The organism is Marinobacterium lutimaris (assembly GCF_900108065.1).
GTDB lineage: Bacteria > Pseudomonadota > Gammaproteobacteria > Pseudomonadales > Balneatricaceae > Marinobacterium_D > Marinobacterium_D lutimaris.
Map to the genome: position 1 here is coordinate 565,844 of NZ_FNVQ01000001.1, position 57,671 is coordinate 623,514.

The following is a 57,671-nucleotide window of genomic DNA, read 5'->3' on the forward strand; positions in this document are numbered from 1 at the left end:
TCTGGGGGATGGAGTTTCTCGATGACGGCCGGCTGATGCTCACCGAAAGGGAAGGGCGGGTGCGTCTGCTGGATCTCGACAGCGGCGAACTCACTGAGATCACGGGTCTACCCCAGATCCGAACCGGCGGGCAGGGTGGTCTGCTCGACCTGGCATCAACGCCAGAAGCGCCGGGTTGGTATTACATCACCTGGGTCGCTTCAGTCGAAAATCGCGGTGTCACCGTACTTTCACGGGCCCGGCTGGAAGGTACGCAACTGACCGACTGGCAGGATCTTCTCATCACCCGGTCCGGCACTGGCACTACCCGCCATTTTGGCGGGCGCATCGCCTTTGATGGTAAGGGGTATGTGTATTTTTCCACCGGTGACCGCGGCGAGCGTCCGAATGGACAGAACCTGCAGACCCATGCAGGCAGCATCATGAGGCTGATGCTCAATGGCGAGATCCCCAGCGACAATCCCTTTATCGGCAAGGCGGGAGCCCTGCCGGAGATCTGGAGCTACGGCCACCGCAATCCCCAGGGACTCGCTTACGACGCCGAGCATGGCCGGCTCTGGGAGAATGAGCACGGCCCCCGCGGCGGTGACGAAATCAACCTGATTAAGTCTGGCGCCAACTATGGCTGGCCGACGCTTTCCTACGGCAAGGAATACTGGGGCCCCATCGATGTGGGCGAAGGTAAGGAGGCGCCGGGCATGGAGTCGCCGGTGAAGGTCTATATCCCCTCAATAGCGCCGGGGAGCCTGATGTTTTATACGGGCAATGCTTTTCCCGAGTGGCGCGGCAACCTGTTTTCAGGGGCACTGGCGCTCACCCATTTGAATCGGGTAGATCTCGATAATAGCGGCGAAGCGGTGGCCGAGGAGCGGCTGCTTGGTGAGATGAACGAGCGTATCCGGGATGTGGAGCAGGGGCCGGATGGACTGATCTATCTCTCCACCGATAGTGGTCGGATTCTCAGGTTGCAGCCGGCTTCTGCCGAATAACCAGCGCAATACCACCAAGAATCGCCAGAGAGGTCAGCACCAGGCGCAAGCTGAGTGTTTCGCCCAGCAGCGCTATTCCCGCGATAGCGGTGATCACCGGCACGCTGAGTTGAATGGTGGCCGCATTGGTAGCGCTGATATGGGGCAGGGCCGCGTACCAGATCAGATAACCCAGGGCCGATGCCAGCGCACCGGATGCAACAGCCCAGAGCGCCCCTGCACTATCCAGCTCAGCAGATCCATGGAGCCTGGCTCCGGCCACAAGCAGCAGTGCCAGCGGCGCGGCACGGATAAAATTGCCGGCACTGGCGAGAGCCGGGCTGCCGCCGCTGCGCCCTCGCAATGAATAGACTCCCCAGGCGACCCCCGCACCAGCCATCAGCAGCGCCGATAAGAGCGGTGGCGCGCTGAGGCCTGGCAGCATCAGGCCGATCAGGCCTGCCAGCGCCACGCCAAGACCTAGCCAGCGAAGCGGCGTAAAGCGTTCACCCTGCAGCAGCGCGTAGCCGATCATCGTTACCTGCACCGCACCAAACAGCAGCAGGGCGCCGGCGCCGGCTTCCAGCTGCGTATAGGCGTACGAGAACAGCCCCGCGTAAAGAAACAGCGCCAGTGCCGACGGCCAGTTACCGGTGGCTTTTCTGCCCTGGGAGCGCAGCACAAGGAACAGCCAGAGCGTCAGAGCGCCAGAGCAGAGACGGATTGCGGTAAAGCTGGCGGGATCGATAGCGGTATCGCGCAGGGCGATACGGCAGAGAAGGGAGTTGCCGGCAAAGGCAAGCATTGCCAGGCAGGTCAGGGCGAAGATACGACCTGAACTCATGGGCACAATTCCTTGTTTTATTGTTGTTCTTCAGGCGTTGCTTTTTATGCGTTGAGCGTCAGACAGAAATATCGAGCAGGGTACCGAGTACCTCGTCAGCGCTCTGTACGACCTTGACCCCGGCCAGAGCGTAGGTTTTAGCCTCTGTCTGGCTGATCAGTGACTCCTCCAGCGAGGGTGCGGCGTCTGACGCCAGGCCCGTTGTCTGCTGGGCGATATTCTGTGCGCTCTGTTCAATCTGGTTGCTGGCTGTCTGAAACGCCTGAACACCTGAATTGAAGGCTGAAATGGTATTCATAATCTATCCATCGACCGGTTCGTCCCGGTTCAATTTGAGAGCAGTGTCCCCGGGTGGGGTACACTGCTGCAACTGTACTTTGGTGCCGGGTCAGTTGCCAAACACTTCTTTCAGCAGATCGGTGGTGCGGGCTACAGGTTCGTTGCGGATCAGGGCTTCCTCTTCGGCCAGTCTTAGGAAAAGTCCGTCCAGCGCCTGTTCGGTGACGTAGTCGGGCAGGTCCAGGTTGAAGCTGCTGAGCAGAGATACCTGGGATTCCGCCATATCCATCAGTCCCTGGTAGGCTGCCGTGACACCGCTGCTGGCCATGGCGGTTTCTATGCGCGGGCGAAAGCGCTCCTTGAGTTCGCTGTAGGTGTGATCGCGGAAGTACTCGGTGGCGGCGTCGTTACCGCCGCTGTAGATCCGGCGGGCATCATCGATGGTCATCGCCTGGACCGCGTCAACAAAGATCGGCGCGGCTTCGGTGACGGCGTCTTCGGCAGCGCGGTTCATGCTCAGCTCAAAGGCCTCGACCTGGCTGCCGAAGCCGGCGCCCACCAGCATGCTGCGGGTAGTTTCCAGGTAGGCAGGCAACGGAATCTTCACATCTTTGCTGCCATAGTAGCCGTCGGTGGCGGCCAGGGTGTCAACGGCGCGCTGGGTGCCAACCTCCAGTGCATCTTTAAGGCCCGAAGCCAGGGTGTCGGCAGAAAGGTTGGTGGGTGCGCTGTTGCTGGATGCAGGCGCACTGGTGGTCTCTTTCAGCAGCTCTGCACCCTGGTTGAGCAGATCGCCAAGGCCTGCCTGGCTGGTTGTGCTGAAAGCCAACAGGCTGCAAAGTGTGAGGGCGGAAGTCAGGGAGTGGATCTGCACGCGGGTGCTCCTAATCAAGAATTTAACGATGTAACCGCCGTATGACTGCACCGAGTGTAGTGAAGTTCACAGCTAAATTTGCGGTTATCCAACTGCATTCTGGATGAGTATTCGAGATGAAACGCTACAGGATCAAACACAGCACCTGGTACGGTTTTAATGGTGAAACCAGTCTCGACCCGCACTGGCTCAGAATCCGTCCGCGCGAGGATCACGATGTGCGCATACTGTCGGCGACGCTGACCTTGTCTCCGCCGGCAAGCAACGTGCGCTGGTACCGGGATGTGGAGAACAACTCGGTGGCCGTGGCTGAGTTCGATACGCCCTGTAACGAGTTCGAGATCCTCAGCGAGGTGGAGTTGGAACACTTTGATCAGCATCCACTGGATTTCCTCGTGGAGGACTACGCGGTGGCCTACCCCTTCGACTATCTCGAAGAGGACAGGGTGGTGCTGAACCCCTATTTTGCCGCCGGGGAAAGTTCCGAGGCCTTAACGCAGTGGATCGCAAATTGCTGGGACGGCGAGGAGGCGATCCAGTCCTACGGTCTGCTGCGTCGGCTCTGCGATGCCATCGAAACCGGGTTTGAGTACAACGTACGAGAGGAGCCGGGCGTGCAGACGCCGGAAGAGACGCTGTCGCTGGGCAGTGGCTCCTGTCGCGATTTCGCCAACCTCTATATCGCGGCGGTGCGTCATCTCGGTTTTGCCGCCCGTTTTGTCAGCGGCTATCTTTTTGTGCCGCCAGGCCCGGAGTTCTTCGGCACGACCCACGCCTGGGCGGAGGTTTATATACCCGGTGCCGGTTGGAAGGGCTTTGATCCAACCAGCGGTGAAATCACCGGTGTGGCGCATATTCCTGTGGCGGTGGCACGCAATCCCGAAAGTGTTCCTCCCGTCGAAGGCTCTTTCCTTGGCCCCGAAGGCTCGACGCTGAAAGTGGGTGTCTGGATCACGCTGCTGGAAGGCTAAGAGGCCCGTCGAGCAAGTGGTTGTATTGGTTACTGGTAGATTGCTGCAGCCTGCGCGGGGACTGTTCACTGGGCTCTCCGCGGCACTGTAGCGCGGGTCATCTCTGCTCGAGTAATACCACTCGCGCGAAGAAAGCAACCGTCCGAGTTATTCATCGGAGTAAAGCGCCGGACAGCTTTTTCTGACGATGGATCCTGTGCCCTGGCAGTGCAGGTGAGCACCGTCAGCAGGCATAAGTTTCCCAGCTGTACCTGCAGCGGTTGTGTCATCCCAGGCGCTCTCGGCGGTTGCAGGTGTTGGTGAGCAGCTGCCTTTAGCAGTATCGCGCCGAATTTTTCCCTATATCCGAGAATGGCGGTCAGATATTTGCATCGATGCCGTTATGGCCTCTAAGGTAGGTGAAACGGTTTTGTAAGGAGGAAGGCGATGACGGTGCTACGCAACCAGGTACAGCTGATCTGCTATCCAGACCGGATGGGCAAAAACCTCAGGGACCTGGACAGGGTCCTGGAAAAGTATCTGGGCAATGCGGTGGGTGGGGTCCATATTCTGCCGTTCTACCCCTCCAACGCCGATGCCGGCTTCTCGCCGTTAACCCATACCGAGGTCGATCCCCGCTTTGGCAGCTGGCAGGATATCGAGCATATCTCCAGCCGCTACGATCTCTGTGTTGACCTGATTCTCAACCATATCTCCGATGAGTCGGTGGAGTTCAAGGACTTCATCGAGAAAGGTTATGAGTCGGAATACGCCGAGATGTTTATCAATGTGGATGATCTGGAACCGATCACCCATGACGATCTGGCGAAAATACATATCCGCAAGGAGAAAGAGCCGTTTCGCGAGGTGAAGTTCGCTGACGGTTCCAAGGGACGCGTCTGGTGTACCTTCACCGAACATCAGATCGACCTGAACTACGAGTCGGCCAAAACCCTCGAGCTGATGGGACACTACATCGCCTTTCTGGCGCACAAGGGCGTGAAACTGTTTCGTCTGGATGCCTTTGGTTACACCACCAAAAAGATCGGCACTAGTTGTTTTCTGGTGGAGCCTGATGTCTACCGCAACCTGGACTGGTTCAACGAGGTTGCGCACATGCACAACACCGAGCTGCTGCCCGAGGTGCATGACCACTCCAGCTATCAGTACGCTATCGGTCGTCGCGACATGCACCCTTACGGTTTCGCGCTGCCGCCTCTGATGCTGTACACGCTGCTGGATGACAACAGTGTCTATCTCAAGCACTGGCTGCGGATGGCGCCTCGCAACATGGTCACCGTGCTGGATACCCACGATGGTATCTGCATTCCGGATGTTGAGGGGGTACTGCCGGATGACCAGATCAAGGGGCTGATCGATACGGTATCGACCCGCAGCGCGGATCCCATACTGCGACGCTCGGCGGTGAACGCACACAGCGTCGGTGCGATTTACCAGCTGACCTGCACCTTCTACGAAGCCCTGATGAAAAACGATGATGCCTACATCGCGGCGCGGGCGATCCAGTTTTTCGCTCCCGGGATTCCGCAGGTGTATTACGTTGGCCTGTTTGCCGGCTGCAACGATTACGACCTGATGGAAGAAACCGGCGAGGCGCGAGATATCAACCGTCACTACTACAGTTTTGAAGAGATCGACGAAGCGATGCAGACGCCGGTGGTTAAACGCTTGCTCGAGCTGATGCGTTTTCGCAATACCCATCCCGCCTTTGAGGGGCGCTTCGAACTGCATTACTCCAGCGATACCAGCGTGGCTATGGCCTGGCGTCACGGGGAGCATTTCTGCCGTTTGTTCGTCGACCTCAATTTTAAAACGGCCCGGATCACCTACACCGACGAACAGACCGGCGCGGAAGCGGTGATGCAGTGCTGAAGGGAATTAAAACGAGTGTTTTAAGATAGCTCGTATATATGCTTGATCCATCGATATAAGGCCGGCTAGAGTTTAAATGTTGAACAGCCGGTCAGAATGCCAGGCTGTATTGAGATGCCGACATTAATTACAGCCTCAGGGTATTTGCGACTCCCGATGGACGATCTGGTTATCTATTTTTCGCCCGGAGTCGGCGATCTCGTCGAGCCTATGAAACAGCTCCTGGAGAATGCCGGAACCGGCACGCGCTGGTTACATTTCGATTCTCTGATTGAAATTCCGGTGGGCGCCATGGCGCTACTCACCGAAGCAGAGCTCAATGAGCAGGAGCAGCGCCTGCTGGCGGCCCGTCAGGTTATTGTTGTGGCGGTGCGCAGTGATTTTTCCGCCTCGGTACGGGCTATCGAGATGGGGGCGCTGAGCTGTGTCAGTCGCAGCAACACTGAGCAGATAGCGCTGCAAATCATCACCCTGGAGACACAGCGCCGCCGCATGCCGGAAAACGTCGCCGACAGCGGCATGCTGCAGACCGTTATCGATGCCATCCCGGTGCCGATTTTCTTCAAGGACCAGTTCCATATCTACCGCGGCTGCAATGTCGCCTTTTCCGAATTCCTTGGCCTGCCGTTAAACCAGATTATCGGTCATTCGGTTTATGACGTAGCGCCGCCGGAACTGGCGGATCGTTATTACCGTGCCGATACAGAGCTGCTGGCGTCTGGTGGCCACCAGCGCTACGAAGCGCCGGTGCGCTATGCCGATGGGCAGGAGCGTGAGATCGAGTTCAACAAGGCGGTGTTTTTTCACGCCGATGGTAAACCGGCTGGACAGGTTGGGGCGATGCTCGATGTCACCGAACGTAACCGGTTGATCGAAAGGCTGGAGCTTGCCTCGCTGACCGATCCCCTGACCGGCATCGGTAACCGTCGCCAGTTCACCCGCGTGGCTCGAACTACTATCAACAGACATCGCGAGACCGGGCTGCCGCTCAGCCTGTTACTGCTGGATGTGGATTTCTTCAAGTCGATTAACGACAACTTCGGCCACGCGGTGGGGGATCGCGCACTGAAGTTTCTTGTGGAGCATTGCCGGGCGCTGCTGCGGGATGGTGATCATCTGTTTCGCGTCGGCGGCGAAGAGTTCTATCTGCTGCTCGAGCAAACCTCGCTGGATGAGGCGGCCGGTGTTGCAGAACGGCTCTGCGATTCGATCCGTAAAGCCGGTTTTGCTGCACGTGGATCCCAGGTGTGTATGACGCTATCGATCGGGGTGGTTGAAGTCGCGGTAGATCGCCATCTGGAGGAGAGCCTGTCATTGGCTGACCGGGAGCTGTATCGCGCCAAGCGAGAAGGTCGGGATCGCGTGTGTGTCGCCGACACCCATGAGGGCACGGTTTAAATCCCGGGCCGGATGGTCCACACTGGCACAGCGTTAACCATCGAAGCGGAGCATTCATGTGGTTGCAGACAAGCTGTGAGCTGAATTTTGATATCGCTGTTCCGACCCCGTTTATCCTGATGCTGAGAGCGCGCAGCGGTGCCCAGCAGTGGGTGTCTCGGGAGGAATACTTTATCGATCCCAATGTGCCGGTTTTCGAGTTTTCCGATGCCTATGGCAATCTCTGTCAGCGCCTGGTAGCTCCGCCCGGAGGCTTTCGTATCGCCACCCGTTCCGATGTAAGAACCGCGGAGACCATGGACCGGGGATTTGGCGCTGCGTTCATGGAGATCCAGACTCTGCCTGACTCCGTGCTTCATTACCTGCTCCCGAGTCGCTTCTGCGAATCTGACCGGTTCTGCGATATGGCGACCGAGATCACCGCCGGCTGTTACCTTGGCTATGACCAGGTGGCGGCGATCGAGTCCTGGGTCAGGAACAATATCTGCTACGAGCCTGCCACCAGTGCTGTGCCGGCCTCGGCGGCCGAGATCAACCAGCGCGGCGCCGGTGTCTGCCGCGATCTTGCCCATATCGGTATCGCCCTGTGCCGCAGTCTCAGCATTCCGGCGCGTATGGTTGTCGGCTATCTATACGAGCTTCAGCCCATGGATCTGCACGCCTGGTTTGAGGCCTATGTCGGTGGCCGCTGGTATGCCTTCGATCCGACCCAGGCTGAACTCCGGGGCGGCTATGTCACCATCGGTTATGGTCGTGATGCGGCCGATGTAGCGATCTACAACCAATTTGGCCCACCGGTTCAACCCCGGATCCAACATGTGGAAGTGAAGCGTTTAGGTTAGTCGGGTTGAATATACAACTCAGATCAATCTTTCTTCCATCTGCTTGGCGCTGACGTTCATCCCCGGTGCTGTATGCCATAGAATTGTTCTAATTCGCAGACAAGGAGCAGGGGATGGCAGGCTGGTGCAGTAATCTATGCGGTCAGTGCGCAACTATCGGCGCCGCCGCTTCAGTAGCGCTCGCCGCGCTGTTTTATTCTCCGGTCAGTGCTGCGCAGACCTACCTGCTGCGTATCTCCACAGAAAATACTCCCTCCCACGTTCAGACCCGCGCCCTGGCACGCTTTGCCGAGCGCGTAGAGGCGGCCAGCGACGGGCAGATCGACGTGGAGTTTTATCACAGCGCACGGCTGTTTCGGGATCGGGATGTGATTGCGGCGCTGGCGGCAGGCAAGGTGGAGATGGCGGTGCCGGGAACCTGGCAGCTTGATCGCTACGTGCCGGATATCGGCGTCTACATGTTGCCGCTGTTTTACGGTCTTTCGGCGGCAGAACAGCATCGGGTGCGGGATGGCGAACTTGGCATCGAGATCAGCCGCCGCATAGAGAGTGATCTTTCGGTCCATGTACCGGGGCGTTGGCTGGATCTCGGCCATGCTCAACTCTATTTTTCCGAGCAGCAGGTGCGTAGCCATGAAGACCTGCAGGGGCTGCGGATCCGGATCCCGGGCGGCATCGCCAACCAGGAACGGCTGGAGGCTTTTGGTGCCGAGGCCAAGGTGATCGCCTGGCCGGATCTACCCCAGGCGCTCAGAGATAAACGCCTGGACGGAATGCTATCGACCCACGAGACGGTGCGCAGTGCAGCGTTGTGGGAAAGTGGCATCAGGTACGTATTTGAAGATCGCGAGTATTTCGCCCAGTACGTTCCGCTGCTGGGAGGGCGCTTCTGGAACGGGCTTCCGGATGATCTCAAAACGGTGGTCGATCAGGCCTGGGAGGGTGTCGTCGATCAGGAGCGTGAGGACGCGATCGCGGCACAGAATGCCGCGCGCAGAGAGCTGGAGGTTAACGGTATCAGTATTGTCGTACCTGATCAGGCCGCACTGGCGCAGTGGCGGGCAATCGCCCGTCGCAAGGAAGCGGGCATCGTCGCTCAGGTCGGTATCGATCCGCAACTGGTCACCCAGGCAGAGAAAACACTGGATCATTGATGAGTAACCGATTGTTTAGCCTTGTTCCCAAACCTATATCTGTTAAAGCCCCGGGGGCTGCTGTTATTGCTGTTCTGGTTATGCTGCTCGGCGCTATGGCGCTGGGTCTGGCCTGGGGCCTCTACTGGGATTACCGGCAAACGCTGGATAAAGCCGCCGGCCGCATGCAGTTGCAAGTACGGGCGTTTACCAATGCGTTCGATATGGCTTTTGCCGGCGCCGATCATAGCCTGCATGAGGTGCGTGAAGAGCTCGAAAGCGGCAATCTTACCGCACAAGATCAGCCCGCCCTGAGGCGGGAGATGTTCAGGCATATTCTCGAGTCTCCCTACCTGAACAGCCTCACACTTTATGGCGTCGATGGGAATCTTCAGGTCTCGGTGGGGGAGCGCTCCTCCACTCCGGGCATGCCTGTATGGCTGGCGCAGATGCTAGAAGGGCGTATCCAGTCGCAGATGAATGTGCGTGCCGGGCAACTGGCAGCGGCTGTGCTGGTGCAGCGCTACGGCGAGGAGCCGAGCGGCGTGTTGGTCGCGGAACTGGATCGCGATGCGGTTCTGGCTGAACTTGAGAGCGGCCGTTTCTATACCCATCAGCAGCTATTCATGGTGGATGTGAGCAACCATGTTGAACCGATCACCGCCTCAGATAACGATCTGACTGCGACGCTTGGGCTGATCAAGGCGCTGCCGCTGCAGGATTTCAATACCCGCAATCAGGTGCTGGACCAGGGCGGCGAACTGATAGCCATTCGCCAGGTGAGACAGCAACCTCTGCGTGCCGTAGCGGTGCTGGATAGTACCCATGTACTGCTGCCCTGGATGCGTCGTTCGTTGGTGGTGCTGGGCGGGTTCATGTTTATTGGCGTGCTGTCGCTGGTGTTTATGCGTTACTGGCGGTTGAGTGCCAGGCGGGAGCAGCAGACCAATAACGCGCTGTATCGTCTTTATCAGGCGGTTGAGCAGATGCCGTGCTCGGTGATGGTGACGGACCTGAACCGACGGATCAGCTACGTCAACAAGAGCTTTGTGCAGCGTACCGGCTACCGTATGGATGAGATCCTTGGCCAGGAGCCGGATATCCTCCTCTCCGAACGTACCCCGGATACTGTCCGTGACGAATTGAGGCGGGCGGTCAGTCAGCACCTTTCCTGGGAAGGGGAGCTCGTCACTCGGATGAAAGACGGTCAGGAACGGATCGAGGAGTTGCTGATCTCGCCGGTTCAGGATGTGGATGGCGAGGTGTCCTGCAATATCTCGATCAGTACCGATGTGACCGACAAGCGGGATGCGGAAACCCGTCTGCTGCGTTATCGCGAGATCGTTAATGTCTCAGACGAGCTGCTGGCGATGCTGGGCACCGACTACCGTTACCGCCAGGTGAACCGGCGTCACCTGGATTATCTCGGCCTCTCCCGCGAAGAGATCGAGGGACATCACGTTAAAGACCTGTACGGTCAGCAGGAGTTCGAACGGGAGATTAAGCCCTTTGTGGACCGGATCGCCGAAGGTGAACGCATCGTCCAGGAGAAGTGGATTGAGTTTAGCGGCCTGGGCAAGCGTTTTATCCGGGTAACGGGTAAGCCGGTGATCGCCAGCGGCGACAGGATCGATACCGTTGCAATCAGCATGGTTGATCTCACCGCGCGGCGTGAGTCGGAAGAGGCGTTGAGCTTGAGCGAGGCGAGGTTTCGCGTGCTTTCGGACAATCTTCCCCAGGGGTTGTTTGAGGCGGACAGCAGGGGGCGGATTCTTTACGCAAACCGGCGCTGCCGCGAAATTTTCGGCCGCGACCTGCGAGATCTCGATGATGAAAACTGGGTGAACTCGCTGCAGGAGCAAGACCGGCAACGCGTGACCGACAGCTGGCGAAACTGTATCGCCGCGGCCGAGGGTCATTGGGCATGTCAGGCGCGTCTGCTGACAGAAACGGGTGAACAGCGTTGGGTAGCGTTCTCCGCCCGGCGCTACCAGGGCACGGGCCAGGGCGATCAGCGTTATATAGGTACGCTGCGCGATATTACTGAAGAAACCCGTAGCCGGGAGCTGCTGGAGCGCAAGAATAGTGAGCTGGCGCGGCTCTCGACTACCGATATGCTCACAGGCCTGAGTAATCGGGCGAACATAGAACAGCTGCTGGAGAAAGAGGTCCATCGCTTTGAGCGCTACGGTAGCTGTTGTGCCGTGATCATGATGGATGTGGACCATTTCAAGGCGGTTAACGATACCTGCGGCCACGCGGTGGGTGATGAGGTGCTGCGTAGGGTCGGCAAATTATTGACCCAGTCCACGCGACGAAGTGACCATGCCGGGCGCTGGGGCGGCGAGGAGTTTCTCGTGGTTTGCTCCCACAGTACCGCGGAGGGCGCGCGCCAGCTGGCGGAAAACCTGCGTCAGAAAATTGCGGCAACCGAGTTTCCGGTGATTGGCGAAAAGACCTGCAGTTTCGGTGTTGCAGCAATCCGTCCTGGCGACAGTGCCAGGGAGATGCTGGCTCGAGCCGATGATGCGCTTTACCGCGCCAAGCATGCCGGCAGGAACCGGGTGGAGCTGGAAACTCCTATCCAGGTGGTTGATCGCGACGAGGGCGTCGCTCCTACAGAAAAATAGCTGCTACGCTACCCGTGGGAGGTGCGCCTCCGCGCCGATAGGCTGCCCGTTCTCCCGTGCCGATAACGAAAAAAGCCGCTACCCGAAAGGGAGCGGCTTTTTGACTACTTACGCTGGCGTTATTCGATCACTTGTGTGCTTCGAATGCCTCGTTTTCGTGTTTCACGATGGAGCCGATCAGCCCGCCGACGATGGCCACGACGCCCACTGTGAACAGGGCCAGTGCCATCGGGTTGTCAGCGAAGGTGAAATAGGCGCTTACATTTTCCCAGCTGGTAATTGATGTACCCATGATTAGACTCCTTGTGCTTCGGTGTTAGCCAGTTTGTTAGGAACTTCGCTCGGCACTGATGCCGGAGTGGAGGATTCCGGGTAAGGCTTGGCGATGAGCTCGACCTCGTCGATACCGATCACTTCGCAGTTTTCCGGTACGCGCAGCATGTTTGCAGCTTTCAGCGCAGCAGACACCGCGTAGCCCGGGATGAAGCCCAGCAGGATCATCACGACTGCACCGGTCAGCTGACCGACGAAGGTGATGGCCGGTGCGTCACCCATGTTCGGGGTGCCGGCGGCGAAGATGCCCACCAGGATGACAGCGATCGCTCCGGTGAAACCGTGCACTGCAACCGCACCAACCGCATCATCGATACCGCGGTTTTCCAGGAACTTGGCGAACCAAACCGCCAGCAGACCCATGCAGGTTGCGATGATGAAGGCCAGAGCCGGATCGTAAAGGTCCAGGCCAGCAGCTACGGAGATGATGCCGACCAGGCCGCCGGACATGGTCCAGAACGGATCGCGGGTAGCCACGTAGCAGCCGATAACGCCGCCGGCAAAGCCCATCAGGGTATTGAAGGCGAAGGCAGACAGGTTGGTCGGGTTGCCGTAGATGGTGGTCCATCCGGTGTCGCCGCCGTTGAAGATGATGCAGCCGCCGAGGAAGCCGAAGAAGCCGAAGATGATCATCATCAGACCGATCAGGGTCATCGGCAGGCTGTGCGGAGCAATAGTCTGTGCCACGCCGTTGATGAACTTGCCTTTACGGGCGCCCAGGTTCATCAGCACACCCAGGGTGAAGAAGCCGGCAACCGCATGTACAACGCCGGAAGCGCCCACATCATGGTAGCCCAGCTTGGTCAGCAGCCAGCCGTCTGGATGCCAGCCCCAGGCACCGGCCAGAATCCAGGCGCCGCTACCCAGTACGATGGTCAGAATCAGGAAGGCGCTGACGCGGATACGCTCGATAACCGCACCGGACAGGATGGAACCGGTGGTGGCGCCGAACAGGGCAAAGGCCGCCCAGAAGATACCGCTACCCATGTCCTGTACGTCCGGACCCATGCTCTGCGACCAGGGCAGGGCGAAAGAGGCGTCGGTCGGAACCAGACCACCCGGGAAAGCGTTGTAGATCCACCAGCCAAACAGGTAGAAGGTAGGAATAATCACCGCAAGGGCGAGAATGTTTTTGATACCGGCGGCCAGCGCGTTCTTGCTGCGCGAAGCACCCATTTCATAAGCCAGGAAGCCCGCGTGAATCATGATCATGATCGCGGTGCACCACCAATAGAACACCTCGACGTTCATTGACTGGTGCATCTCGAATACCGCCTGCTGGGCATCAAGAGCAGCCTGCAACGACTGCAGGGTTGGAGTTTCATCCATAGTACTGTCCTCGGGTTTTTTAGGGTTTTTCGTTCGAAATCAAAAAGTTTTGTTGCGGTTGTGCTCCTTCGATCACCGGCTCTTCAGAGCGCTCTTTCAGCTGCACGCCGGAGAGTTGCATCCGGCGTGACTCCTTCAGCAGGTACATCAGCTTGCGTACTGCATCGGGATAATCCAGGCCCGCTTTGCGGACGTTGGAAATACAGTTTCTGCGGGCGTCTTTCAGGCCCACGTGCGGATCCCAGGTCAGGTACAGCCCGAGGCTGTCTGGAGAGCTGAGCCCGGGGCGTTCACCGACCATCACCAGTACAGCGCGGGCGTTGATCAGGTAGCCAATTTCGTCACCGATCGCCACCCGCCCCTGGGTCACGATGCTCAACGGCGCGAGGCTCCATTCATCCTTGTCGTGCTTGAGCGCGCTGCACAGCTCGGTCAGAAACGGCTGGGTGTTCTCTGCGATAGCGCGGGAAGAGAGTCCGTCGACCACGGCGATCGCCAGGTCATAGGCGCGGTGATTGGTAAATGCGTATTGGCGCAGTATTTCGGCAGAGGCGTCATCCAGCCGGCGGCCCAGATCGGGACGTTGCAGGTAGGTGGGACGATCCGGGGCACGGCTCTGCAGGCTATGGCAGGGATCGAGTCCGCATTCGTAAATCAAAGGGTTTATCTGCTCGACCAGTGCGCCGACATCGAGTGGCTGATGCACCGCATCCTGTGCCTGTGCATGAGCGAGCTGAAAATCGAGAAGTTCGGAGGTGGGCAGGCTGACCCCTGCGCGTCCCAGACCGATACGGGCATCGGTGTAGGTACGCAGCGCCTGCCAGGCGTTAGGGGTGACATACTGCTTATCGGAGTGACCCATCAGTGACGACCTCCCAGTGCACGCTGCAGTGGCTTGGCGAAAGAGCTGGGCAGTTCCACGCTGGGTGTGAACCGTCCGGCATCCTGGAAAATCTGCATCCTGGTCAGCCACTGCTCGAATTCCGGTGACGGACGCAGGCCCAGTGCGCGGCGGGCGTAAAGCGCATCATGAAAAGAGGTGGTCTGGTAGTTGAGCATGATGTCGTCGGAACCGGGGATGCCCATGATGAAGGTGCATCCGGCGACGCCCAGCAGCGTCAGCAGGTTGTCCATATCGTTCTGGTCGGCCTGGGCGTGGTTGGTGTAGCAGATGTCGCAGCCCATCGGCAGGCCAAGCAGCTTGGCGCAGAAGTGGTCTTCCAGCCCGGCGCGGATGATCTCCTTGCCGTCAAACAGATATTCCGGGCCGATGAAGCCGACCACGGTGTTCACCAGCAGCGGCTTGAACTTGCGCGCCACCGCGTAGGCGCGTGCTTCGCAGGTCTGCTGGTCCAGGCCGTGGTGGGCGTCGGCCGACAGGGCGCTGCCCTGGCCGGTTTCGAAATACATGACGTTATCGCCCACGGTGCCGCGCTTAAGCGACAGTGCGGCGTCACGTGCTTCAGCCAGGTTGGCAAGGTTGAAGCCGAAGCTGGAATTGGTGGCTTCCGTACCGCCGATAGACTGAAACACCAGGTCAACCGGCGCACCCTGTTCAATCGCTTCAAGCGTATTGGTCACATGGGTGAGGACGCAGGATTGGGTCGGGATCTCATATTCCTGAATCACCGCATCCATCATCTGCATCAGTTTGGTGGCCTGGGCGACGTTATCGGTAGCGGGGTTGATGCCGATCACCGCATCGCCGTTACCGTAAAGCAGGCCGTCCAGCATGCTTGCCGCGATGCCTGTGGCATCATCGGTAGGATGATTTGGCTGCAGGCGGGTGGAAAGATGTCCGGGAAGGCCAATGGTGTTACGGAATGCGCTGATGACATGACACTTTTTGGCCACCAGGATCAGATCCTGATTACGCATCAGCTTGCTGACCGCTGCGGCCATCTCCGGTGTGATGCCATCGCGCACTTTAGAGAGCATCTCGCTGGTCGCTTCATCGCTGAGCAGCCAGTTGCGGAAGTCGCCTACGCACAGATGGGAGATCGGCGCGAACGCCTCGACACTGTGATCGTCCATGATGAGACGGGTGATCTCGTCCTGTTCGTAGGGGACCAGTGCTTCCTGCAAAAACTGTTTCAGAGGGACTTCGGCCAGCAGTCGCTGCGCGACGGCGCGCTCTTCTGCTGATTCCGCTGCCACACCGGCGAGTCGGTCGCCGGAACGGGCGGGGGTGGCCTTGGCCATCAGTTGGCTGAGATCAGAGAACTGATAGGTGCGGCTGCCCAACATATATTTGTAGCCCTGGCTCTGGGTATTTTGTGACCCTGGTGTCGCTGCCATGGAAAACCTCTACCGAACCGCCTGGCCCCTAAAAAATATACTCAGGGGAATTTTTTGTGCTCGGTAGTGTATTTGCAAAGTAGATACCAAAACGGTATCGCAAATCGGCAAAATCGTTTTTATTTAATAAAAACAATTGTCTATGGGTATTTTTCTGTATGTATACGAACAGCGTTGGCTGTTTTAAGGGCGACGCGCGCAGTCGTTAACGCGACCTGGGTGCACTTATTGGGTGCGGCATGCATCATCAAGTGCAGTGAACCGGGTGGGGAGCGTGCGACAGGAGAGGTGCGCGCCGGAGCAGTGGGGTTAGCAGGAGTAAGGTGAGGGGATCTTTCTGTGGGATGAAAGCGGCGGGGGATTAGCCCGCGCCGCCTGATCTTTCTTATCGGCTATCAGCCCTGTTCCGGCTCGTAGCCCAGGTTCGGCGCCAGCCAGCGTTCAGCATCTTCCATGCTCATACCCTTGCGCTTGGCGTAGCTTTCCACCTGATCTTCGCTGATCTTGGCCACACCGAAGTAGGTGGAGTCCGGATGGCTGAAATACCAGCCACTGACGGCGGCGGTGGGCAGCATGGCGTAGCTGTCGGTCAGGGTCATGCCAGCGGTGTGGTCCACATCGAGCAGTTCCCACAGCAGGGCTTTCTCGGTGTGATCCGGGCAGGCGGGGTAGCCCGGCGCCGGGCGGATACCGGTGTAACGCTCGCGGATCAGATCGTCATTCTCGAAGCTCTCATCGGCCGCGTAGCCCCAGAACTCCTTACGTACCCGTTCATGCATGCGCTCGGCAAAGGCTTCCGCCAGGCGGTCGGCCAGCGCCTTGATCATGATGGAATTGTAGTCGTCGTGATCGGCTTCATAGGCGGCGACGATCTCATCGATACCGATGCCGGCGGTGACCGCGAAGGCACCGACGTAATCCTCTTTGCCGCTCTCTTTCGGTGCGACAAAGTCGGTCAGACACATGTTCGGCTTGCCTTCGACTTTCTGCATCTGCTGGCGTAGGTGGTGCAGGCGCATCTTCACGGTATCGCGGCTGTCATCGGTGTACAGCTCGATATCGTCGTGGCCGACGGAGTTGGCCGGGAACAGGCCGATGACGGCACGCGCCTTGAGCTTCTTGTTATCGATGATATCGCGCAGCATCAGCTTGGCGTCTTCAAACAGCTTGCGCGCTTCCTCGCCGACGATCTCGTCATCGAGAATGCGCGGGAAACGGCCGGCCAGTTCCCAGGACTGGAAAAACGGCGTCCAGTCGATGTAGTGGCTCAGCTCTTCCAGGTCGTAGTCATCGAACACCTGGATGCCCGGCTGCACCGGTTTCGGCGGGGTGTAGTTGTCCCAGTCGATCTTGAAGCAGTTGTCACGGGCGGCTTCGATGGTGACACGGCGCTGGTCGTTCTGACGCGCGGCATGACGCTCACGCACGGCCTGGTAGTCTGCCTTGATTTCGGTAACGAACGCGTCGCGGCGGGTTTCCGACAGCAGGGCGGAGGCGACGCCGACAGAACGGGAGGCGTTGGTAACGTGTACCACCTGATTGTTCTTGTAGTTCGGCTCGATCTTCACCGCGGTGTGCGCCTTGGAGGTGGTGGCGCCACCGATCATCAGCGGGATGGTGAAGCCCTGACGCTGCATCTCTTTCGCCACGTGGACCATCTCATCCAGTGACGGCGTGATCAGGCCGGAGAGACCAATAATGTCGGCGTTTTCGTCACGGGCGGTCTGCAGGATCTTTTCGGCCGGCACCATGACGCCCAGGTCGATGATCTCGAAGTTGTTACACTGCAGGACCACGCCGACGATGTTCTTGCCGATATCGTGCACGTCGCCCTTCACGGTGGCCATGATCACCTTACCGGCGGAGCTGCTGGCGTTGCCGGCTTTCTCTTCCTCGATGTAAGGCATCAGGTAGGCCACGGCCTTTTTCATGACGCGGGCGGATTTTACCACCTGCGGCAGGAACATCTTGCCGGAACCGAACAGGTCGCCGACGATGCCCATGCCGTCCATCAGCGGGCCTTCGATCACCTGCAGCGGGCGCTCATAGTTGTGGCGGCACTCTTCAACGTCTTCGTCGATATAGTCGGCCACGCCCTTGACCAGTGCATGAGACAGACGCTCGTTGACCGGCCAGTCGCGCCAGGCCAGATCCTGCTGCACCGAGGATTCAGACGCGCCGCCGCGGTATTTCTCTGCAAGTTCCAGCATCCTTTCGGTGCCGTCTTCGCGACGGTTCAGCACGATATCTTCAACGTGCTCGCGCAGATCTTCCGGCAGGTCGTCATAGATCGCCAGCTGGCCGGCGTTGACGATACCCATGTCCATCCCTTTCTGGATGGCGTGGTAGAGGAATACGCAGTGGATCGCCTCACGCACCTTGTCGTTGCCGCGGAAGGAGAACGACACGTTGGAGACGCCGCCGGACACCTTGGCGTAGGGCAGGTTCTTCTTGATCCAGCCGGTGGCGTTGATGAAGTCCACGGCGTAGTTGTCGTGCTCTTCGATACCGGTGGCGATGGCGAAGATGTTCGGGTCGAAGATGATATCTTCCGGCGGGAAGCCAACCTTGTCGACCAGCACCCGGTAGGAGCGTTCGCAGATCTCGATCTTGCGCTGATAAGTATCGGCCTGGCCGGTTTCATCGAACGCCATCACAACGACCGCAGCGCCGTAGCGACGGATCTTGCGGGCCTGGGCGATAAACTTCTCTTCGCCCTCTTTCAGGCTGATGGAGTTGACCACGCCCTTGCCCTGAATACGCTTCAGGCCTTCTTCCATCACCTCCCACTTGGAGGAGTCGAGCATCACCGGCACGCGGGAGATATCGGGCTCGGAGGCGATCAGGTTGAGGAAACGGTTCATCGCCGCGATGGCGTCGAGCATCCCCTCATCCATGTTGATATCGATCACCTGGGCGCCGTTTTCCACCTGCTGACGGGCGACTTCCAGAGCGGTCTCGTAGTCGCCTTCCTTGATCAATCGGCGGAAGCGGGCAGAACCGGTGACGTTGGTACGTTCACCGACGTTAACAAAGAGAGTGTCGGCGCCGATGTTCATCGGCTCCAGGCCGGACAGACGACACTCAACGGCGAGTTCCGGCAGTTCACGCGGATCCTGATCCAGCAGGCCTTCGCGGATCACGCGGATATGCTCGGGTGTGGTACCGCAGCAGCCGCCGACGATGTTCACCAGGCCAGACTGGGCCCATTCGCGGATCTCATCGCGCATCTCTTCCGGCGTTTCATCGTACTCACCGAAGGCGTTGGGCAGACCGGCGTTGGGGTGCACGGATACAAAGGTATCGGCCACGCGGGACAGCTCTTCGACATACTGACGCAGCTGCTTCGGACCCAGCGCACAGTTGAGGCCGACGCTGATCGGATTTGCGTGGCGAATGGAGTTCCAGAACGCCTCGGTGGTCTGGCCCGAAAGGGTGCGGCCGGACGCGTCGGTGATGGTACCGGAGATCATCACCGGCAGACGGATATCGTGATCGTCGAAGTACTGCTCAACGGCGTAGATCGCCGCCTTGGCGTTCAGGGTGTCGAAAATGGTTTCGATCAGGATGATATCGGAACCACCCTCGATCAGGCCGTCGACGGACTCGGTGTAGGCTTCCACCAGTGCATCGAAGGTGACGTTACGGTAGCCCGGGTCGTTCACATCCGGCGAGATACTGGCGGTACGGTTGGTCGGGCCCAGGACACCGGCAACGTAACGGGGTGTACCCGTCTTCGCGCTGACTTCGGCGCAGGCCTCTTTTGCCAGGCGCGCGGCGGCGACGTTGATTTCGCGCGAGAGCGACTCCATCTCGTAGTCCGCCATGGCGATCTGCGTGGCGTTGAATGTGTTGGTCTCGATGATATCGGCGCCCGCTTCGAGATACTGGCGGTGGATATCACGAATCATGGTCGGCTGGGTGAGCACCAGCAGGTCGTTGTTACCCTTTACGTCCAGGTGCCAGTCGGCGAAGCGTTCGCCACGATAGTCGGCTTCCTGAAGCCCCAGTGACTGAATCTGTGTACCCATACCGCCATCAAGAATCATGATGCGGTTTTTCAGGGTGCTCTCCAGAGAGGCGCGTAAGGGCAGGGTGTTCTGCAAATTGGTGTCGCTCACGTGTCGCTTTCCATAGGTCCGGTTAAAACTCAGGGCGCACATTGTACTGCAAAACGACCGTCATCTCCCTGAGCCTGTCTCATTTTGTCGTGAGAAGCTCTCACATATGTCGCAGATGTGTTTCAAATGCATTTTATGCAACTGAGCGTTTGTAAAAGAGAGCCGGATATCGAGCTTTTTCACGCTTCAGATCAACGTGTTAACCGATTTCGATCACTACACTGGTTGCCAGTGATGCAGTTGCTCTATGTGTTGGAATGCAGCATCCGTTAATGACATAAATGGAGGTACGTACCATGGCTACTCAGGAATTTTTTGTCCCCAATGTATCGCTGATGGGGGCTGGATGCTTTCAGGATCTGCCGAACCGCGTGCGCGCGCTCGGCGGCAAAAAGCCGTTGGTAGTTGCAGATAAGGGTATGACTGCGCTGGGTTACACCGCACGCCTCACCGAGCTGCTCGGCAGCGCCGGTATCGAGAGCGTGGTTTACGACGGCACCGTGCCCAACCCCACCGATACCAACGTGGAAGAGGGGCTGGCGGTTTACCAGCAGCATGGCTGCGATATGCTGATCTCCCTGGGCGGCGGTAGCGCCCATGACTGCTGTAAAGCGGTGGGCCTGGTAGCCACCGGTGGCGGCAAGATCCACGACTATGAAGGTGTGGATCAGGCTAAGGAAAAACTGCCGCCGTACATCGCGGTTAACACCACCGCCGGTACCGCCAGTGAAATGACCCGTTTCACCATCATTACCAACACCTCCAACCACGTGAAAATGGCGATCGTGGACTGGCGTGTGACACCGGATATCGCTATTAACGATCCGGAGCTGATGGTTGATATGCCGCCGGCACTGACCGCCGCCACCGGGATGGATGCGCTGACCCACGCGGTTGAGGCCTATGTATCAACTGCCGCGACCCCGATCACCGATGCCTGCGCGCTGCAGGCGATCCGCCTGATCGGCCAGTATCTGCGTAAAGCGGTGGCCCGCGGTACCGATATGGAAGCGCGTGACAAAATGGCCTACGCCGAGTACCTGGCCGGTATGGCGTTCAACAACGCGAGCCTTGGTTATGTGCATGCTATGGCGCACCAGTTGGGCGGTTTCTACAACCTGCCGCACGGCGTCTGCAACGCGCTGCTGCTGCCGCACGTCAGCCGCGTTAACCTGATCGCCAAAACCGAGCGTTTCGCCGATATTGCCGATGCCTTGGGTGAGATCACTGAAGGTCTGTCTGAACGCGAAGCTGCAATGTTGGCGATCGAGTCCATAGAAGCGCTGGCGCAGGATGTGGGTATTCCCAAGTCCCTGGCAGAGCTGGGCGTGAAGGAACAGGATATTCCGACCATGGTGGAAAACGCGCAGAAAGACGTTTGCCGCCTGACCAACCCGCGCACCCTGAGCGATGCGGAAGTGGCCGCGGTATTCCGCTCAGCGCTGTAATTGCTAAGTCCGTAACGTATAGAAAGGGCGCCTTGGGGCGTCCTTTTTTATGCTCAGAACCATGGTTATTTTTTCGGTTGCCGACTTTTTCTCGCTTAATCCGAAAGCTCGGTAATAATCCGGCAGGCCTCGTCGAAATTATGCCTAATCGCATCGACGCAGTCGGCATCGAGTTTGCCGGCCCTGGCCATCCGCTCTAGCTCTTCAAGCGCATCGCCTGGCGACCAGGGAGCCTTATAAGGTCGGGCGCTGGTGAGCGCGTCAAAAATATCGGCGGCGGTGATAATCCGCGCTTCGATGGGAATCTGCTCGCCGCTCAGGCCGTTGGGGTAACCGGAGCCGTCCATGAATTCATGATGGTAGGCGACGATGTTCAACATCAGGCGGGAATCGCTGAGGTGATCGAGTTCATAGTCATCCAGCACCTTGTGCAGGATCGCCACGCCTTTCTCCACATGCTGCTGCATGATGATGCGTTCTTCATTGGTATGACGACCAGGCTTTAGCAGTATGCGGTCGGGGATACCGATCTTGCCGATATCGTGCAGTGGTGCGAACAGAAAGATGTGTTCGATGGTTTCATCGCTGAGCTGATGGCGCTCGGCGACATAGCGGGCGATCAGGCGCGCCAGACGGGCCATGCGCTTGAGGTGAGAGCCGGTTTCAAAATCCCTCAAATGGGCAAACTCCCTCGCGGCCTGGGCTGTGGCCAGCAGGGATTTTACTGCCCGGAACTCGGCGTCGATCGCCATCACTATCAGGTTACAGAACAGCACCAGGTCGCGTTGGGCCTGGCTGTTGAAGCGTGATGCACGAGTACTGTCGACAAATATAAAGCCGAGCAGTCGCTCGCCGCTGAACATCGGCATGGTAAACGAGGATTCATAGCCCTGCTGCAGCAACCAGTCTGAGTGGGTGCTGCCGGGGGTGATGTCATTGCTGATATGGTCGATGACGCGGCAGGTGCGGTTCCTGGCAAGTTCTGACAGGGTCGGGCTGGCGGAGAGTGGGTATTCATACGCATTGATCGCCTGACCCTCAGGCGTGCAGTTGATGAAGGTCTTCAACAGATCGGTGTCGGGATCGTAAAGCGCGCAGGCGAGCCGCGATATGTGCGGAATATGATCGAGAAGGTCAGTATGAAGTTTACTGAGCCGTTCCGTAAGGGTATCTACCCTGCTTAACAGCGAGGGTTGGTTGACCTGGCGCATGTGGCTTTCCCTAGTCTTAAGGTCTGTCTTAGTGTGTTCTGCGCTTAGGGAGGGGCGTTTGTATGCCCCTTCTTCTTTAAGGTGGCACTAAATTCCGATCCTGTCAGTATCAGTGCTCCCCGGTGCAGGGTAATCAGCCTGCTAAGCCCCTGAAACTTAACCCAACTTTACATTTATTTAACGCTGCTTAATTAGAAAGCACTTTAAAATATTAAGGGTATGTAGATGGCTTAATGTATTACCAGGGATTGCTAGAATGAAAGCACTGTTACTGCAGCTGCACCGATGGACAGGGCTGGTGTTATTGCCGGTATTTTTACTCGTGATAATCAGCGGAATGATTCTCGCACTGAAGCCGGTGGTCGAGAGCGGAGGAAGCGTAAATTACCAGTCCCCGGCGGATACCACGCAGCTGATTGCAGCGCTGGAATCGATGGATCCGGAACAGAGTATCCGCTCCCTCAGCCGCGCCGGAGAATCGGCCTGGAACCTGGGGCCCAAGGGAGTGGTGGATCTTAAAACCGGTGAACAGCTACCGGGCGAGAGCAGTTTTGCCGCCGAGCTGTTTGAACTGACCAAATCTTTTCATAAGAGCCTGCTGCTCGGGTTGAGCTGGCTGATCGAGCTTGCTACCTGGGTGATGCTGGGTATCGTTATTGTCGGCATCTTTCTCGGCTGGCCGAAGTTTCGCAAGACACTGATCGGCTGGCACCACCAACTGGGCGCCTGGCTGTTTCCGCTGGCGCTGCTGCTGCCGCTGACTGGGGTCATGATGACTCAGCATATTCTGGAGACACCGCTGCCGGTCAGCCCCGGAAAGCATGAAACCGTGAAGCTGGCCGATGCGCTGAGGATGGCGGACGCCCAGGCGGATCTGTCTGAGCTGCAGAGTGCGCGCCGTTTCAAATTTGGTTCTGCGTTGATCTCTACCGCCGATCAGACCCTGCTGGTAACGGCTTCTGATGTGCATGTGCTGGCGCCCAAGGCGATCTCTCCGAAAACGCTGCATGAAGGTACCTGGGCTGGCGCCTGGTCCGGCTGGCTGAACTTTGCTGTCGGTGGCCTGTTGCTGGGGCTGAGCGTTACCGGCTTTATCAGCTGGTATCGCCGCCGCGTCGCGGGTCGCAGGGTGAGTCTGACCGAAGGCGCGAAAACCCTGATTGTTTACGCCTCCCAAACCGGTACTGCTCAGCGTCTGGCAGAAACTACGGTGAACTGCTTCCGCCGTCGTGATATCGCCGTGGACAGCGGTGGACTGGCAGCCTTTGCACCGGCGCAATGGCATCACTACGACCAGGTGCTGGTGCTGGCCTCTACCACCGGCGAAGGTGAACTGCCGGAAAACGCCCGCTCCTGGGCTTCAGGATTGAACGGCAATGCCATGGCAGGGGTGAAGTTCAGTCTGCTGGCGCTTGGTGACAGCCGTTACGATGCGTTCTGCGGTGGTGGTATGAAGTTGCGCCAGGCGCTGCTGCAGGCCGGTGCAGCAGAACTCGAGGAACCCGTGAAAGTCGATCAGGCGCCGGAGAAACCTTGGCGTAACTGGCTGGCCGGTCTGTCTCAGCGTTTCGGCTGGAAGCTTGATGTGGATGGTGCTGCTGTCGATGCAGTCGATACCGGTCACGACGCGGTGCTGGTGGGTCGTAAACAGCTCGACCAGACCCAGCACGAGAACTGCCCGGCGAACTACAGCATTGAGCTGCAGGTGCCTGAGGATGTCAGCTTCAAGCCTGGCGATCTGCTGATGCATCAGCCCGGTGAAGGCGAACGCCCGCGCAGCTACTCCATAGGTTCCGACTCCAGTGTCACACCGGGCCGGATTCGCCTGAGTGTATCCCTGCTGCGCTACCAGGATGAGCAGGGTAAAGAGGTGTTGGGGCGTGCCAGTAGTGATCTCTGCCTGAACCTTCAGCCGGGTGAGCAGCGTCGCGTAAAAGTGGCGCACAACGAGCGCTTCAACCCGCCAGAGGACGTCAGCACCCCGATTATCCTGATCGCGGCAGGCTGCGGTATAGCGCCCTTTATCGGCTTTATCGAGCAGCGTGCGGCGATCGAAAATGCCGGGCCCGTCTGGGTGATGTTCGGTAACCGCTTCCGTAACGGCGATTATCTCTACGCCCAGGAGCTGGCCGACTGGCACAGATCCTGTGTCATTTCACGATTGGATACTGCCTTCTCCCGGGATCCTGAGGATCGTCACTATGTGACCGACCGGCTCAGGGAGGGTAGCGCCGATGTGATGGAGTGGATAGAGAAGGGCGCCCGCGTCTACATCTGTGGTCGCGCTTCTACCCTGGGTCGCAGTGCCGATGAAGCCTTCGTCGCGCTGCTGGCCGAGCATTATGAGCTCGACGAAGCGGCCGCCCAGCAGAAGCTGGACAGCCTGGTGGTGGAAGGTGTTATCAGTCGCGATCTTTTCGACTGAATGATTGGGTCAGCGGCGGCAGAAGTCTACCAGGCTTGCCGCTGTGTCCGCCGATATCTCGGGGCACACCAGCGGGAACAGTTCAGTACCATGAATCGTGCCCTTCACCTCACGGCAGCGCACCTTGGGCACTCCGGCCCGCACCAGCAGGCGATAAAATTCGATCCCCTCATCGCGTAGGGGATCGAACTCGTTAACGCTGATAATCGTGGGTGGAAAGCCGGTCACATCCTCTGCGGTGGCGAACCCCGGCCAGGCCAGCGGATTCTTCTGCTCAAACGCTTCGATGCCGTAACCCATCCGTCCCTGGTTGTTATCCAGCTGCAGAAAAACACCGTTTAACGCCGAGGATGAGGGGTACTTTGCCTGCGGCCATTCGCCGGCAATATAGGGGCAGAGCGCAAATAGCCCCTTGAGCCGGTCAGCCTCGCCGTCGCGGTTCAGTTTCATCGTTGTCGCGATGGCCAGATTGCCGCCGCCACTTTCGCCGGAAATCACCACTTGGGCAGGGTCGATATTCAACGCCTTGTGTTGCTGCCAAAGCCACTTCAAGCCGCTGATACAGTCGTTCAGCCCGGCTGGAAAGGGCGCGATCTCCGGCACCGATGAGGGCACTATGGCGTTACGAAAGTCCACCATCGCCACTGCTACGCCCTTGCGCGCCATTAGCTTGCCCCAGGCACGGTAATTGCCGTCATAGCAGGACATGAACTGCATACCGCCGCCGTGGATGTAGTAAACGCAGGGCAGGCGTTCGTCAGTATCCGGCCGGATAAAGCGAAGGTTGCAGCGGTTGCCATCCGGCGTTGAGGTGAACTGGTAATCCTGGATCAGCAGTCCGTTATCGGGAGCGATCGCAGGGTTATCATTGGCTTCGAGAAACTGATTGAACAGGGCGCGGGTGGCGTTGGCTTTATCGCTGTTGGCGGCACCGATCAGATCTTCGCGACTATCGAAGTCACGCATGTTGTTCGGTGGTAAGGCGCCAAAGGTGGCCTTGATGCGCGGATCTATACCGTTGATTTCCAGAATACGGTTGTTCATCAGAATCTCCCTGTTTTCTGCGTGCGGCTGAAGCCAAGGTTTTAGCAGCTTCGCCATGCCGGGGTAAAGCCTGGCTGGACGCTGCGCACGGCTGTGGTAGATTTCTGCCAAACCCGCAGGAGTTCAGTATGCAGAGTTCAACGCCAGGCTCTATCGAGATAAGGCCCGCCAGTGTTTCAGATAGCCTGGCACTGGCCCGGTTGTTCGATCGATACCGCCAGTTCTACGGTTATGATGCAGATCTTGCCAAGGCCGAACGCTTTATCAGCGAACGTCTCAGGGCGATGGATAGTCATCTGTTTATCGCCAGCAGGGGCGCTGAAAACTGCGGTTTTGTGCAGTGCTATCCGGGCTTTGCTTCTCTGGAATGCCGGCCAAGCTGGTTGCTGAGTGATCTTTACGTGGATGAAACTGCCCGACGTCTGGGGGTGGGGCAGGCGCTACTTGAGTATGTCAGGGAGTGCGCCGGGGAAGCAGATTGCTGTCTTATCGAGCTGTTCACCGCCAGGAGCAATAGCGCCGCGCAGCAACTCTACCAATCCGCCGGCTACGCCGAAGACCGGGAGTTCCTCCACTACGAGCTTTTGCTCCAGGACGGTTAACGTTTGTCAGCCAGGATATAACGGTTCTTGCCGCTGTATTTAGCGCGATACATGGTCTGGTCGGCGAGGATCAATAGCTCGGTGCTTTCCTGGCTGTGGTCCGGGTAGCAGGCGGCGCCCAGGCTCAGAGTGACGGAAAGATCGTTGAAACGGTAAGCGCCGTGGCTGACCAGCCGCCCAGATACCTCCTCCAGCATCTCGTCATCGCCGCAATCCGGCAGAATCAGCGCAAACTCATCACCGCCGATACGTGCCAGGGTGTCGCTCTCGCGGATCAGCGACTTGATGCGTACGGCGATCTCCCGCAGCAGCGTATCCCCCGCCTCATGGCCGTAGGTATCGTTCACGTTTTTGAAGCCGTCCAGGTCGATATAGATCACCGCGAGGCGCTTGCCGGTACGTTTGCTGGTGGCGATTGCCTTCTCCAGATGCTCGGCAAAGAGGCGTCGGTTCGGCAGGCCCGTGAGCACATCGTGCATCGCCTGATGACGCAGCCTGGCCTGCTGGGCTTTGAGCTGGCGGATATCGGTGCAGACCAGAATATAGGGGCGGTGTTGCTCTTCGGAGGTTTCCTGGCGGACCAGTGAGGCCAGCACAGGAACGGGTTCGCCTGTGCGTGAGAGCAGCAGCAATTCGCCACGCCACTCCTGCTCGTTACTTTCGCCGAGCAGAGCGGCCAGGTCCAGCGGCGCCGAAAAGTCGGGCAGGCTCAGCAGGGCGGATAGACTCAGGCTGCTCGCCTGTTCCTCATCGCAATGCATCATATCCAGCAGTGCCCGGTTGGTGCGCACCAGTTGCTGCTGTTCATCGAAAACCAGAATTCCCTCGGCGCAGTGGCTGAACACGGTTTCTGCCAGTTGCAGCCGCCGCTGGGAGCGACGCTTATCGGTGATGTCGAGGATGCTGCCCCACATATGGCGGGTAACACCATCGCTATCCGGATGCAGGTAGTTGCGCTCCAGCAGGTGGCGGGTTTCGCCGTTGCGAATGATGCGGTACTCGATCTCGTAGGCTTCGTTATTTTCCATCGAGGCGTTAACGTGCCGGGTTACCGACTCCCGGTCATCCGGGTGCACCACGCTCAGGTAGGCTTCATAGCTGGCTTCGAACTGGTTCGGATCCAGGCCAAACATGGCGTAGACGCCCTCAGACCAGCTCAACCTATCCTCCTGGCGATCCCACTCCCAGGTACCGACACCGGCATCCTGTTGCAGCTGCTCCATCACCACGGCGTTATCGTCGCGCGGGATCAGCGTGGCGAGAACAACCCGTTTCGAGGAGGGGCCGGGGATTGATGAGAGCTCGATATGCACGGGGATTGCGCGGCCAGACTGGTGACGGGCGATCAGCGAGCCGAGCTGATTCATCGGGCGTGAACGACCGGACTGGTTGAATGCCTTGCGCCAGTGGTCGTGATGATGTCTGTGCTGCTCGGGCACCAGCGCCTCGACACTGAGCCCAATCAGTGTGCCCAGCTCATAGCCGAGCAGGCGTGCGGCAGCGGGGTTGGCATAGCTGATTTTGCCGTCGGCTTCGATGCGCAGGATCGCCTGAGTCAGATGGTCGGTCAGCGGTACATCGGCGGGGGGCATAGAGGCCCGTTTTCTGACCGTAACGCCGGCAAGAACCGCAATACCCACCAGCGCTGAAACCCAACCGAAACCCATTAACTGTTGCCCATCACAAACGTTGTTTTGAGGAGGATAGCGGTAGGGGTTTATCTATGACAAGAGACTATTTAAGCAGCCGTTGATGCATTTGATGGGGTCCGTGCTCATCAGGTCGCTGGTGACCCGGTGAGAGTATCTGTGGATTTGTCGGCGCTGGTGTTTTCGGTGACGAAGGCCGAAGTGTCTGGGTTAACGGGCAGATTGTTAAAGTGTCGACACTTTGCCTCTTTCATCAACGGGGTATAAAAATTGACGTCGGTCACCGAAATCACGCTCTGATTACTGCAGTTGCAGTATTTGTTGATAACTCATACAAAAATTACGCCTTTTGTCGTATCTCTTTTATCCAATTCTTTAGCTACAGTGGCATGGCGACGATGGGGATGTGTCAACAATAAATCATAATACCCCTGACAATTTCAGCGTCTAACAATTAGAGATAAAGGGACCTGTGCCATGTCCTACCAAGCCGAATACAGCAAGTCTGTCGAGAATCCCGAAGGTTTCTGGGCGGAAAAAGCGTCTGATCTTCCCTGGTACACCCAACCCCAAACGATCCTTTCCAAAGATGAAAACGGTATCTACCGCTGGTTTGCCGACGGTGAGATGAACACCGCCTACATGGCGCTGGATTTTCACGTGGAAAATGGTCGGGGTGACCAGGATGCTCTTATTTACGACTCACCCGTAACCGGCACCAAAAGCAGACTCACCTACCGGGAAATGCGTGACCAGGTAGCCAGCTTTGCCGGTGTGCTGAAGGCGCAGGGCGTCACCAAGGGCGACCGGGTAGTGCTTTACATGCCGATGGTGCCGGAAGCGCTGATCGCCATGCTCGCCGTGGCGCGCCTGGGTGCGATCCACTCCGTTGTATTCGGTGGCTTCGCTCCCCATGAGCTGGCCGTACGTATCGACGATGCGGAACCCAAGGTGGTGGTATCAGCCTCTTGCGGCGTTGAGGTCGCCAAGGTGATCGAATACAAGCCGATGCTGGATCAGGCGATCGAGATGTCGGCGCACAAACCTGATGCCTGCATCATCCTGCAGCGCGAGCAGGCGATCGCCAAGCTGACCGAAGGTCGCGATCTGGACTGGGCTGCAGAGATGGAGAAGGCCGAGCCTGCCGACTGTGTTCCGGTCAAAGGCACCGATCCGCTCTATATCCTTTATACCTCCGGCACCACCGGCAAGCCGAAAGGGGTGGTGCGCGATAACGGCGGTCATGCCGTGGCACTGAAATACTCGATGAAGGCGATCTATAACATGCAGCCGGGCGACGTGTTCTGGGCCGCATCGGATGTGGGCTGGGTCGTTGGCCACTCCTATATCGTCTATGGCCCGCTGCTGGCCGGTTGCACCACCATCGTTTACGAGGGCAAGCCGGTGCGTACCCCGGATGCCGGAGCCTTCTGGCGCGTGGTTGAGGAGTACAAGGCGAAGGCACTGTTTGCGGCGCCCACCGCCTTCCGTGCGATCAAGAAAGAAGATCCGGAAGCTGCGCTGATTCAGAACTACGACCTGTCTTCGCTGCAGACGATCTTTATGGCCGGCGAGCGTCTGGATCCGCCGACCTACGACTGGACCGTCGGTAAAACAGGCAAGCCGGTGGTCGACCACTGGTGGCAGACCGAAACCGGCTGGGCGATCTGCGGCAACCTGATGGGGATCGAGCCCAAAGAGCCGAAGGCGGGTTCATCCACGCTGCCGGTGCCGGGCTTTAACGTCAAAATTCTCGGCGTCGATGGCCAGGAACTGCCGGCCGGAGAGCAGGGTTCTATCGCGCTCAAGCTGCCGCTGCCGCCGAGCTGCCTGCCCACCATCTGGGGCGATTTCGAGCGTTTCCGTACCGGTTATCTGGCTGATTTCCCCGGTTACTACACGTCGGGCGATGGCGGTTACAAGGATGAAGAGGGCTACGTCTTCATCATGGGCCGCACCGATGACGTGATTAACGTGGCCGGTCACCGTCTCTCCACCGGCGAGATGGAAGAGATCGTCGCGGCGCATCCGGCCGTGGCCGAGTGTGCGGTCATCGGTATCAACGATCCGCTGAAAGGTCAGGAACCGATTGGCTTGGTGCTGCTGAAAGATGGTGCCGAAGAGGATGAAGAGCAGCTGCAGACCGAGCTGGTCGCCATGGTGCGCAAGGAGATCGGTCCGATCGCCTGCTTCCGTCGCGCCATCGTTGTGCAGCGTCTGCCTAAAACCCGTTCAGGCAAAATCCTGCGCAAGCTGTTGCGTCAGATCGCCGATGGTCAGGAATACACCATTCCGTCCACCATCGATGATCCGGCAAGCCTGGCGGAGATTGAAGAGATCATGGATGACCACGGACTGGTGCAACGCGCATAGGAATGCGCGAATAAAAATAAGAGTTATCACCGGAGTGTTGGAGCCGCGCCATTAAGGGCGCGGCTTTTTTATGCCCTTCTCCGGGCGAGGTTAAATAACGGGTCAGGCCAGACGAGCGCCGTTGGGCAGCTCCATATCAACGCCTGAAAGCACTACGGAACCATCGGGCCGGTGCAGTCCTGTAACCAGGCATTCAGACATGATCGGACCGATCTGCTTGGGTGGAAAGTTCACCACCGCCAATACCTGCTTGCCCAGAAGGGACTCCTTCGAATACAGCTCGGTGATCTGCGCGCTGGATTTCTTGATGCCAAGCTCAGCGCCGAAGTCCACCTTCAGTTTATAAGCCGGGCGGCGGGCTTGTGGAAAATCCTCTACCTCGACGATCGTACCAACGCGGATATCGACCTTCTGAAAGTCGCTCCAATCTATAGGTTCCATACTACTTCCTTAATGCAGGTTGCCTGAGGCTAGCCGTGGCTGCGCCAACGGCACCTGACACTATCTGGTTATCTGCGGGCTTTTTAGTGGACGGTGAACCGGCTGAGCCGCTCATGCCAGCGGCCATCATGCTGAGCGAGGCAGCTTTCCTCGGAATCACAGCGAACCAGGCGGCGCGGGTTGTTCACGCGGATGTTGCTAGCGGCCAGCTTGTCCAGAATAAGTGTACTGAGCGCCTGCTGATCGGTCTTTGCCAGATTGGCAGTCGTGTCAAAGACACAAACCACCGTCAGGGACTCGGGGAAGCGATTGTAGTCGACCAGATGCGTCAGCCACTCAAAGCCAGGATGCCGCGTCAGGGCGATCTCGCAGGCCTCGGTTAGCGCCAGGCGTATGGCGTTATCGGTCTTTTTGTCGGTTTTTCTCATATAGAAGGGAGGTTCTCTGGGCTGGAGTAGCCAGCTTTGACTACTCCATGGAGCTGTGAAGAAAACTCTGCGAATCGGTAGATTGGTAGCCGCGCTTCTGGCTCTGACTGACGCTTTCGCTGGCCACCAGTTTTTCCTCCAGCCGGTCAGCCTGCCTTTTACGAATGGCCAGCGTGTTCAACTGCGCCTTCACGACTCTTTGTCGCTCGGAGTCCTGTTTACGAAGCTGCAGCGAGTACTCGGCGACGCTCCATTTGATCTGCTCGATACTGTGCTCGAGATCGTCGCTTTGCGCACTGAGTTGTTCAACTTCGGTGCTAAGGGCGGAGAGATAGTTCTCTCCGATCAGGCCTTTCTCTACGGCCGGCTCCAGGCTTTCGATCTTGCGATTAACCATGGCCAGCCGGTCGCGGTTATCGCTCAGCTGTTGCTGCTGTGCGTCGATGGAAGATTCGGCACTTTGAATACGATGGCGCAGTTCGGTCTGCTTTTCCTGGCGCAGCTCTTTAATAAGCTCAAAGCGTTTATTGGCCTCATCCAGAAGGGATGCCAGGGTGGGATCGGTTGACGCTGTGTGCAGCAGTTCGTCGCTGAAACTGATCGCTGGCTGACCTTTGGCCTCGGCCTGCAGCTCTGCCATGCGTGTCTGAATGCGGAACTGCTCGGTGCTCAGATGGGGCTGAGTATTTACCCCAGAGTCAGCCCGACTGACTTGACTGCCGGCGCTCCAGCAGAAAATGCACGCTGCTGTTAAACCTAAAACTTTGTTCACTTTTGTATGCCCAGTTAACCGTGAGTCGTTCATGCGCGGCTCTTCCTTGATCGACGCAAAATTCCAACGGGCGTTTAAAGTAGCAGATTAGCGGCATTTTCCGAAGGGGCTGATCGGCTTACGGGGCGCTTTACGAAAAGTTAAAGCGCTGGTCAGTGAACTGTTTGTCGGGAAGCTGGATCTGAGTGCATAGTTCATCACCCTGATACCAGAAGGACCAGAATCGATGGTTAGTATGAAAAGAGTAACGAGTGCGTTAGCGGTAACTATCCTCGGGCTTGTGACGGCAAGTTGCGCCACCACCAACAGCCGCTTTGTGACCGCCGATGAGGTCAGCGAATATCTGATCAAGCAAAACCCGCAGGCGGTGCAGCGAGCCTTGGGGGAGCCGCGCACGGTGGAGAATATCGGCGGCAACAGAAGCGTGTGGACCTACCACTCCGATATGATCCAGGATAAAAAAGCGACCCAAGGCAAATGCGAGATGATCATCACCTTCGAGGGCAACAAGGCGGTGAACGTGGATGTGGATGCCACGGAATACTCGCCCTTTGCGGCGCCGCTGGCGACCTGTAACCAGATGCTTGATAGCCTGTAGTTTGGTGACCTGTTCGATGACCTGTTTGGTGAGCTCTCTGGCGCGCTGGTCAGGTAGATGAGTCCAGTAAGTTCATCCCGCCTCTGGCTCTTGATCCTGTTTTAGACCATTACTGCAGAGGGTGAGGGAATTGACCCCGTCAACCTCTGCACAGGATGTGCGGACACCTGTAGAAGTGGCTGGTCGCTAAAAGCGTTAGCCCTTATGAGGTTCCTTGGTCACCTACACCGTACCCAAGTCGTTCGGAAACGTTTTGGGCTGCCTGACGTAACCGGTTGGCTATATCGCCATCCAGTGATGCATCGAACGCTCCCGCTGGACCCATAGCGGTCAGAGCGAGGACCACGTTTCCATCGTGATTAAATATAGGCGCGCTAAGTGCGTTTATACCGGGGACAGGGTAGCCGACAGCTTGTGCGAGCATGTGTGCACGTATGTCATTGAGTGACTCTTCGAACTCTTTCATGACGTTGCCCCGCTTAATAGCATCTTCAGGGGAAAGTCTATTGTTTTCCTCGTTTGCGAGCTTCTCGGTCATCTTCGGCGGCAAGAAAGCGCCAAATACCCGTCCAGTCGCGGTATCCATAAGTGACATCACCGCGCCGACCCGAAGGTTTACATGGATCGGGTAGCTTGACTCCTCCATTGCCACAATGGTGGGCCCCATATTTCCCCAGATCGCTATGGCGATTGATTGGCCGGTTTTCGCCGCCAGTTCTTTGAGTTCGGGGCGTGCCTCCTGAACGGCGTCTAAACGCTGCAGGCAGACCAGTCCTAACTGCAGAGCGAAAGGACCAAGCTCGTAAAGACCGTTATCTGGATCCTGTTTCACCAGGCCGAGGTTGCAAAAGCTAACCATATAGGGATGCGCTTTTGCTGTTGTCATATCAGCCTGTTTTGCGACATCGCGTAATGCCATGGGTTTACCACAGGTGACCAGCACTCGGAGAAGCTGTCCCCCGACCTCTATCGACTGAATTCCGCGACGTGTTTTCACTCAATTAGTACCTTGGATATACACATAGAAGGTACGGATGATAGCAGAGATGCCCGTTCCATTGGGATGGCTCTGTTAAGTTAATATCTAATAAATAAGGCAAAACTTAATAAAATTGTTAATAACGAATACGTTTGCTAATAATGAATCATGATGTTAGTGTGGTCCTATCCCTGAAAATAGGCAGGCGGTTAGCTGTAGTGCGTCGACATACTCGCGTTCTCCTCTACTGCGGTAACCCCGAGGCACTACAAGGCAGAATTTCGATTGGGGTGACCTGAGAGGCTAAGTTCCGGAGCTTTATTCTATTGCAGGGTTGTGAAGGTTCAGCGGTGAGTAACGCGAAGACCTGATCAAGTTGACGAACATTTCTTCAAATAACAAAAAACATGAGGGTTCGAATAGCATGACTCACCACACTAACAACCAATTGTTAGCGGGACGCATAGCATTGGTTACTGGAGCAGGGCAGGGAAACGGCAGAGCAATCGCGCTTGGGCTTGCTGCGGCTGGCGCGCGAGTAATTGTGACCGATGTGAATAATGCCACTGTCCACGAAACTGCTGAGCTAATTCGTCAGAATGGCGGTGAAGCCTGGGCTTTCTTGCTCGATGTTACCTCTTCTGATGCCTGCTTGGCCTTGGCGAGAAGCGTAGGCGCTGAAATTGGTGCAGTCGATATTATCGTAAACAATGCCGGAATCATTATTCGGGAAGGCATCGATAGTGAGCGGGCCGTCGAGAATTGGCAGAAAGTGATCGACGTTAATCTCAATGGAACATTTAACGTCACTTATGCCTGGCTGGATGCTTTGAAGGAAACCCGGGGCACAGTAATCAATGTGGGCTCTATCGCTTCCTTTGTTGGCGTAGCGGATACGCTCGGCTACTCACCTTCGAAAGGCGGAGTGAAAATGCTGACTCAGGCCCTCGCTCGGGAGCTGTCATCTTACGGTGTACGGGTAAATGCTATAGCACCGGGGGTTATCGAAACGCCTATGACCGAGGCGACGCGAAACAATCCGCAGCGCCTGTCGGGATTTTTGAGCCGTACCCCTGCAGGTCGGGTCGGTACGCCAGAAGAGCTGATCGGCCCCGTCGTATTCCTCGCTTCTTCCATGTCCTCATATATTAACGGTGTCACTCTTCCGGTAGACGGCGGGTTTTTGGCAGCCTGAGTAGTTTTCTGCGCTCTAGTTACACATTCTTTTAGCCCACGGCTCGGGCACTCCTCGCAAGAGTTTCAGGTGTGTCGGCTTGAACTCTTGCATTTTTTGCTCATCTTATACATCTATATTTATTAATATCTTAAAAATAAGACGCATTTTTATGCACTTAAATCGAATATTAATATCCGATTTAAGTCACGAAATTTTAATGAAGTATATTGCTTTGAAAGAAGTGCCTATCCTCGCTGGAATAGGCACTAAGAGTAGCGTTATGCCAATCGTAATAACGCCTTTTATGGGGGATTTATCGCTTTATTACCAACTATATTCCACCTGAAGGCCGACGGTCGTCGAATGGGTATCTCCCTCAGCAGGCCCTGTACTGGATAGGCCTGAGCCTGGTTCGGCGGCATCGCGTGCAGCTTCATTCCATGTGGCGTAGGTGTAATAAAGTTTAACCTCTGGCCTGGTCCAGAAACCGGGGCCGCCGGGTGACCAGGTGGGGGCGAGTGTAAATTTGCCAAGGTATTTGTCTTCAGGATCTGTATCTACGTAGTCGAGTCCCGCTTCAAAGCTCAGTTTAAAGGTTTCAGTGACAGCATAAACGGGGCGGAAACCGAGAGAGATCCACTTCTGATCCGCTTGTCCCCGTCCTGAGTCGTTTTGATATACGAATTGAAAGGCTGTCTGGAACTTCGGTGAGTGAGTCCAGAGGAAGTGATCGACTATTCGCCAGCTTTTTGCTGTGTTGTCCAGAGACATATCACCCGTATAGCCAAGTGCGGTGCCGGGCCCGACACCATACTGAACGGCAAAAGTGTTGCTGATATTCTGGTCGAATATTCCCGATTGAACATGCTGGAGGCTCACCGACCAACCGCTATGAGCGTTGTCGTCATTGGATGGCTTGGCAAGGTAGTTCAGGCCAACTTCCAGCTCCCCCCCTTTGTTAGTATCGAAGCCGGCGATGTTGAAATCGTGCCGTGTAACATAGTCTTTTTGGAAGATGTTATCTCTACGAGAAAACACATAGCTGTATTCCAGGCCACCAATAGGGATGCTATCCAGACCAAAACCTATAGCGCTCTGATTCCAATAGAAAAAATCGGAAAGATAAGAGAACTTTCGCTTGTAGTATCGGTTGCCTACCCAAATATTACCGCCATTTAGAGCGCTGATATCGTTCCAGTAAGCGTAGGCTTGCAGAAATTTAGCATAGCCCCCGTCATCCGTTTTAAATGTTACCTTTTGGTTGAATGGGTTTAGTGCGGCTGGCATGGTGTAAAAGCCAACAGTTGAACCATCATTAAATGTTCCAAAGTCCTGTTTGAAACCCAGTTCTATATATTGTTCACACTCATTACCTAAACGATATTTCGCACCAGAACCCGATAGTTGGTAACAGCTTTGTGATCCTGTCCAATCGGAGGTGCCGAATCCGGTACGCAGGTAGTTATCTACCATTTCAAGTGCGTTTGCCTGAGTGGTAGAAAAGATGGCACCCAAGAATAGAGCTGAAGGTTTTATTAGGTTTGTTTTCACGTTTGTTCCTTTTTATTTTTATACTTTATTTTTTATTTATCTTTTCAAAAGATAAATATTATCTGTCGGTCGTCAGCCGGTAATTTAAGGACGAGCGAAGTCGGCCAAGCGTTATGCCGCCTGACAATCAACAAAATCTGATGGTGGAGAGAAGCCCCTGATGTTACCCAGGGGCTGGTGTTCTAAAGGCTATTTCCCGCTCATAAGAGAGGGCAGGACACGGATCGTAACGGCAAGGAGTATTGCCAGGGATTGAACGAGCAACTGCATCGCCGGGCCAGCGCCGAGTGCCAGTACGAGCTGGGCAAGCTGCGCCATAAACAGCGCTGCGACACCGCTGGCTACGACGCTCCCTTTACCACCGGTGAAAGGCGTTCCACCGATGACAACGGCTGCTATCGCAGGTAGCAGGTAATCGTTACCTGCGGTATGCGATGCGTTTCCGATATAACCGGCGAGTAAAATGCCACCCAAAGCGAAGCAGATAGCAGAGAGAACATAGGCGCCGACCTGATAACGCAAGGTCATGATGCCGGCTGCAGTCGCGGTACGGGGGTTTACACCCACGGCTACAAAACGTCTGCCGATAATGGAACGCTTGGTAATCAGCGCGACGATTACGACAAACAGTACGGCCAGCCACAGACTACTGGGCATCCCCAGGAGGTTTTGTTTAGCAAAAGCCTGGATACTCTCCGGTACCGCGACCGGGGAGTTACCGGTTATCGCTCTTACGCCGCCTATAAGCAGTGCATTGACAGCCAGGGTCGCAATAAGAGGCGTGATGTTAACGCGTGCGGTTAATAGCCCGTTGATAATACCAACGACTACCGCCATCGCGAGGGTGGCAACAATCGCTATCAGAAATGATCCGGTTGCAAAGCCGACTTCGGCTACCACTATGCCCGCGAGAGACACCATGCCCGGTACAGACATATCGAGTCCGCGTTGCTGGATAACCACAGTCATACCGGTGGCGACGATGGCAAGGATGCCGGCGAACGGCAGCATCGCAAGCAGCGCGCCTTTGGTAACGGTACCGGGTGCAACAATAGCGCTGATCGCAAACAGAACCGCCGTGCCGATCCACACCCATGCGAATTCGTTGACCTGGAGCCGGAATCCAACAGACTTACTGGCCTGATGATCGACAGAGGCTGAAGCGCTCCCGTCTAACTTGATTGCAGAGTTCATATTCATTTTGCCACCGCCATTTGCCGACTCTTCGAATACAGGGCCACTGAAGCCAGTATCATCCCGCCCAGTAGATAGGACTGCCACGCATCGGTGACGCCCAGAAAGCTGGTTACTACGTTGACCTGTGTAATCAGCAGAGCTCCCAACAGTGCTCCGACGAAGGAGCCTCGGCCGCCGAACAGGCTTGCGCCGCCAATGACGACTGCTGCAATGCTTGTCAGGGTGTAGGAAGTACCCGAGTTCGGGTCACCCGAGCCCACCTGAGCCATCATCGGGATGGCCGCTAAACCGGCGAACAGGGAACAGCCTACGTATGCGCTAAGGCGCGTAAGGCGCGGTTTGATACCGGCTACACGAGCGGCTTCCGGTCTTGATCCCAGGCCGCGGAAGGAGAGGCCCCAGCGGCTTCGGAACAGGCCGAACTCCAGTAGCAGTGCCAGAATGACGGCAGCGGCGAGTGTCAGCGGGACTATGCCGACAGATGAGTCGAGGGACTCCAGCACACCGTCTGAGAACAGTCCGCCAGGTATCGGGCGCAGTTGCAGGGAGACCGCCTGCAGAGCCATGAATGTGACAAGAGTCGCGACCATAGGGTGCATCTTTAGTGGATCGACAAGAAACCAGTTCAGGAGGCCGACACACACCACGACCCCTAGTACGATTGCCCACCCCAGCGTCTGTGTTTCGGGAGGTGCACCTTCGATAAGAAAGAAGGATTGAAGGACTAACACCAGCCCCATCAATGGCCCGACAGAGAGGTCTATACCGCCGACCAGCATCAAAATCTGCTGACCAAACGCCACCAGTGCCAAGGTGGCGACCAGTGGAAGAACACCGGCCAGATTGCGCTCGGTGAAGTAATACTCGTTGACTGAGCCTGTGTAAGCACCAAGCGCGATGATGGCGATGGCAAGCATAAGAATGGGGGCAATATCTCCCGCCGTCCATTTCCAGAACTTTGACGTCCCCTCCGAAGCGCGCTCGCGCGTAGAGGTTGCCGTCAACACCGCGGAGGTGATTTTGCTTTCAACGACATCTTTACCCTGCAGCTCCTTAACGACATGACCTCGGGAGAAGATCATCACCCTGTCGCAAAGGCCCGCGATCTCCTGCTGGTCGGACGAAACTACGATGACCGCGACGCCCCGTGAAGCGGCCTGTCGCAGGGTTCTGTATATCTCCATGCGGGTACCGATATCGACTCCCTGGGTGGGTTCATCGACGAGGAGTACCTGGGGATCTCCTGCTAGCACGCTGGACAGCACCAGCTTCTGCTGGTTGCCTCCGGACAGTGAACCAATAGGCGTTTCGACGCTGGGCGTTTTGACTGCAAACTGGTTTACAGCCTGTTGCGCTCGCTGAGTTTCGCTGCGGCGGCTGGTCAGTCCTGCGGAAAGATCCTTGAACAGGCTGCGAAGCGAGAAGTTTTCCCGGACTGAGAGCTCTGCCATGATGCCTTCGCGATGTCGATCGCCAGGTAGATAGCGGATACCACTGGAAGTGGCCTTGGCAGGTGTGGCATTGGTGGCTTTGCGACCGTTGATAGTGATGGAGCCCGAGCTGTGCAATATGCCTGCTAAGGCGCGCATGAACTCTCGCTGGCCGTTGGCATCGATGCCGGCAAGGCCGACAATTTCGCCGCGGCGAACATGCATATCCACGTTAGAAAATCCCGGCCCACGCAGGCTTTTGACCTCCAGAACGGTGGGTTCGGAATCGGTATTGATCGCTTTGGCTGGGAACTCTCGGTCCAGCTCCCCGCCGACGATCAGTTCGACGATACGATGTTCATCCATCGAGCTTGCGTCGTAGGTCCCCTGGCCTTGGCCGTCGCGCAGTACGGTAAGTCGGTCAGCAACCTGCTGAACTTCACGGATGCGGTGGGAAATGTAAACGACGGCGCTGCCCCGTTCGGTGACCTGCTTAATGCGTTCAAACAATCTTTCCACGTCTTCCGGGAGCAGATGTTCGGTAGGTTCATCCAGCACGAGCACTTTGGGATCGGCTGCCAGGGCTTTGACAATTTCGACGATGAAGCGCTGCTCGGGGTTAAGAGTATTAACGCGATCGCCGGGGTCTACGGCGACATCGTCGCTCCAGCGCTTTAGTAGCTTGAGGGCCCACTGTCGGCACTGGTTCATCGGTGGGCGGCATCGTGGTGGGACACCAAGATAAAGGTTTTCCGAGACACTGAGATCGGGCATCAGGGCGGGTTCTTGGCGTACAATCGCGAGCCCAAGATCGCGGGCTGTTTCAGGATCACCGAGAACCTGTTCGCCGCAGATAGCGACGCTGCCTTCGTCTGCTGACAGGGCGCCAGAGGCTACTCCCATCAATGTTGATTTCCCGGCTCCGTTTTCACCGACCAGGGCATGTACTTCACCAGCCCTGACTTCAAACGTTACGTTGTCGAGCGCGCGGACGCCTGGAAACAGCTTCGTCACGCCATCGACTTTCAGCAGTATAGAACTATGCATATTTGTGCTTCCTAAAACAAATTACAGGTTTTTGAGTATCTTCTGCAGGTTTTAGGGCGCGAATATCAACGATCTGTTTGTGCTTAAAACAGGGCTAGGATTTGCGCTGCAAACGCGGTTGGAACAAGGTTCTGCGACCTGCTCCATTGGCGTTCCGGAAACAGAGGAAGCGGGAAATATCCCGGTTGTGGTGGCTGACTCACGCATGAAACGTGAGAGGGTACTAGGAGGTGTTTTCTTATTATTCATAATTCCTTTCTCCGATAGATGAATATCGATTTTTATTTTTTAGGTCTGCTAAACGATCAAGGATAGTGACCGGCTGCTAATAGAGCTTTGGTCACTGCCTTTATGTTTTTCATCATCCTTGAGAGCTTGATAGATGAGTGTTAAGAGCGGCTGATAAGTCATGTACACCTTAATACTCACGCAACAGAATCTAGCGGCTTACGCAACTCATCGCTTCGCTGCAGCGGACAAACACTTTTGTCTTCGAGCGCCAATGATTGAATCTGTGTGCCACAGCGAACAGTGTCTGAAAGGGTGGGTGGTTAAGTATGAAAGCTCCAGAGAAGGTGACTGCAAGGCGAGGAATAAGCCAAGGGCCTGCGTTGACAGGCTCTCCAGACAGGATGGGCGCGTAGCTGATAGCGTTCGTTATTATATGATGCATTAGAAGTTGACAAATTGCAGCGATGGCAATAGGGTTTCGGCAGGGCTTTTGCCTGGGTTGAGTAGGTCGTAATGCTGTGCGGCGCGCCACCCTGGCTAAGAGGCAGTGGAAGACAGCTGTTGATCTCGCCCCAAGTCTTACCGGTTTGTGGAGCTGGCTGCGCTAAGCAGAGAGTTTCCGAAGGACCTGAGTGGCTTTAAAGCTGGGCAGCGCCTATGTACCCCCATATGGCGTAAGTTGTTCAGAAGAAAATACAGGTTAGCTCGCGTTAGGGTTTATAAAAAAAATAAAAGGGCATCAAGCCCAGGAGTTAGCATGAGTGCTCTATTTGACGTGTATAACGTTAAAGAAGAAGAACGTTACGACTACTGGCATGAACTGATTTTTCGCTATTTCTGCAGGGTCGAGAGCCAGCAGTTGAGTGATAAGTTTATTGATGCCTCTCTTATCTGGAATCAGTTGGGCTGTCTCGGTCTGAGCGAAATCCGCTGTGAAGCTGTCCGCTATGAACGCTCCTCTGGAGCTCTCCAATCCGCGCCCAACGAAGATTTTCTGGTAAGTCTGATGCTGGAGGGTGAGGCAAATATGTCTCAGGCCGGAAGGCATACCAGACAAAAGCCCGGTGACATTGTCTTTTATGACAGTGCCCGCGGGTTCGTATATGAGTTTACCAAGGCTTATCACGCTATTGTCCTTCGAATACCCCGCCGATCTCTGTTAAGTCGATTCCCGGGCGCAGAAAATCTAACTGCGGTGGCGATGAGCAGTGAGGCTGATATGGGAGCGCTGGTTAGAAGCATGATGCTCAGTGCGGCATCGGTTGATGTGCCAAAGGATAGTTCGGCCGCTTCCAGGGTGGGAGCATCAATCGTCGATGTGTTGTCAGCGGCCCTCGAGACCCAGATGGCGGGTCTTGATGTGATGGATGATCGGCATGCCAGTCTGTTGCAGCGGGCAAAAAATTACATTCGGGCGAACATTGACGATCCCGATCTCAATGTAGAAGCCGTAGCTAACGCGGTGGCTGTGTCACCGAGAACACTGAACCGACTCTTCGCATCTGAAGGCACGCCGGTAATGCGGTGGCTATGGAAAGAGCGGCTCGAACAGAGTCGCAGTATATTAAGCGAAGGGCGTGCGACTCAGGTCACCGAGGTTGCTTTAAATCTTGGGTTTAAAAGTGTTTCTCACTTCAGCAGAACCTTCAAGGATACCTATGGCGTCACTCCAAACATGATCTTGCGGGCACGAAGTCACTGACGTTACTGGGCAAGGTGAAAGATCAGAGGCCTGACGCCGGGTGGGGTTAACTTCCTGGATCTAATCCCTTGAGCGTGGATGCCTATTTTAGTCTCAGTGGGAGATCGTCTTCGTGTCGAACCTGAATGATATAGAGCTGTTCAGTAAGGTCGCAGAATCCGGCAGTTATTCGCGGGCGTGCGATTATTTTGATATCCCCAAAGCAACGCTAAGTCGGCGTATCAAGGCGCTTGAAGAAGCCCTGGGTGTACGTCTTATTAACCGCAATACGCGTAAGTTCAGCCTCACGGAGGCGGGCCGCTTCCTGCATTTACAATCGAAACCCATGCTTGAAGGGTTAGAGAATATCGAGCGCGCCGTATCGGGCTTTCAGGATATTCCGTCGGGTAATCTTCGTGTCACTATGCCTGTGGAGATCGGTACCCGGATATTGAACGATATTATCTGCCGTTTCTCACAACGTTATCCTCTGATCTGTCTCGATATCAATCTGAGCAATGAACTGATCGACATTGTTGAGGAAGGGTTCGACGTGGCGATTCGCGGTGGGGCGCTTAAGGATTCGAATCTTGTTTCCAAAAAGGTGATGTCGACCAAGCTGCACTTGTGCTGTACGCCGGACTATCTGAAAAAGCACGGTACTCCAGCACACCCCGAGGAGTTAATGGGTCACGTGCTCATAGTTTATCCCACTCCTTCGGCTCTACCGTTACGGCTAAGTCGCGGCAACGAGAGCGTTGCGCTTCAAGGGCAGGTCAAGCTGAAAACCAATAGCCTGGATCTGGTACTCAAGGCTTCACTGAGTGATCTTGGTATAGGTCTGTTGCCCTCCTCGGTAGTCTCTGAAGATGTGAAGGCGGGGCGATTAGTTACCCTTTTCGAGGACTGGAAGGCGTTTGATATAGGTCTATACGCGCTGTATCCAGATCGGCAAAAGCCGAAAAAAGTCGATCTGTTCCTGAATTTTATAACGCAGGAGTTGGCCGAGGTTCAAAAGAGTTTTATCTGAAATGCTGAACGCGCATCTGCCAGATGCCAGCGGCCTCTGGCTGCTGCACCTGCCTGGTAACACTATTCCATTTTTGAAATAGTCTTTTTCTCGTCTGATGTTGAAGGGGAAAGCTTATTTAACGAGGATGATCCGTAATTAGCTATCAAAAATACTAACTATAAAGATACATACGGGCATGAGTAGTGGTGCATCCTTTCAGCAAACCTGTCTAGATAATAATTCTGTGTTTGTCGCCCCCGACAATTGGCTTATTTCTCGTCTTTTTATTTCACTGCCATTCTTATGGCAGTTCTTAAGCTCGTATCGACCACCATTTTATGATCGCTCTTCAGGCTTGGAGTCGCTTGATACTGCGTTGAAAAATCTATCGATTACGGGGTGGTTTTCTGCTGCCCGTCGCTTTGTTCTCCAATAACTAAAACTAGAAACCCGGGAAACCATAATGAACAGTGTGAAAAAGTCTTTTCTAGTATCTGCTGTGAGTGTCTCTCTGTGCGCATCGGTTAGTGCTAATGCGCAGACGACGCTCAAGGTCAGTCACTTCTTGCCGCCCAGTCACTTTATCCATGACACCTTCATAGAGCCCTGGACTAAAGAGGTTGAGGAGTGTGCCGGTGGAGAGGTGAAGTTCCAGATATTTCCTGGTGGATCGGCGTTTGGCAATGTGGCTAAACAGCTGGACCAGGTGAAGGCCGGGGTGGTCGATATAGCGCACGGTTTGTCGGGTGTGCCGCGGGGACGCCTGCCGCGCACCAATATAATTGATATGCCGTTTATGGTTAAAAGTAGCGATTCGGCCACACGCGCGTTATGGGATCTCTACCAGCAAGGTTATATCGCCGACGACTTCAAGGGGCTTAAAGTGTTGGCGCTGCATGCCCATAACGCGGGTCTGATTCATACCCGTGACAAGCGTATCGATGATCTGAGCCAGCTCCAGGGGTTGAGGATCCGATTTCCGAGTGTGACCACTAAGTCGATGCTTGAGTCTTACGGGGCCTCTGCCATTGGAATGCCGCCTACCCAGGTCTATGAAAACCTGTCTAAGGGTGCGATCGATGGAACGGTCTTCCCCTGGGATGCCGTAGGTGCCTTTAAGCTGGATGAGGTGCTGAAGTATCACCTCGACGCCAAGGCTTATACCACCTCTTTTTTCTACGTGATGAACGAGCGTAAATACAACATGCTGCCTGAAAAGGTTCGCGGTTGTATTGATACCTACAGTGGCCAGGCGTTGATCGACCAGCTGGGCGGTTGGTGGAACGACGCCGATAAACCGGGTTACGAAGCGGCAGTGGAGCGAGGTAACGAGATCATCGAAGTGTCCGATGAACAGCGTCAACGCTGGCGCGAACAGCTTGAGCCTGTGGTGAATTCCACCCTGGAGAGTCTGAAAGCGGATGGAGTGGAAGATCCTCAGGGACTTTATGATGCGGCCCAAAAGGCTGTCGCCAAATACGAGTAGGCCTGGGCTGTCGGAGCCTTCTTTTTTGGCCTCCTCGTAACCCTGCTTTTATCAGCGCCGGGCGTGATCCGGGGTATCAGGGCTTCTGGCGCTCTGGTCGCGCTCTCGTTCATAGGTTTCTGAATCGATGTTACGTTCTTTTGATAATCTTCTAGGCTGGGTAGCTACCGCACTTACCCTGTCGGGTATGCTGGCTCTTCTTGGGGCGGTTCTGCTCACAGTGACGGATATACTGCTACGCCTCTTCGCCGGTTACTCAATCTCTGGCGTTGTCGACCTGACACAGCTTGCGGTGATGTTTGCCGCTTTCTTTTCCATTCCCTACGCCTTCAAGCAGGGAAGTCACGTCTTTGTATCCTTGCTAAGCGACCAATTTGGTCCCGTAGGTCGGCAGCTGATCGAAGTTGCAGGGCTAGTGTTGGCGACCACCTTTGTGGGCTTGATCGACTGGTTTTCCTGGCAGCAGGCGATGCTGGAGCTGAGCTACGGAGATGTATCACAGACTTTGGGCATACCTAAACTTTATTACTGGATACCGCTGCTGGCGGGGATGGGGCTTTCTACACTGCTTTGTATGTCCAGGTTAATGGTCTGTCTGGCAGCCCTTTGCAGTTCAAATATGCGGCAGGGAGTTGAACATGGCGCCTGAGATTATTGGGGTTATCGGTTTTGTATCATTGTTATTGTTGATCGCGTTCAGGGTGCCGGTGGCGATAGCGATGGGGATAGTGGGTTTGGTCGGCGGCTATATCATCAATGGCCCCGACAGTATCGGTTTTATTTTGGGTGCGACACCGTTTGAAACGGTGTTTCCCTACGGACTATCGGTGGTGCCGCTGTTTATTTTGATGGGCGCTTTCGCAACGCATGCAGGTCTCTCCGGAAGTTTGTATAAGGCTATCTATACCTGGATCGGGCACTTTCGTGGAGGGCTGGCGATAGCAACGGTGGGGGCCTGTGGTGCCTTTGGCGCTATCTGTGGATCGAGTTTGGCCACAGCTGCGACGATGACCAAAGTGTCGATGCCTGAGATGAGGAAGCGCGGGTACGACGAGGGGTTGGCCAGTGCCTCAATCGCCGCGGGGGGAACTCTGGGCGTACTGATCCCGCCGAGCATTATTATTATCATCTACGCCATTCTGACCGAGGCATCGATAGGCAAACTGTTCGCAGCGGCACTGTTGCCGGGGTGCCTGGCGGTCATCCTCTATATGCTCGCAATCTCGATTCGCACCTGGCTAAACCCGGCGCTGGGCCCACGAGGCGAGCGTCGCAGCTGGGGAGAGCGTATCGCTGCACTGGTAAGTATCTGGCATATCGTTCTGCTGTTTGTGCTGGTGATCGGAGGCATCTATGTTGGCTGGTTTTCGCCAACGGAAGCCGCATCCGTTGGGGTCTTCGGCGCTTTCTTCCTGGCGCTTACCGTGGGAAGGATAGGGCTGGGTACTTTCCTTGGCTGTCTTAAGGAGACCGCTGCGACATCGGGGATGATCTTTTTGATTCTAATCGGTACCGCGGTGTTCAACTTCTTCATCGAAACCACCATGCTGCCTACCCTGTTGGCAGACTGGATCGTCTCGTCTTCACTCAGTCCCATGGCAATCCTGCTATGCATACTGCTTTTCTACGTGATTCTGGGCTGTTTTATGGATTCGCTCAGCATGATTTTGTTGACGCTTCCTGTGCTGTTTCCAGTGGTGCAGGCCCTGAATTTCGATGTGATCTGGTTTGGCATCGTGGTGCTTTCGGTGGTCGAGATTGGTTTGATTACCCCTCCGGTGGGGATGAACCTCTTTGTCATTATGGCGGCCTATCCCGAGGTTAGACTGAAGTCTCTCTACCTCGGTGTCATACCCTTTTTGTTGGCGGATGTTGTGCGTGTAACGCTGCTGATACTGTTCCCTGCGCTGACACTTTGGCTACCCTCATTGATCGTCTGATCTGCTTGTACAGATAAGCCTTCCTATCTGCTTCTGTAAGCGGGCGGCACGAGAAATACGTTACTCAGATCTCTCGTGCTGTTGCCGTCCGCTTCTCCCGTTTTTATCTGCTTGATGCCTTGTCCCAGGCCTCTTTCGCGCCTAATAACATACCTGATTCTACTGTCAGCAGGCCTTATGAGGTGGCATATGTCTGGCGCATACAATCAAGGAAAAATGGCGCTGGAAGGCGAGCCGTAAAACTTGTGCTGCGTATACTGAATTTCATTGCAAGTTTTAGTATGTGCCTTACGCCAAAAAATCTTGTGATAGAGCTTTGGAGCGGTCGCGGAAAATGGATCGTCTTTTAAGTTCAGTTAATGGCACGTCAGCCAACCAAATGTGCGTTAGTAAAAGTACATGAGTATCAAATAATTATAAGGAGTTATCATGACTGACTACATTATCATCGGGGCTGGGTCAGCAGGTAGCGTGCTTGCTAATCGCTTATCAGAAGATCCAAGTATTAATGTGACATTGATCGAGGCGGGTGGCTGGGATAAAAGCCCATTTATCCATATGCCGGCAGGGTATTTTAGACTCATGCAAACCGGTCAGCTGGATTGGGGTTATCACACGGTGCCTCAGCGTCATGTTAATAACCGTTCAATGTTTATCCCGCGAGCGAAATCGATCGGTGGCTGTACCACTGTTAATGGCATGATCTATACCCGCGGTGACCAGACCGATTACGATGCCTGGGCTGCGATGGGAAATAGGGGATGGAGCTATGATGAGGTTCTCCCTTATTTTCGCAAAGCGGAAACCTGGGCTGGCGGAGCAACACCAGTGCATGGTGGGCACGGGCCGCTAAAAACAAGCCGTTTTGGCATTAAAAACCCGGTTGCAAAGGCGTTCATTGAAGCGGGTGTCCAGATGGGCTTCCCCTATAATGATGACCTGAATGGTGGTCGTCAGGAAGGTTTGGGCCCCTGTGACAGCACCGTCGCTGACGGTATCCGCTCCAGTGTTTCTCGCTGCTATATCTCGAATATCAAAAATCGAAACAACCTTAATGTCATCACCAAGGCGCTCGTGTCGCGCATCTTGATCGAAAATGGTCGGGCTGTTGGTGTTGAATATATCCAGGGAAATTCTACCAAAAAGATAATGGCCTCCAAGGAGGTTATTCTGTCTGGCGGTACGTTTAATTCCCCGCATGTTCTGCAGATGTCTGGCATCGGTGACCCGAGGCATTTGCAACAGATTGGCGTCAAGGTTGAGCATGATCTGCCGGGTGTTGGCCAGAACCTTCAGGATCACACCGGCTGCGGTCTCAAGATTCGCCTCACCAAACCTCTGTCGATGTTGAAATACCTCTCCCCCTGGCAGACGGCCCTTGCCGGTGCCGAGTACCTCCTCAATAAGACCGGTCCCTGCTCCTATCATGGCGTTGAAGCCTGTGCGTTCCTCAGTACGCGGGAGGGCTTGGTTGCACCAAATATCCAGTGGCACATGAACATGGTTATGTACGAAGACCATGGCCGCAAGATCATCTGGGAAGAGGGGGTCATGCCTTACTTCAACCTCTCCCGTCCGGCGAGTCGCGGCACGGTTCTGGCGAGCTCCGCTGATCCTACCGCGCTGCCCGAGATCGACCCGAATTTCTTCTCTGAACATGACGACCTGGTTCAGATGCGCGAGGCCCTGCGCCTGTCCCGTGACATCGTCGCTCAATCCGCCTTCGATGATTTCAGGGGAGAAGAGTACGGACCCGGCAAGCAGGCGCAGTCCGATGCCGAAATTGACGAGTATATCCGGCAGAAGTGTGAAAGCGTTTATCACCCGGTCGGTACCTGCAAGATGGGTTCTGACGAGATGGCGGTGGTTGATGACCAGCTGCGTGTCCATGGCATTGAAGGGCTGCGCGTTATCGATGCGTCCGTCATGCCGACGCTCCCCAGCGGTAATACCAATGCTCCGACAATCATGATTGCAGAGAAGGCGAGCGATCTCATTCTCGGAAAAACGATGGATACCAGTCGGGATGCAATGATGAATCCGCCCACCCGAGGCGCCGTCGCCGAAGCTCAGCGTCAGACTGCTATGGCTGCATTCCTGCGTGAGCGGGAAACGCATACCGTTTCTTAAACAGGCCGCAATTAGCGTTGAGGTTTGCGCCTTGTTGGTTCTTACGGTGGGTCATCAGGCCGGTCTCAATGTTCACAGTACCTGGATACGCCCCTAAAAACTGAATGCGAAGAGTGTGATATGAACCAGATATTTACTTTTGACAATCCGCTGGCTGGTATTTCTGATGTAGCGAAGCAGTTTCTTGCACGTAAACACAGCCTTTTTATCAACGGTAAATGGGAAGCGCCGGTTAACGGCGGCACCCGGAATGTAGAAGATCCGGCAACCGGACAGATTATCTCCACCATGGCAGAGGGTGATGCGGCCGATATCGACATCGCTGTCCGCTCGGCGCGCAAAGCGTTTGAAGACAGCGAGTGGAGCCGGATGTCCACCAACGACCGGGCCAAGATCGTTTGGAGAATCGGTGAACTGATCGATGAGAACGCGCAGGAACTGGCAGAGCTGGAAACGCTGGACGAGGGCTCTCCGTTCGGTATCTGTAAGAACTTCTACGTCAAGTTGGCGGCGGACCATTTCCGCTACTACGCCGGTTGGGCGAATAAACTGACCGGGAGCACAGTGCCAACCAATATGGCGGGCCAGTGGCACAGCTATACGCTTCGCGAGCCTGTTGGCGTGGTCGGCCAGATTATTCCCTGGAACGTGCCTCTGCTGATGGCGGCCTGGAAGGTGTCTCCTGCTCTGGCCGCGGGCTGTACCATCGTTTTGAAGCCAGCGGAAGATACTCCGCTGACGGCGCTGCGCTTTGCCGAGATCTGTCGTGAAGCCGGGTTGCCGGATGGCGTGCTTAACGTTGTTACCGGTGCAGGAGCCGCAGGTCAGGCTCTGGTTGATCATCCGGATGTCGATAAGATTGCATTCACCGGCAGTACCGAGACGGGTAAAGCGATCGTACGAGCGGCGGCCTCAAACCTGAAGCGTGTAAGTCTGGAGCTGGGTGGTAAGAGCCCGGTCATCGTCTTCCCCGATGCGGATCTGGAAAAAGCCATTCCGGGTGTTGCCCAAGCCGTAATGTTCAACAGCGGTCAGGCCTGTACTGCCGGATCACGTCTCTATATCCTTGAGGATATCTATGACGAGGTGGTCGCCGGTGTTGCTGAATATACCTCTTCACTGAAGCTCGGCCACGGCCTTGATCCGAACACCAACATGGGGCCTTTGATTTCGGCGCGTCAGCACGCCCGTGTCAGCAGCCTGCTGCAGTCTGGGATCGATGAAGGCGCGAAGGTGATGCAGGGCGATGTGGAGATGCCGGGTAGCGAAGGTTACTTTATCCGTCCGACCGTGCTGGCCGATGTTAACTCCAGCATGAAGGTTTATCACGAAGAGATCTTCGGCCCTGTTATCTGCGCCATGAAGTTTGACTCCGGTGATATGAAGGGGCTCGTTCAGGAGGCCAATAACTCGTCATACGGTCTGGCTGCCAGTATCTGGACCCGTGACCTGAGTATCGCTCACCAGATGGCCGCCAAGGTGCGTGCAGGCGTCGTTTGGGTAAACAACCACAACCAGACCGATGCGGCATTGCCGTTCGGTGGCTACAAGCAATCTGGCTGGGGTCGCGAGATGGGTCTCGCCGGTCTCGAGCAGTACACCGAAAACAAATCGGTCGGTGTTTACCTGGGCGAGTAAATATCTCCCCAATATAGGCCGTGGTGGTCATCATGTCGTCGGGGTAAACCGCGGCGCTTGATGCCCACTGCGTATTTCCGGTTCCTGCGGCACCAATCCATCCAAATGAGGAATAAAAGACGATCAAGGACCGAGTTCCTGGTGATTGATGCTGCGTCCATGCAGCGCTGAAGCTCTGTTTTGAGCTCCCAAAGGCTGACCTGAATAACGATAAAAAAGACACTTTTGGAGATACAACATGACCCATCCCAAGAAAAAGCTGTTCTTGCGTATAAACCGAAGCCTGGTGGCCGCTGTGCCGATGGTTGCGACGGTGTATGCCGGCACGGTGATGGCCAATCAGACACCGGCAAATATGCAGGACGGGGCCGACATCACAGCGATGTGCGGTACTAAACCGATGAAAGTGGGTCTTTCGGACGGTTATGGTGGTAATACCTGGCGTCGTATAGCACTTGCCGAGCTAGAGGATGAGCTAAGCAAATGCCCTAACGTTGAAAAGATCATGTATACCAACGCCAACGGAAACCAGCAGAAAGCAAAATCTGATATCAATAGCATGGTCGCGCAAGGTGTTGATCTGCTGCTCGTTTTTCCTGACTTCGGGGCGGCTCAGTTGCCGGCCATGCGTTCTGCGACGAAGTACGATGTGACCGTTGTACCCTACTTGGCCAAAATAGGCGGCAAGCCCGGTAAGGATTACAGCGCAAACGTATATGAAGACACCTATCAGATGGCACAAGTCTGGGCTGACTGGTACGGCAAAAACCTTAAAACCGGTAACGTCGTCATGCTTGGTGGCAGTGCTGGGGCCAGCTCCTCACAGAATTTCTTTGATGGCTTCAGAGATGGTTTGGCCAAATATCCGGGTCTCAACCTCATCGAGGACAACTACATCGTTACAAACTGGAATCCCGTTGACGCACAAAAGGCGGTCAGTGGTTTGATTGCGAAATATCCGGATATCGATGGCATCGCCACTGACTTTGGCGTGACCGCCACCTCGGTCGTGAAGGCCTACGAGCAGGCCGGACTGGAGGTGCCGGCATTGGCGACCAATGCAAGTAATAACGAGCTGAACTGCAAATACCTCGATAAAAAGTCAAAGGGAGAGGGGTTCTCCTATTTCTCGCTTGACGGCACAACCTCAACAGTGCGCTTTGCTGCGCGTCGTGCGGTTGCCAATTTTCAGGGAACGGAAAATTCAGAACCTCTAAGCGTGATGCCGTTTGTTTACGCGGATAGTGCTGCTGGCATTGATCCTAAATGCAGCAAAGACGCCCCTCTGGATGCGGACCTGTCATCCAGCCTTCCGCCCGAAAAGCTTAATGAAATCTTCGTGAAATAATTCCAGGCGATCAGATAAGGCGATATTTATAAAATATTGCCTTATCTTCCAAACACTAATTCTCATGCTGGTCAGATCTATTTATGGCCATCTGCAGATGAATATAAAACATCCTGCCCAGTCAGAAAATTTTCTCCTCATTTCACCCTGAAAGTTCTGCTAACGCCTGCAACCGGATTCGTAGTTACGAAGCCAGGAGACGCGCAGTAACGATATGAACTCTTCCTTGCAAAGATTTAACAGGATCTCGATATGACGAAACAGAAGCATATAAAACTCAGCGTTCTCGATCTGGCGCCGATCACTGAAGGAAGCACGCCGGCGGAATCCTTGGCTCGGTCGGTGGAGCTTGCACAGTTGGCTGAAGCTCTGGGATACACCCGATACTGGGTTGCGGAACACCACAATATAGTGGATGTTGCCTGCGCCGCCACAGGTATCGTTATCAGCCATATCGCCGCACATACACAGAAAATCCGGGTTGGTTCCGGTGGCATCATGCTGCCTAATCACGCGCCGTACATGGTGGCAGAACAGTTCGGGACCCTGGCGGCTCTGCACCCGGACAGGATTGACCTGGGAGTGGGGCGTGCACCCGGAAGTGACTATGCCACCGCTCGAGCACTGCGGCGTGAGAGCTCTACTCGTGAAGATGAGTTTCCGAGAATGCTGGATGAGCTGCGCCATTTCCTCGCGCCCAGCACACCGAATCAATCCGTAACCGCAATTCCCGGGGCGGGTTCCGATCTGCAACTCTGGCTGCTGGGTTCAAGCCTGTATGGCGCCAGGTTAGCGGCTTATCTGGGGCTCCCTTTCGTGTTTGCAGCACACTTTGCACCGGCCCATATGCAGGAAGCATTGGATAGCTATCGACAGGCTTTCAGGCCTTCGGAGCAGCTGCGGTCGCCCTATGTGGTTGTGTGTGTCAATGCAGTGGTGGCCGAGACACAGGGAGAGGCGGACAAGCTCGCAACAACCGAGTATCAGAAGTTCCTGGGTTTGATCCGTGGCAACCGCTTCCCTCTGCCTGCTCCTGTGCAATCGATGGATAGGCTTTGGGCCGACCATGAAAAAGCACAGGTTCAGCATATGCTGGGTGAATCGATTCACGCTGATCCCATAACAGCAGAAGAGCGTCTAAGGGATTTGATTGACCGGACAGGCGCAGATGAAGTGATGGTCAATTCCTGGATATATGACCACAAAGCCAGGCTGGACTCATACAGGTTTCTCTATAATGCCATAAGAGAAATTAACAAATGATAGTTGGCTGATTTAAAATTAAAAAAACATTGAACGAGATTAATATCTCGTTCAATGAAAAGGCGGGGCGTATGAAATCAGTTTACGATAAATAATTTAAACGATATTTAACGTATTTGCTAGTTTTTATTTACAAGGAAGCTAATTGATTTTTTATGCCGCTCTTGTGGTTTTCTCTACGATTTAAAAATATGAAAAGTGACAAGGTTAATAGTGCAATATTCAATGGGACCACGCTTGGCTCCCCGATAGTGAGGTGGTAACAGATCGCTACTATTTGCTTCGAGGCGCAGCCCAGTGCGGCAATTGCCAAGAGCCTAGGGAGCTTGTGAAGTACAAGGCCGTAAAGAAAAAATCTATGTAAAACAAAGCTGTTAAGCACGAACGGCAAGAGAATTCCCAGGCCGCCAGCGATATCAACAATGCCCAGCGAACGTGTAAACCATACCGGATGACTGCCTGCCCAGGGGAGTACCCGGGCCATTTCGGCAACGGGCATTAGCAGTTCAATAATACCTATAGCAAGAAAGATAGAGGAAACAAGGCCGACTGCTAGCCACAGAGACGTTTTGTATATATTGCGTTGAATATGCTTCTTCCAATAAGCTGACATTATTATCTCCTGATAAACTAAGATTTTCGTTTTAATATCCATTTAATGATTATGGATATTAAATTTCTATTACCAGGAGCGCTCTACTCGGAACGCCAACTTTATTTGCTTGTGCTGGCCAGCCCTGAGGATGGAAATTAAATACGTTACCTTTAAATAAGTTGCTTTGAAGCACGCTGCGTGACTCAGCCGAATAGCTGGTATGTAATACCTGATAGCCGCGTTACAGGAGCTAAAAAGGGGACGGCTGTTTACTAGCCGTACCCCCGTCCGTTGCCATGAACTTGTTCATGGCTTCCTTAAATAATGTTGTCTGTTTCGACAAAGAACGGCGTGATTTCGTCAAGAAATTCCAGTGCGTGTTGCTGAGTGCGCGTCACGATATCACTGGCATAGAGCTTTGCCGCTTCTTCTTTATTCCGGAACCAGAACTCGACAATCCCATCGAACGGCACATCGTCATAATCTGCGCTGTCGGTGCGGGAGTTGTAATAGCGGTCAATGACAAGATTCTGTGTATAGCCCAGTACATTGGGCCACTGGGATACCCACTCAGCGTGTTTGACGAGCCATTCATGGCGGAATTCTTCGGGGGAGATTCCCGGCAGCCGCTTCAGCAGCGTCATACGCTTGATGTAGGGCTGGTCGCCGAGGTTAAGTGGAACGACCGTATGCTTTTCACAAATCGCTAATCGAAGATCATCCAGAAACGCATTTTCATCGGATACGGCATTTGCAAAAGCGCTGGAGTCGATCGCGCTTTTCATCGCTTCCAGACTGTCGAACTGTAGCTCCGAGAAGCCATCTAGATCCCAGCCACCGCGTGTATGATCAATGCCGAAATGCTCTTTATCGGTTACTCGATGCTGGTCGTACTGTTTTAACCCGGGGAATTGAGCCGCCAGAGGTCCATGCGATTTTTTCCAGTGTTCGTTGAACGTGGTTGAGGTCATACCGGCTTTGCGTTTTAGTAGCCCAAAGCGACTTATCATTTTTATTCTCCTGTTTGGATAGTCAGTGGGGGATTTGTCTGCGACAGCCAGGCAGCAGACTTCAGTTGGCTTTGTCGCCAACAAAACGGCGCAACAGCGGCTGACGTTTATCAAGCCAGGCGCCATGACGTTCGGGCCAGGCATCAAACTCGTCTGTATCGCTCAGTGTTCGATAGGCTTCGGCTGGCCAGTAGGGGTTACGCAATGCGGCTCGTCCCACGGCAACTAGATCCGCCTGGCCCGTGGAAATGATTTCATTGGCGTGTTCTGCGCTGACGATCAGTCCAACGGCTTGAGTCGCAATAGCTGCCTGCTCTCGTATTTCTGCTGCGAAGGGCACCTGAAACCCGATGCCGCGGGGGACGTTACTGCGCTTTACCTCTTCAGCTAGCCCCCCGGACGAGCAGTCGATCACATCGATACCGATCGCTTTTAATTCTCGCGCGAGGATGACCGAGTCGTTAAGGTCCCAGCCTCCCTCGACGCCATCAATGCAGGAGAGGCGCACAAAGAGTGGTTTGTCAGAAGGCCAGGCCGCCCTTGTGGCCTGTGCAATTTCAAGCGCGTAGCGCATGCGGTTTTCAAGCGTTCCACCGTATTCATCCTGACGGTGGTTGGCATGAGGCGATAGAAAACTGGCGATGAGATAGCCGTGTCCATAGTGCAACTCGATTGCATCCATACCCGCAGCGTCTGCGCGTAACGCGGCGTCAACAAACTGTTGGCGAATCTCTGACATCTCATCAACGCTAAGCGTGTCGGGGGTGCTCCACTCACTGCTCGCCGCAATGGCGCTGGGGCCGACCCGGCGCCACTTGATGTCGTATTGATTGATCTCTTCAGGGGACAGGGCGTGGCCACCCTCCCACAAAGGTGCGGAAAACGCTTTGCGTCCAGCATGCGCCAGTTGCACCCCCATTAGGGCACCATTGTTATGGGCGAAGTCGGCTAACTTGCGCAGTCCCTCAATATGGTCATCACTCCAGATACCGAGATCCGCGATACCTACTCTGGAGTCGGAAGCGATAGCTGTGCTTTCGGTCCAGACCAGCGCGGCGCCGCCGAGAATGAATTTGCCATAGTGAACCAGGTGCCAGTCCTGAACCTGTCCGTCTATTGCGGCATGCTGGCACATCGGCGAGATAACCATGCGATTTTTAAGTGTCAGACCGCGCATAGAGAAGGGTTGAAGTAATGTACTTGCTGGCTGGTCGCTCATGAATGGATTCCTGCAGTTTTCTTCACGGGGCATCTTATAGGTTTGTTTTTTGCCGTCGCTTCTTGGCGCCGCCCCGAGAGCGTGATGCACCTCGATGCTTGAAGCGTATATGATAATAGCGAATAGATTAAATAATATATAACACGTATTTCAAGCCTAATCGTGAAAGAAGGCACTCTTCAGTTAGGCGACACGCGGTCGAACTATCCAAGGACTTTCGTTTAAAATATTGTTTTTCATGGATAAATCAGTTGGTTCGGTGGTGGCTGTCCGCTGTACTGCATGGCCAGAGATTTCTAACCTGGCGCAAAGCAGCTCTTGCAGGAATTGCTCGAAATACCGGCTTTTGAAGTAACAGGGATTGCGCCAGTTGAGATCGCCGGCGCCCAGAAAGGCTTGTGTTAGTATCGCGCTTGGCAGCAACATCAGTGATCGGACAAGCCTCAAAGCCAGGGCTGTGGCAACCTTGTCAGCAGGTTGTCCTTGGGCCGTATCAATCAAAAGCTTTTTGATTAAGGGGCGGGAAAAGTCCTGCCGTACTATGGAATGAATGATCCGAACATTATCAATAAACTCGAGCTTCTGGATTTTTTCCCTTACCGCTTGTCTATTCTCGAGCAGAGAGTCAGTCAGTCAGTAGCCAAGCCCTATAAGGACCTGTACAGCCTGTCGAGAAACGACTGGCGTGCGATGGCAACGCTGGCACTGTTGCAACCGATAACAGCAACCGATATAGCCAGCTTTACGAAGCTGGAAAAAATGCAGGTCAGCCGTGCTGTTCAGCGTTTGAGGGCTGCAGAGTTGCTGGTTGCCATGCCCGATCCAGAGGATAAACGTGCCATTTATTACCGGCTGTCGGCCAAGGGGACAGAGGTTTACAACGATATTGTGCCGAAGGTGATGGATAAGGAGCGTGACATACTCTCCTGTCTGACGCCTGCTGAACAGTCGACGCTCAAGAACCTGCTCGACAAGGTTGATGTGCATCTCGCGGATCAGGATCGCTGAAGTTGCGAAACGGGCAGGTATCTTTCCCCGTTTCCTGAGGCATCAAGCGGCTTTTCATATGCTACTCCCAGTCGGCGGAGCTTTATCGCACCGCTTTGGCGCAAAGGCCTGTGTGCTTATCCAATGCTATACCGCCTGAACGAGGAGCTTGATCGACACCAGTAACAGACCAGCCTGAATCAGCCTGGAAAACCAGACATCGGCGAGGCGTCTAATCAAAAAGGCGCCGAGAAAGGTGCCCGCCAGTGCTGTCGGGATCAGCCAAAGCGCCAGGGTTAGATCTTCAGCGCTATACGGCCTCAGGTTGGCGTAAGGAATCACCTTTGCCAGATTGATAGCTGCAAACACCACGGCGGTAGTGCCAACGAAAGTCAGTTTCTCCAGGCGCTGAGGGATAACGTAGATCTGGTACGGCGGCGATCCGGCATGAGAGATAAAGCTGGTAAATCCCGCCAAACTTCCCCACAACAGTCCTCTGCCCAGCGTAGGTTGCTTCGGTCTTGTCAGGTAAACCTTGCCGAACCAGGTATGACAACAGAAGGCGATCCCCAGTACGCCAATCAGGATAGAAACTACCTTGTCGGAGATTACTGAGGCCGTAGCCCAGCCGACTGCTACGCCCATTAATCCGGCAGGGATCAGAATTTTCAGGTTGGGCGTGGAAAATGAGCGTCGGTAAAGCCATACGCTGACCATATCGGTAAGTATAAAAATGGGCAGGAGAATGGCGGCTCCCTTGATTGGGGATACCGCCAGCGAAATAACGGGAACGGCGAGCATACCGATCGTCGGCACGCCTCCCTTTGCCATCCCGACGCACATGGCCGCCAGGCATGCGATCAGAAA

At 55.6% G+C, this 57,671-nt stretch carries 45 protein-coding genes (2 of these 45 running past the window's edge); 23 read left to right on the top strand and 22 right to left on the bottom strand.

Translation table 11 applies throughout. From position 1 onward, the window contains the following. Positions 1-989, top strand: the 3' portion of a protein-coding gene (locus tag C4S72_RS02690; protein WP_104001520.1) for a PQQ-dependent sugar dehydrogenase. Its footprint begins 139 nt before the window's first position; the window shows 989 of its 1,128 coding nt (coding positions 140-1,128); its start codon lies beyond the left edge, outside the window; the stop codon is at positions 987-989. Here C4S72_RS02690 and C4S72_RS02695 read toward each other — a convergent pair. The 3 genes from C4S72_RS02695 to C4S72_RS02705 all read right to left on the bottom strand — a co-directional run bounded on the left by C4S72_RS02695 (position 961) and on the right by C4S72_RS02705 (position 2,965). After that, positions 961-1,812 carry a DMT family transporter gene (locus tag C4S72_RS02695; protein WP_104001521.1) on the bottom strand — a complete coding sequence of 284 codons (852 nt, stop codon included), beginning with the start codon at positions 1,810-1,812 and terminating at the stop codon, positions 961-963. The two genes, C4S72_RS02690 and C4S72_RS02695, sit on opposite strands and share 29 nt — an antisense overlap. 58 nt (positions 1,813-1,870) lie before the next feature. After that, a complete protein-coding gene (locus C4S72_RS02700; protein ID WP_104001522.1) occupies positions 1,871-2,110 on the bottom strand; it encodes a hypothetical protein in 240 nt (79 codons plus the stop codon). Between the two features lie 90 nt (positions 2,111-2,200). Next, positions 2,201-2,965 (bottom strand): DUF4197 domain-containing protein, encoded by a 765-nt coding sequence (locus C4S72_RS02705; RefSeq protein ID WP_104001523.1) that lies wholly within the window; start codon positions 2,963-2,965, stop codon positions 2,201-2,203. Between the two features lie 116 nt (positions 2,966-3,081). Here C4S72_RS02705 and C4S72_RS02710 point away from each other — a divergent pair, with 116 nt between their 5' ends. The 6 genes from C4S72_RS02710 to C4S72_RS02735 all read left to right on the top strand — a co-directional run bounded on the left by C4S72_RS02710 (position 3,082) and on the right by C4S72_RS02735 (position 11,811). Next, entirely contained in the window at positions 3,082-3,936 is an 855-nt protein-coding gene (locus C4S72_RS02710; RefSeq protein WP_104001524.1) for a transglutaminase family protein, read from the top strand. A 426-nt stretch (positions 3,937-4,362) separates the two neighbouring features. Next, complete coding sequence (gtfA, locus tag C4S72_RS02715) at positions 4,363-5,808, top strand: sucrose phosphorylase (protein ID WP_104001525.1); 1,446 nt, start codon at positions 4,363-4,365, stop codon at positions 5,806-5,808. Between the two features lie 156 nt (positions 5,809-5,964). Beyond that, on the top strand, positions 5,965-7,206 hold the full coding sequence (locus tag C4S72_RS02720) for a GGDEF domain-containing protein (RefSeq protein WP_160115435.1): 1,242 nt from the start codon (positions 5,965-5,967) through the stop codon (positions 7,204-7,206). Positions 7,207-7,262: 56 nt separating this feature from the next. Further along, positions 7,263-8,048: a transglutaminase domain-containing protein gene (locus tag C4S72_RS02725; protein WP_104001527.1), complete on the top strand. Its 786-nt coding sequence runs from the start codon at positions 7,263-7,265 to the stop codon at positions 8,046-8,048. 113 nt (positions 8,049-8,161) lie between these two features. Beyond that, positions 8,162-9,202, top strand: a complete 1,041-nt coding sequence (gene dctP / locus C4S72_RS02730) for a TRAP transporter substrate-binding protein DctP (protein WP_104001528.1) — start codon at positions 8,162-8,164, stop codon at positions 9,200-9,202. Next, positions 9,202-11,811, top strand: a complete 2,610-nt coding sequence (locus C4S72_RS02735) for a sensor domain-containing diguanylate cyclase (protein ID WP_104001529.1) — start codon at positions 9,202-9,204, stop codon at positions 11,809-11,811. The genes dctP and C4S72_RS02735 overlap by 1 nt, the downstream gene beginning before the upstream one ends. 127 nt (positions 11,812-11,938) lie before the next feature. Here C4S72_RS02735 and C4S72_RS25875 read toward each other — a convergent pair whose 3' ends face one another. From C4S72_RS25875 to metH, 5 genes are all read right to left on the bottom strand, one after another. Further along, positions 11,939-12,103 (bottom strand): hypothetical protein, encoded by a 165-nt coding sequence (locus C4S72_RS25875; RefSeq protein ID WP_200826647.1) that lies wholly within the window; start codon positions 12,101-12,103, stop codon positions 11,939-11,941. Positions 12,104-12,105: 2 nt separating this feature from the next. Further along, on the bottom strand, positions 12,106-13,473 hold the full coding sequence (locus tag C4S72_RS02740; protein ID WP_104001530.1) for an ammonium transporter: 1,368 nt from the start codon (positions 13,471-13,473) through the stop codon (positions 12,106-12,108). Between the two features lie 19 nt (positions 13,474-13,492). Further along, complete coding sequence (gene eutC, locus C4S72_RS02745) at positions 13,493-14,335, bottom strand: ethanolamine ammonia-lyase subunit EutC (RefSeq protein ID WP_104001531.1); 843 nt, start codon at positions 14,333-14,335, stop codon at positions 13,493-13,495. Then, complete coding sequence (locus C4S72_RS02750) at positions 14,335-15,771, bottom strand: ethanolamine ammonia-lyase subunit EutB (protein ID WP_104001532.1); 1,437 nt, start codon at positions 15,769-15,771, stop codon at positions 14,335-14,337. Before C4S72_RS02750 ends, eutC begins: the two co-directional genes overlap by 1 nt. Positions 15,772-16,166: 395 nt before the next feature. Further along, positions 16,167-19,892, bottom strand: coding sequence for a methionine synthase (gene metH, locus C4S72_RS02755; RefSeq protein ID WP_268807671.1), 3,726 nt, complete (start codon positions 19,890-19,892; stop codon positions 16,167-16,169). Positions 19,893-20,188: 296 nt separating this feature from the next. Here metH and C4S72_RS02760 point away from each other — a divergent pair, with 296 nt between their 5' ends. After that, positions 20,189-21,340, top strand: coding sequence for an iron-containing alcohol dehydrogenase (locus C4S72_RS02760; RefSeq protein WP_104001534.1), 1,152 nt, complete (start codon positions 20,189-20,191; stop codon positions 21,338-21,340). Positions 21,341-21,435: 95 nt separating this feature from the next. On the opposite strand, the gene C4S72_RS02765 is transcribed toward C4S72_RS02760, so the two are convergent. Further along, positions 21,436-22,551 (bottom strand): HD domain-containing phosphohydrolase, encoded by a 1,116-nt coding sequence (locus C4S72_RS02765; protein ID WP_104001535.1) that lies wholly within the window; start codon positions 22,549-22,551, stop codon positions 21,436-21,438. 256 nt (positions 22,552-22,807) lie between these two features. Between C4S72_RS02765 and C4S72_RS02770 the strand changes: the two genes are divergently transcribed. Next, a complete protein-coding gene (locus C4S72_RS02770; protein ID WP_104001536.1) occupies positions 22,808-24,976 on the top strand; it encodes a PepSY domain-containing protein in 2,169 nt (722 codons plus the stop codon). A 9-nt stretch (positions 24,977-24,985) separates the two neighbouring features. On the opposite strand, the gene C4S72_RS02775 is transcribed toward C4S72_RS02770, so the two are convergent. Further along, positions 24,986-26,020 (bottom strand): alpha/beta hydrolase, encoded by a 1,035-nt coding sequence (locus C4S72_RS02775; protein WP_104001537.1) that lies wholly within the window; start codon positions 26,018-26,020, stop codon positions 24,986-24,988. Between the two features lie 128 nt (positions 26,021-26,148). Here C4S72_RS02775 and C4S72_RS02780 point away from each other — a divergent pair, with 128 nt between their 5' ends. Next, complete coding sequence (locus C4S72_RS02780) at positions 26,149-26,622, top strand: GNAT family N-acetyltransferase (protein WP_104001538.1); 474 nt, start codon at positions 26,149-26,151, stop codon at positions 26,620-26,622. Here C4S72_RS02780 and C4S72_RS02785 read toward each other — a convergent pair. Next, positions 26,619-28,289: a diguanylate cyclase domain-containing protein gene (locus C4S72_RS02785; protein WP_104001539.1), complete on the bottom strand. Its 1,671-nt coding sequence runs from the start codon at positions 28,287-28,289 to the stop codon at positions 26,619-26,621. The two genes, C4S72_RS02780 and C4S72_RS02785, sit on opposite strands and share 4 nt — an antisense overlap. Positions 28,290-28,748: 459 nt before the next feature. On the opposite strand from C4S72_RS02785, the gene C4S72_RS02790 reads away from it, so the two are divergent. After that, a complete protein-coding gene (locus tag C4S72_RS02790) occupies positions 28,749-30,644 on the top strand; it encodes a propionyl-CoA synthetase (protein ID WP_104001540.1) in 1,896 nt (631 codons plus the stop codon). A 102-nt stretch (positions 30,645-30,746) separates the two neighbouring features. Here the strand turns inward: C4S72_RS02790 and C4S72_RS02795 are convergent, their stop codons facing one another. The 3 genes from C4S72_RS02795 to C4S72_RS02805 form a co-directional block, all read right to left on the bottom strand. After that, positions 30,747-31,085, bottom strand: coding sequence for a tRNA-binding protein (locus tag C4S72_RS02795; protein WP_104001541.1), 339 nt, complete (start codon positions 31,083-31,085; stop codon positions 30,747-30,749). 83 nt (positions 31,086-31,168) lie between these two features. Next, entirely contained in the window at positions 31,169-31,513 is a 345-nt protein-coding gene (locus tag C4S72_RS02800) for a hypothetical protein (protein ID WP_104001542.1), read from the bottom strand. A gap of 40 nt (positions 31,514-31,553) precedes the next feature. Beyond that, positions 31,554-32,153, bottom strand: coding sequence for a hypothetical protein (locus C4S72_RS02805; protein ID WP_104001543.1), 600 nt, complete (start codon positions 32,151-32,153; stop codon positions 31,554-31,556). Positions 32,154-32,520: 367 nt separating this feature from the next. Between C4S72_RS02805 and bamE the strand changes: the two genes are divergently transcribed. Then, on the top strand, positions 32,521-32,883 hold the full coding sequence (bamE, locus tag C4S72_RS02810; protein ID WP_146071851.1) for an outer membrane protein assembly factor BamE domain-containing protein: 363 nt from the start codon (positions 32,521-32,523) through the stop codon (positions 32,881-32,883). A gap of 202 nt (positions 32,884-33,085) precedes the next feature. On the opposite strand, the gene C4S72_RS02815 is transcribed toward bamE, so the two are convergent. After that, on the bottom strand, positions 33,086-33,880 hold the full coding sequence (locus C4S72_RS02815) for an IclR family transcriptional regulator (RefSeq protein ID WP_200826648.1): 795 nt from the start codon (positions 33,878-33,880) through the stop codon (positions 33,086-33,088). Positions 33,881-34,238: 358 nt separating this feature from the next. Here C4S72_RS02815 and C4S72_RS02820 point away from each other — a divergent pair, with 358 nt between their 5' ends. Then, positions 34,239-35,057, top strand: coding sequence for an SDR family NAD(P)-dependent oxidoreductase (locus C4S72_RS02820; RefSeq protein WP_235009026.1), 819 nt, complete (start codon positions 34,239-34,241; stop codon positions 35,055-35,057). Between the two features lie 306 nt (positions 35,058-35,363). On the opposite strand, the gene C4S72_RS02825 is transcribed toward C4S72_RS02820, so the two are convergent. The 3 genes from C4S72_RS02825 to C4S72_RS02835 all read right to left on the bottom strand — a co-directional run bounded on the left by C4S72_RS02825 (position 35,364) and on the right by C4S72_RS02835 (position 40,264). After that, entirely contained in the window at positions 35,364-36,590 is a 1,227-nt protein-coding gene (locus C4S72_RS02825; RefSeq protein WP_200826649.1) for a maltoporin, read from the bottom strand. 189 nt (positions 36,591-36,779) lie between these two features. Further along, positions 36,780-37,790 (bottom strand): ABC transporter permease, encoded by a 1,011-nt coding sequence (locus C4S72_RS02830; protein ID WP_104001546.1) that lies wholly within the window; start codon positions 37,788-37,790, stop codon positions 36,780-36,782. After that, complete coding sequence (locus C4S72_RS02835; RefSeq protein ID WP_104001547.1) at positions 37,787-40,264, bottom strand: ATP-binding cassette domain-containing protein; 2,478 nt, start codon at positions 40,262-40,264, stop codon at positions 37,787-37,789. The genes C4S72_RS02830 and C4S72_RS02835 overlap by 4 nt, the downstream gene beginning before the upstream one ends. A gap of 988 nt (positions 40,265-41,252) precedes the next feature. On the opposite strand from C4S72_RS02835, the gene C4S72_RS02840 reads away from it, so the two are divergent. The 9 genes from C4S72_RS02840 to C4S72_RS02880 all read left to right on the top strand — a co-directional run bounded on the left by C4S72_RS02840 (position 41,253) and on the right by C4S72_RS02880 (position 52,993). After that, entirely contained in the window at positions 41,253-42,197 is a 945-nt protein-coding gene (locus C4S72_RS02840; protein WP_104001548.1) for an AraC-like ligand-binding domain-containing protein, read from the top strand. A 112-nt stretch (positions 42,198-42,309) separates the two neighbouring features. Beyond that, the gene (locus C4S72_RS02845; protein ID WP_104001549.1) at positions 42,310-43,206 is read left to right on the top strand and encodes a LysR family transcriptional regulator; all 897 of its coding nucleotides are present in this window, start codon (positions 42,310-42,312) and stop codon (positions 43,204-43,206) included. Positions 43,207-43,651: 445 nt separating this feature from the next. Next, positions 43,652-44,674 (top strand): TRAP transporter substrate-binding protein, encoded by a 1,023-nt coding sequence (locus tag C4S72_RS02850; protein ID WP_104001550.1) that lies wholly within the window; start codon positions 43,652-43,654, stop codon positions 44,672-44,674. Between the two features lie 127 nt (positions 44,675-44,801). Beyond that, a complete protein-coding gene (locus C4S72_RS02855; protein ID WP_104001551.1) occupies positions 44,802-45,323 on the top strand; it encodes a TRAP transporter small permease in 522 nt (173 codons plus the stop codon). Then, positions 45,313-46,614: a TRAP transporter large permease gene (locus C4S72_RS02860; RefSeq protein ID WP_104001552.1), complete on the top strand. Its 1,302-nt coding sequence runs from the start codon at positions 45,313-45,315 to the stop codon at positions 46,612-46,614. Before C4S72_RS02855 ends, C4S72_RS02860 begins: the two co-directional genes overlap by 11 nt. A 429-nt stretch (positions 46,615-47,043) precedes the next feature. Further along, complete coding sequence (locus C4S72_RS02865) at positions 47,044-48,744, top strand: GMC family oxidoreductase (protein ID WP_104001553.1); 1,701 nt, start codon at positions 47,044-47,046, stop codon at positions 48,742-48,744. A gap of 120 nt (positions 48,745-48,864) precedes the next feature. Beyond that, positions 48,865-50,382, top strand: coding sequence for an aldehyde dehydrogenase family protein (locus C4S72_RS02870; RefSeq protein ID WP_104001554.1), 1,518 nt, complete (start codon positions 48,865-48,867; stop codon positions 50,380-50,382). Between the two features lie 238 nt (positions 50,383-50,620). Beyond that, complete coding sequence (locus C4S72_RS02875; RefSeq protein WP_104001555.1) at positions 50,621-51,730, top strand: substrate-binding domain-containing protein; 1,110 nt, start codon at positions 50,621-50,623, stop codon at positions 51,728-51,730. A 252-nt stretch (positions 51,731-51,982) separates the two neighbouring features. Then, complete coding sequence (locus C4S72_RS02880; protein ID WP_104001556.1) at positions 51,983-52,993, top strand: LLM class flavin-dependent oxidoreductase; 1,011 nt, start codon at positions 51,983-51,985, stop codon at positions 52,991-52,993. A gap of 130 nt (positions 52,994-53,123) precedes the next feature. Here the strand turns inward: C4S72_RS02880 and C4S72_RS02885 are convergent, their stop codons facing one another. The 3 genes from C4S72_RS02885 to C4S72_RS02895 form a co-directional block, all read right to left on the bottom strand. Then, positions 53,124-53,606, bottom strand: a complete 483-nt coding sequence (locus C4S72_RS02885; RefSeq protein WP_104001557.1) for a DoxX family protein — start codon at positions 53,604-53,606, stop codon at positions 53,124-53,126. 299 nt (positions 53,607-53,905) lie between these two features. After that, positions 53,906-54,598: an EthD domain-containing protein gene (locus C4S72_RS02890; protein ID WP_104001558.1), complete on the bottom strand. Its 693-nt coding sequence runs from the start codon at positions 54,596-54,598 to the stop codon at positions 53,906-53,908. A 61-nt stretch (positions 54,599-54,659) separates the two neighbouring features. Further along, the gene (locus C4S72_RS02895) at positions 54,660-55,817 is read right to left on the bottom strand and encodes an NADH:flavin oxidoreductase/NADH oxidase (RefSeq protein ID WP_104001559.1); all 1,158 of its coding nucleotides are present in this window, start codon (positions 55,815-55,817) and stop codon (positions 54,660-54,662) included. Between the two features lie 546 nt (positions 55,818-56,363). Here C4S72_RS02895 and C4S72_RS02900 point away from each other — a divergent pair. Continuing rightward, on the top strand, positions 56,364-56,825 hold the full coding sequence (locus tag C4S72_RS02900; protein WP_104001560.1) for a MarR family winged helix-turn-helix transcriptional regulator: 462 nt from the start codon (positions 56,364-56,366) through the stop codon (positions 56,823-56,825). A gap of 126 nt (positions 56,826-56,951) precedes the next feature. Here C4S72_RS02900 and C4S72_RS02905 read toward each other — a convergent pair whose 3' ends face one another. Continuing rightward, positions 56,952-57,671, bottom strand: the 3' portion of a protein-coding gene (locus C4S72_RS02905) for a sulfite exporter TauE/SafE family protein (RefSeq protein ID WP_104001561.1). The gene runs 51 nt beyond the window's last position; the window shows 720 of its 771 coding nt (coding positions 52-771); its start codon lies beyond the right edge, outside the window — the gene reads right to left on this strand; its stop codon occupies positions 56,952-56,954.

Excerpts from the sequence above, each read along its gene's own strand:
- C4S72_RS02695 (WP_104001521.1), bottom strand. The coding sequence starts at position 1,812 with ATGAGTTCAGGTCGTATCTTCGCCCTGACCTGCCTGGCAATGCTTGCC.
- C4S72_RS02700 (WP_104001522.1), bottom strand. The coding sequence starts at position 2,110 with ATGAATACCATTTCAGCCTTCAATTCAGGTGTTCAGGCGTTTCAGACA.
- C4S72_RS02710 (WP_104001524.1), top strand. The coding sequence starts at position 3,082 with ATGAAACGCTACAGGATCAAACACAGCACCTGGTACGGTTTTAATGGT.
- gtfA (WP_104001525.1), top strand. The coding sequence starts at position 4,363 with ATGACGGTGCTACGCAACCAGGTACAGCTGATCTGCTATCCAGACCGG.
- C4S72_RS02720 (WP_160115435.1), top strand. The coding sequence starts at position 5,965 with ATGGACGATCTGGTTATCTATTTTTCGCCCGGAGTCGGCGATCTCGTC.
- C4S72_RS02725 (WP_104001527.1), top strand. The coding sequence starts at position 7,263 with ATGTGGTTGCAGACAAGCTGTGAGCTGAATTTTGATATCGCTGTTCCG.
- dctP (WP_104001528.1), top strand. The coding sequence starts at position 8,162 with ATGGCAGGCTGGTGCAGTAATCTATGCGGTCAGTGCGCAACTATCGGC.
- C4S72_RS02735 (WP_104001529.1), top strand. The coding sequence starts at position 9,202 with ATGAGTAACCGATTGTTTAGCCTTGTTCCCAAACCTATATCTGTTAAA.
- C4S72_RS25875 (WP_200826647.1), bottom strand. The coding sequence starts at position 12,103 with ATGGGTACATCAATTACCAGCTGGGAAAATGTAAGCGCCTATTTCACC.
- C4S72_RS02740 (WP_104001530.1), bottom strand. The coding sequence starts at position 13,473 with ATGGATGAAACTCCAACCCTGCAGTCGTTGCAGGCTGCTCTTGATGCC.
- eutC (WP_104001531.1), bottom strand. The coding sequence starts at position 14,335 with ATGGGTCACTCCGATAAGCAGTATGTCACCCCTAACGCCTGGCAGGCG.
- C4S72_RS02750 (WP_104001532.1), bottom strand. The coding sequence starts at position 15,771 with ATGGCAGCGACACCAGGGTCACAAAATACCCAGAGCCAGGGCTACAAA.
- C4S72_RS02760 (WP_104001534.1), top strand. The coding sequence starts at position 20,189 with ATGGCTACTCAGGAATTTTTTGTCCCCAATGTATCGCTGATGGGGGCT.
- C4S72_RS02765 (WP_104001535.1), bottom strand. The coding sequence starts at position 22,551 with ATGCGCCAGGTCAACCAACCCTCGCTGTTAAGCAGGGTAGATACCCTT.
- C4S72_RS02770 (WP_104001536.1), top strand. The coding sequence starts at position 22,808 with ATGAAAGCACTGTTACTGCAGCTGCACCGATGGACAGGGCTGGTGTTA.
- C4S72_RS02775 (WP_104001537.1), bottom strand. The coding sequence starts at position 26,020 with ATGAACAACCGTATTCTGGAAATCAACGGTATAGATCCGCGCATCAAG.
- C4S72_RS02780 (WP_104001538.1), top strand. The coding sequence starts at position 26,149 with ATGCAGAGTTCAACGCCAGGCTCTATCGAGATAAGGCCCGCCAGTGTT.
- C4S72_RS02785 (WP_104001539.1), bottom strand. The coding sequence starts at position 28,289 with ATGGGTTTCGGTTGGGTTTCAGCGCTGGTGGGTATTGCGGTTCTTGCC.
- C4S72_RS02790 (WP_104001540.1), top strand. The coding sequence starts at position 28,749 with ATGTCCTACCAAGCCGAATACAGCAAGTCTGTCGAGAATCCCGAAGGT.
- C4S72_RS02795 (WP_104001541.1), bottom strand. The coding sequence starts at position 31,085 with ATGGAACCTATAGATTGGAGCGACTTTCAGAAGGTCGATATCCGCGTT.
- C4S72_RS02800 (WP_104001542.1), bottom strand. The coding sequence starts at position 31,513 with ATGAGAAAAACCGACAAAAAGACCGATAACGCCATACGCCTGGCGCTA.
- C4S72_RS02805 (WP_104001543.1), bottom strand. The coding sequence starts at position 32,153 with ATGGCAGAGCTGCAGGCCGAGGCCAAAGGTCAGCCAGCGATCAGTTTC.
- bamE (WP_146071851.1), top strand. The coding sequence starts at position 32,521 with ATGAAAAGAGTAACGAGTGCGTTAGCGGTAACTATCCTCGGGCTTGTG.
- C4S72_RS02830 (WP_104001546.1), bottom strand. The coding sequence starts at position 37,790 with ATGAATATGAACTCTGCAATCAAGTTAGACGGGAGCGCTTCAGCCTCT.
- C4S72_RS02835 (WP_104001547.1), bottom strand. The coding sequence starts at position 40,264 with ATGCATAGTTCTATACTGCTGAAAGTCGATGGCGTGACGAAGCTGTTT.
- C4S72_RS02840 (WP_104001548.1), top strand. The coding sequence starts at position 41,253 with ATGAGTGCTCTATTTGACGTGTATAACGTTAAAGAAGAAGAACGTTAC.
- C4S72_RS02850 (WP_104001550.1), top strand. The coding sequence starts at position 43,652 with ATGAACAGTGTGAAAAAGTCTTTTCTAGTATCTGCTGTGAGTGTCTCT.
- C4S72_RS02855 (WP_104001551.1), top strand. The coding sequence starts at position 44,802 with ATGTTACGTTCTTTTGATAATCTTCTAGGCTGGGTAGCTACCGCACTT.
- C4S72_RS02860 (WP_104001552.1), top strand. The coding sequence starts at position 45,313 with ATGGCGCCTGAGATTATTGGGGTTATCGGTTTTGTATCATTGTTATTG.
- C4S72_RS02865 (WP_104001553.1), top strand. The coding sequence starts at position 47,044 with ATGACTGACTACATTATCATCGGGGCTGGGTCAGCAGGTAGCGTGCTT.
- C4S72_RS02870 (WP_104001554.1), top strand. The coding sequence starts at position 48,865 with ATGAACCAGATATTTACTTTTGACAATCCGCTGGCTGGTATTTCTGAT.
- C4S72_RS02875 (WP_104001555.1), top strand. The coding sequence starts at position 50,621 with ATGACCCATCCCAAGAAAAAGCTGTTCTTGCGTATAAACCGAAGCCTG.
- C4S72_RS02880 (WP_104001556.1), top strand. The coding sequence starts at position 51,983 with ATGACGAAACAGAAGCATATAAAACTCAGCGTTCTCGATCTGGCGCCG.
- C4S72_RS02885 (WP_104001557.1), bottom strand. The coding sequence starts at position 53,606 with ATGTCAGCTTATTGGAAGAAGCATATTCAACGCAATATATACAAAACG.
- C4S72_RS02890 (WP_104001558.1), bottom strand. The coding sequence starts at position 54,598 with ATGATAAGTCGCTTTGGGCTACTAAAACGCAAAGCCGGTATGACCTCA.
- C4S72_RS02895 (WP_104001559.1), bottom strand. The coding sequence starts at position 55,817 with ATGAGCGACCAGCCAGCAAGTACATTACTTCAACCCTTCTCTATGCGC.
- C4S72_RS02900 (WP_104001560.1), top strand. The coding sequence starts at position 56,364 with ATGAATGATCCGAACATTATCAATAAACTCGAGCTTCTGGATTTTTTC.